Below are 55804 nucleotides of genomic sequence, written 5' to 3' on the forward strand. Positions count from 1 at the left end.
GTCGGTGGCCGAGGCCTCCAACTGGTCCTTGGCCTGGCTCTGCAACCCGGCCAGCACCAGCAGCATCATGAACGGCGTCCACTGCCAGACCAGCGCCACGATGACCGAGGCCATCGGATACTGGCTGACCCACGCGACGCTGTCCACGCCGAACGGGCTCAGCACGAAGTTCAACAGCCCGAACAGCGGGTGGAAGATGGTGGTCTCCCACAGCAGTGCACCGGCCACCGGCATGATCAGAAACGGCGTGATCAGCAGGGTCCGCACGATGCCCCGGCCCTTGAACGGCCGGTCGAGCAGCATGGCCAGGCCGATGCCGATCACCATCGCGATGATCACGCAGCCTGCCGTGATCAGGATCGTGTTCAGCGCGGCGGTGCGGAAGGTGCTGTCGGTGAACACCGCCACGTAGTTCGCCAGACCGACGAACTCCTGCGAACCCGGGCGAACCAGGTTCCAGGACTGCAGCGAGTAGAAGATGGTCAGTAGGAAGGGCAGCTGCGTGACGATGATCGCGAAGATCAACGCAGGCAGCAGCGGCGCGCGTCGGATCCAGCCGCCCTTGCGCTTGGCGGCGGTCGCGGTGCGGGTGGACGGGGGAGTCGGTGGTCTGGCCTCGCTCGCTGGCGCGGCGTCGAGAGTGGTCATCTCGAAACGGCCCTCACTTCCGGTAGGTCTGGCCGACGGTCTCGGCGTAGCGCTGCGATTGCTCGAGCGCTTCGTCGACGGTCACCGATCCCGCGATGGCGGCCGAGATCTGCTGCCCCACCCGGGTGCCCAGGTCCTGGAACTCGGGGATGCGGAGGAACTGGATGCCCTCGTAGGGCACCGGGGCGACGCTGGGGTCGAGTTCGTTCGCACTGGCCAGCGCATCGAGCGTGGGTTCGGCGTAGGCCTGCGCCTCGGCCGCGTACTCGGGAATCTCGTAGGTCGACTCGCGGGCGCCCGGGGGGACCCTCGGCCAACCGAACTCCTCGCCGACCATCCGCTGGTAGTCCTTGTCGGTCATCCAGGACACGAACTCCCAGGCCAGGTCCTTGTTCTCCGAGGTCTCCGGAATGGCCAACGCCCAGGTGAACAGCCAACCCGAGGTGTCGGTGTCCACGACCGGCGCCGGGGCGTAACCGCTCTCACCGACGACGACGCTGTCATCGGGGTTCTCCACCGAGGCCACCATCGCCGAGGCGTCGTACCACATCGCCGCCTGGCCCTGGCTGTACCTGGTGATGCAGTCGGAGTAACCGCTGGTCGCCGCGCCCGGTTGGCCGTGCTCCCGGACCAGGTCCACATAGAACTGGACCGCTTCGCGCACCTCGGGGGAGGTCAGCTGCGCGTTCCAGTTCTCGTCGAACCAGCGGCCGCCGAAGGTGTTGATCACCGAGTTGAGCGGGGCGAGGTTCTCGCCCCAACCGGCCAGCCCGCGTAAGCAGATGCCCACGCGGCCCTCTTCCGGGTCCTTGAGCTGCTCGGCGAACTCCGCGATCTCCGGCCAGGTCGGATTGGCGGGCATCTCCAGCCCGGCCTCCTCGAACAGGTCCTCCCGGTAGGCTAGGAAGGAGGACTCGCCGTAGAACGGCACCGAGTACATGTCGTCCTGATAGGACAGCGACTCGCGGACCGTGGGGATGAAGTCCTCGTGGTCGTAGTCCGGGGAGGCGTCGATCGAGGGTTGGAGATTGGCCAGCCAGCCGTTCTCCGCCCACATCTTGGTCTCGTAGTTGCTGACCATCACGACGTCGTACTCGCCGCCGCCGGTGGCCACCGATGCGGTGATCTTGGCCCGAGCCTCGTTCTCGGCCAGGCTGACGAACTCCAGGTCGACATCCGGGAACTCCTCCTCGAATCGAGGAGACAGCGCGATGGCGTCCTGCATCTGAGGGTTGGACACGATCGCCACGGTGAGTCTGGTGCGGCCGTCGCCGCCGCCCAGGTCACCCGCGCCCGTGCAACCGGCCAACAAAGCCGTCGTGGTGACCAGAGCCAGGGGGATGGTGGTGGCTCTGTGTCGGCGACGGTGGGGATATCGCGGTGAACCGGCGGTGGACACCGATGTCCTCCTTCGAAGGTGGTCTCTCGCGGATGCCTGCCTGTACGTCCACGCAAGTGGTGCGAGCCCAGCCCTCCCGGTGATCAGGGAGCGATCTGGACCTTTACTCCCGTGCCCGCGCGCACCATCGCCACGGCTTCGGGAAACTCCTCGAGCGGCAGGGTGTGGCTAATCAACCCCGTGGTGTCGACCTGCCCGGTCTCCAACAAGCGCAGCGCGGGCTCGAAGCTGTCCAGGACGGCCATCGAACCGACGATGCGGATCTCGTCGTTGTAGATACGGAAGGGCGAGAGACTGATGCGAGCGGTGTCCGCCGCGACGCCGAAGATCTGCAGCCTGCCCCCACGCCGCAGACTGTCGAAGGCGTCCTCGATGGCCTTGGGCGCGCCGGTCACGTCCACTGCGGCATCGAACGGGGCGGCGTCCAACTCGGCGACACTGGTCGCGACGTGTTCGGCGCCGAACTGCGTCGCCAACGGCAGTCGCGCCGCGTTGCGGTCCACCACCGAGACCCGTGCGCCGCTGCCGACCAACAGCTGGGTGAGCAGCAGACCCATGGTCCCCGCGCCGACGACCAGGATGCGCTCGCCGATCGAGGCGCCGAAGACGTCGAGGCCGTGCACGGCGCAGGACAGCGGCTCGACCAGCGCGCCCTGACCCATGCTCAGCGAATCGGGCAGCCGGTAGGCGGTGACGGCGGGCACGGCGACGTACTCGGCGAAGGCACCGTCGACGGTGTCCCCGGTGGCGCCCCAGTTCGCGCACAGGTTCCCGCGTCCGGTGCGGCAGGGCGTGCAGTAACCACAGAACAGCGAGGGATCCACCGCCACCCGGTCGCCGACGCTGATCCCGGTGCGGACGTCGGAGCCGACCTCCACCACCTCGCCTGCGAACTCGTGGCCGGGGACCAGCGGGAACGGGGCGGGCGGGAACTCGCCGTCGGCGATGTGCAGATCGGTGCCGCAGATCCCGCAGGCGCCCACCTTGACCACCACGTCCGTCGCGCCGGGGGTCGGGTCGGCGACCTCACCCACCCGGATTGCGCCCGGCTCGTCGATGATCGCTGCTCGCATGTCCACATCCTTGTATCGCTCATCTGAGCATTGCCCTGCTCGTTTGTTGGAAGAGTGAATACCCTGACGTATGTGCATGTCAACAGCGCGAGGAGGACAGTCGATGAACCGAGTCTCAATCGTGGTCCGCGTAGGATGGCCGCGATGACCGAGCGCCCCGTGACCGTGGAGCCGGGCGACATCGGTCCGGTGGAACTCCTGCTGACGACCGCTGTCGCGCGGCGTTTCTACCTGGACTCGCACTCGAAGGTGCAGATCGCGCAGGAGTTCGGCATCAGTCGTTTCAAGGTGGCCCGGCTACTCGATTCGGCCAAGGCCGCCGGGCTGGTCCGCATCGAGATCGGCAGGCCTCCGGGAGTGGACGTCGAGCTCTCGGACCGACTTCGCGCCGTCTTCGGATTGCGCGCGGCGGTGGTCGCCGACGTCTCCGGCGAACCCGATCACGATCTGCGGGACCACGTCGGCGGGCTCGCGGCACGGCTGCTCGGTGAGATCGTCGGCGAGGGCGACGTCCTAGGCGTGGCCTGGGGACGTTCGCTGCAACGGATGAGCGCGCGGCTCACCGTGCTGCCCCGCTGCACCGTCGTGCAGCTCTGCGGTGCCGTGCCACAACCCGACGTCGAGGACCATTCCCTGGAGCTGACCCGGCGAGCCGCCCAGGCGGGTGGCGGCACGGCAGTCACCTTCTATGCGCCGCTGGTCATGCCGGACGCCTCCAGCGCCGCCGCCCTGCGCGGCCACTCCGACGTGGCCAAGGCCATGCAACGCTGCGGGGAGCTGACCGCCGCGGTCGTCTCCATCGGCGGCTGGTCGACGGGCACCTCCACCGTGCACGGTGTTCTGGAACCCAGGGAGCGGGCCGCGTTCGCCGCCAAGGGCGCGGTGGCCGAACTCTGCGGAATCCTGCTGGACGCCCAGGGACGTCCCTTGGCCGACGGCCTGCAATCCCGGGCCATCGGCATCACCTTCGAGCAGTTGCACGCAACCAACGAGGTCGTCGCACTGGCCTACGGCTCCGGCAAGGCCACCGCTGTTCGAGCCGCCCTGCGCGGTGGGCTGATCACGACCTTGGTGACCGACGCCGCCTTGGCGAAGGAACTATTGGCGCAGGAGTAGGGCGCCGGGGGCCGGCCGCGTGCTGTGAACAACGTGTTGCCGTCTGTCGTCGGAAGTTTTCCATGGTTTTGCTATGGCCGGATTAACCGTGTCCAGGCTTACCGCCTGACGATCACTCGTCCTTCGTGTCGCCTGAGCAGGACTGGCCGAACCGAATTTCGATCGCGGGAGCGGAAGGAGCTGTGCCAGGGTGCGGGCATGACGAGCCGGATCGCGAACACCGCCATCGACGCGCACGATGCCTTCGCGCAGGCCTGCTGGTGGGCGGAGGTGCTGGGCATGACCGGCGACCCCGACGAACCGGGTGCGCCGGGCGACGAGGAGTGCCTGATCATGTCGCCCGATCGATCGGTGCGGGTCCTCTTCATCGAGGTGCCCGAACGAAAGTCGATCAAGAACCGGATTCACTTCGACCTTCGCCCGACCGATCGGACTCAGGCCGAGGAGATCGAGCGGGTGCTGGCCCTGGGGGCTCGCGAGGTCGAGGACCTGCGCACGCCGGAGGGCGGCGGATGGATGGTGCTCGCCGACCCGGAGGGCAACGAGTTCTGCATCCTGCTCAGCGAGGCCGAGCGGGAGGCATTCCTGGCCCGCTGCGACTCCTGAACACCGAGCACGGCGGTCGGGGGTCGCCGTACGACGATCCGACCTCGGCTACTTCTGCTCCTTCGCCGCCTTCTTCGCTGCCTGCTTGGTGGCGCGGACCGCCGCGCCGACGGCGGTTGTGCTTCGCTTGTAGCCCAACCTATGGTGGATTGACCCTGCTCATTCATTCGCGCGTCTGAAGCTCTCATTTCGAACTGCAGCGTAGATGTCGAGCATTAGAACTTCGCAAAGCTCGAAGACGTCGTTTTCGAGATGGCTTAGATCGTCGTGCTCGGCAACGCGCATTTGCTCTCCGTGGGCGATAGCGTTTCTTTTTTTGAGTAGTCCGTCAAGCTTGTCTACGAACCGGCGAAATCTGTGGTCATCGAGTGCTAGTAGTTGAAGATTTCTGCGAAGTATGCTTGGGGTAAGATTTGAGTCGGTAGAGCAGATTTTCTGCACGTCCAGCGAAACTAATTGATCGCGTACGTCCAGGACTGACTCCACAAGTTCTGCATCGCGCATGACTTGGCGTGCCTTTGAGGCGGACATGTCATTTCGATCGACGTTCTCGGGAGTTCGATACCGTTTGAAGGCATCGCTTAGGCAGGCCGCAGTTAGTTGCTTCTTCGCTTCCCCTAGTGTTATCTGAGATTTGTTTATAGTCGTGGCGTACTCTTCAAGTGCAGACCGGACGAATCCTTCTAGGTGTGCGTAAAGCATTACTATTATCGCACGTTTATGGCTATTCTTGACGCGTGCCGATGAACTGTCGGAGAGCATGTTCCGCAGATCCTTGATTTCGACTCGCCTCCATGTGAGCTCCCCTTCAAGGGCGGCTCTGAGTGACACTAGTGGAGAGGCGGACACAGTGTTAGATGTCCTTTTCTATTTCGTTGGCAAAAAACTGCACCCGCGCACGGTATGCGGGAGCCGTGTTCTTTCCTCCGCCGGTAAACTCGCGAAGTGTCCTATCTCCCTTAATTCTTTCGATGGCACTGCCAAGTTTTTTCATTTGTTCTGTATTGCTTGGATCGAGGCGCTCTAGGATTCCTTGCAAGCCGAAAGCGAAACCCTCGAAATGATATACTGCAAATTGTCCGCGGATTTTTCCTGATGCGTTGACGGAGCCGAAGACTTTCGGTCCTACTGCTTCATTGGATTCTGCTGCTAGGCGTAGAATCTTGAAGGTCTTTTCAAAAGTTGCTGGATCGGCTACCGGATCCCATGTCTTAATGCTCGGACCATCGGGGTCGGACGCATCCTCCATGTACTCTGTTAGGAATTCGCCAAGCTCGTGCCGGTACTCGTCACCGCGTTTGAGGAAGGCGAGAAACCTCAGCACCAATTCTTCATCGTATCTTTTTTCTTTTTGAGCTTCAGCGACTGTGCTGATGCAGTATTTAAAATCATCGTTACGGGAAAGTTTGATAACGGTATCGTTAAAATCGGGATTAAGAAGCCTGATTGTGCAGTTGCGAATTTCCTGCTGCTCGAGTGGTTCTCCGCCCGAATTTAGGCGCTTAAACATGTAGTAACGAAGGCGAGCGTCGCTCTCTTTTCGCAGGATCTCTGCGCGTATGAAATTGCGCTTCAGGCGACGCACAAGGGCAGGTGGCAAGGATTCATAAGTGTGTCCGTTTAGTTCTTCAACTATATCGCAGTCTTCAAGTTTCAGCGGTTGCTGCGCATCGCCTTCTCCAACTTTGAGGAGGCCTCGGAAATTCAGATATGACGAGACGCGCTGCAGGCCGTCGATGAGTTCATAAACGTTCTCTTCTGTCTCCATCAAAAATATTGGAGGAACCGGGAGCTCCAGGATTAGTGTTTCAATGAAGCGTGATTGCGCGCCTTCAGTCCAGCGAAATAGCCTTTGATACTCGGGCTGTACAACAAGTTCGCCCGTCGTGTACATATCGGCAAGCTCGTTGAAAGATAGATCCAACTGACGTGTCCGTACAGAGGAAACTGCATCGTCTACCGAATCGATCAGTTGTACCGTCTCGTCGGCGTTCGCTGCTGTCATTGGCGACTCTCTCTTTGAAATTTCAAACCCCGGTCTTGCGTACTCTGTCTATCGTAGACCATGATCTTACGCGGTGATGTTGGGACTTCCCGATGGGGAGCCGCAAGTTTCGCTAGCTGCCCATAGGAATGACCTGGTCTTAGTGGTTGCCCTGCTAGTCAGGATTGATCAGTCTGTAGTGTGCAATTTTTACTGATGACCAGCTGCGGCATCGACGTAAGTCGAGTAAGGCTACTTCTGTTCCTTCGCCGCCTTCTTCGCGGCCTGCTTGGTGGCGCGGACCGCCGCGAGGGTCTGCGAGTCGACGACGTCGGCGACGCTACGTCGGGCGCCTTCCCCGCCGTAGGCCCCCGCCGCCTCGCGCCAACCTGCGGGTTGGATGCCGCGTTGCTTGCCCAGCAGCGCCAGGAAGATTCGGGCCTTCTGCTCGCCGAAACCGGGCAGTGCCTGCAACCGAGTCCGCACCTGCTCACCGGTCGGCTCGTCGCGTGTCCAGATCGCCTCGGGCTCGCCGTCGTAGTGCTCGATCAGATACTGCGCCAGGGCTTGCAGCCTTTTGGCCATCGAGCCGGGGAAGCGGTGGATCGCGGGTGTCCTGGCGGCGATCTCGGCGAACTCGGTCGGTTCGGCCTCGGCGATCCGCCGAAGATCGAAGCCGTCCATGCGCGCCGCGAGATCTCTCGGCCCCTTGAATGCCTTCTCCATCGGAATCTGTTGATCGAGCAACATTCCGCAGAGCAAGGCGAACGGGTCGCGGGCCAGCAGGGCGTCGGCTTCGGAGTCCTGCGCCAGGCAGAGCGGGCGGGTCATGTCGGACAGCGTCGCATGTCCGTCGGGCTACGCCGGACCACACCGGTTCCGTGTCGCTTTGCTCAGTCTGATGGCATCAGCATTCGGATGCCTGCGACCACGTCCTGAGCGTCGGGCATCGAGTCTGGGTCGATCATTGCCTGCACGATGTAGCCGGTGACCATGGCGTAGATCGCCGAGCCGAGGCCTCGGACGGCGGCATCGTCAACGGAATCGGGCGTCTGACCGAGCAACATCGACGCGAACGCGGTTCGTGCCTCCCCGTATCCGGCTGCCAACTTCTCGCGCATCGCCGGGTCGAACTGGGCTTGGGCGAACGCCTGGATGCTGGCGATGAGCAACGGTCGGTCCTCGGGGATTGCGGCTAGCAACGCTGTGATGAGGGTTTCGAAGCGTTGGTCCGCGGTTTCATCGTCGGTGGCGGAGCGGACCGCCGCCTCTACGGTGTCGCCCCATTCGCTGGCCGCATCCATCACGGCGGTGTTCATCAACGCGTCCTTGGATCCGAAGTGGTATCCGATCGATCCGAGGTGGGCGCCGCCAGAGGCCGCCACGATGTCGCGGGCGGTCGTCGCGCTGTAGCCCTTCTCGATCAGGCACTTCCGTGCCCCGGCGAGTAGGTCGTCCCGTTGGCTCATAGCACCCAGCGTAGAGCATTTGAACGGACGTACGTATTGACACGAATTTGTACGTACGTACGATCGAACCATGACGACTTCGACCCAGCGCGCCACCGCGAGGACGTGGTGGGCGCTGCCCTTCTTATTGCTGCCCGCCCTGCTGACCTCGATGGACATCTCGGTGCTCTTCGTGGCCTCGCCAGCGATCTCCGAGGCGCTCGCCCCGACGGCGACGCAGTGGCTGTGGATGATGGACGTCTACGGCTTCGTGATGGCGGGCCTGATGATCACCATGGGCAGCCTCGGTGACCGCATCGGTCGCAGGCGATTGCTGCTCATCGGCGCGGTGCTGTTCGGGACCGCCTCCACGGTGATCGCCTTCGCCACGACTCCGGAGATGCTCATCGCCGCTCGCGCCCTGCTCGGGGTCGGCGCGGCGACCCTGGCGCCCTCGACGTTGTCCCTGATCAGGGGGATGTTCCTTGATGCGGGCCAGCGGCGGGCGGCGGTGGGCGCCTGGACGGTCGCCTTCACCGGCGGCGCCGTGGCGGGTCCGATCGTGGGCGGGGTACTGCTGGAGCACTTCTGGTGGGGATCGGTCTTCCTCATCAACATCCCGGTGATGGTCCTGCTGTTGGCTACGGTCCCCTTCCTGATCGAGGAATCGCGCGACCCGAATCCGGGTTCCTTCGACCTGATCAGCGCGGTGCTCAGCCTGATCGCGATCCTGGCCCTGGTCTTCGCCGTCAAACACTTCGTCGAGTACGGCGTGGATGCGATGTCGATCAGTGCGCTGGTGATCGGAGCGTTGTTCCTCGCTCTTTTCGCGCGACGGCAGAACCGACTCGAGCACCCGCTGATCGATCTGGCGCTGTTGCGTAACACCGCGTTCAGCGCCGCGGCCGGGTCGAACGCCGCCGTCTCCTTCGCTGCGGCCGGGCTGGGGCTGCTGACCTTCACCTTCCTGCAGACGGTGCACGGACTCGGCCCGCTGGCGGCTGCACTCTGGGCCCTGCCGACCTTCGTCGGCACGCTTCTCGGCGCTACCGCAGGTGCCCTGCTGGCGGCACGGATTCGTCCGTCCGTGCTGTTGGCGATCGGTCTGTTCGTGGGAGCGGCGGGCTTCCTAGTCGTCGCGATGACCCAGCCCAGCTCGCCGCTCCTGATGTTCGTCGGCGGCTACACCGTGTTGACCTTCGGCATCGGTGTCGTCGGAACACTGGCGAACTCACTCATCCTGGCCACCGCGCCCCCCGGACGCGCCGGGGCGGCGGCGGGTATCTCCGAGACGGGCAGCGAACTGGGCGCCGCACTCGGCATCGCCACCCTCGGCACGGTGGCCACCGCGGTCTATCGGTCCGGGATGGACTCGACCGCCGCCGCCGGTACGCCTGCCGCGGAGACGGTCACGAGTGCCGTCGCCCTCGCACAGGAGGGCAGCGACTTCCGTGAGCTCGCCTTCATCGCATATACCGACAGCATCGGTGCCGCGAGCACGGTCGGTGCGGCGATCCTCATCGGCTTGGGGATCTTCGCGGCGATCGCGCTTCGCTCGGTCACCACCGATCAGCTCGACGGAGTGGAGCACGAGGACTGATCGGCTTCACCGAGGCGGGGGAGTGAGCATGGGGCGTGGCCGGCCTCATGCTCACTCGGTCTGCCCGGTCGGCCGCTGACCCCGCAGCAGCAGCGACACCAGCACCGCCAGTACACCCAGCACCACCCCGCCCGCCAAGGTCGCGGCGGCGAGCCCTTCGACGAAGGCCTCCCGAACCAGTTCCATCAGCGGCGCGGCCATCTCCGTGGGCATCGTGTTCAGGACGCCCAGGGCGGCGCCGAGACTGGAACCGAGGATCTGTTCGAGCTCACCGCCAAGGCCGGCCGGAAGCTCGGCCACCACCTCCGCCCGATAGACCAACGATCCCAACGAACCCAGCACGGCGATGCCGAACGCGGCCCCGAGTTCGTTGGCCGTCTCCGCCAACGCCGAGGCCGACCCCGACTGGCTGGGTGGGGCCGTGGCGACGACGACGTCGGTGGCCAGCGTGGTGATGGGACTGATGCCGGTCGCGGCGAGCACGGCACCGACGATGATCTGCGCCAATCCGCCGTCGGCGGGCGTCAGGCTTACCACGATCATCCCGGTGGCGGCCAATCCGGCCGCGACACCGAAGATCGGGCCCGGTCCGACGCGGGCGGCCAACGCCGACGTGGTGATGGCGGCAGCGGCTATCCCGGCGGTGATGGGCAGCATCCACAGCGCGGCCGTCAGCGGCGAGAAATCCAGGACGAGCTGCAGATGTTGGCTGAGATACAGCGTCAGGCCGACCAGCGAGAACATCGCCAGCGCCCCGGCGAGCACCGAACCGGTGAAGCGACGGTTGGCGAAGAGCGAGACATCGACCAACGGGGTGGTGAGCCTGCCTTGCCGCCGCAGGAAGACGATGCCCGCCAGAATGCCGACCGCGATCGCGATCAGCATCCCAGCGGTGACGGCCAGCTCCTCGGCGCCGGTCTTGACCGCCCAGACGATCGGCAGGATGGCGAGGAAGGACAACGCGACGCTGAGCGGGTCGAGCGGGCTCGGGGTGGCGTGTCGGTACTCGGGGATCAGCAGCGGCGCCGCGGCCAACAGCAGCAGGATCACCGGCACGTTGATCAGGAACACCGAGCCCCAGGGGAAGTACTGAAGCAGTACCCCGCCGATGATCGGGCCCAGCGCCACCCCGCCCGCCAGCGCGGCCGTCCACACCGCGATCGCCCGGCTGCGTTCGGTCGGATCGTCGAACATGGTTCTGATCAGCGACAGGGTCGACGGCATCAGGGTCGCCCCGCCGATGCCCATCAAGGCGCGGGCGGCGATCAGCCATTCCGGGCTGTCGGCGAAGGCGGCCAGTACCGAGGCGGCGCCGAACACCACGGCGCCGATCAGCAGCAGACGTCGACGTCCCACTCGGTCGCCGAGGCCGCCCATCAGGATCAGCAGACCGGCCAATAAGAAGCCGTAGACGTCCAGGATCCACAGCATCTGGCCGGTGCTCGGCGCCAGATCCTCGGTGATGGCGGGGATCGCCAGGTGCAGGATCGAGATGTCCATCGAGGTCAACAGGACGGGCAGGGTCAGTACGGCCAGCCCGAGCCAGCGCTTCGGCACCGCTTTCGTCGAGTTCGATTTCATCGTTCCCCTCATTATGCGTACGGCGTACTCGTCGGAATGGGTACACCGTACGCCGGCGTTACGATGGACGGCAACCAGGAGGGTGGTGCCCGGTCGATGAGCAAGGGATCACGAGACGGCCGAGGGCTCAGCAGAGCGCGAATCGTGGCGGTGGCCATCGAGATCGCCGATGCCGATGGGCTCGACGCGGTGTCGATGCGGCGCATCGCCGAGCAACTGGGCTCGGGCACCATGTCGCTCTACCGGCACGTCTCCGGCAAGGACGACCTGACCGTGGCGATGGTCGACACCGTCACCGAGGCCTACGCCTATCCGGATGCCGACGGCCTCGACTGGCGAGCCCGGATGCATCTGCTGGCCAAGCACGACTGGGACATGTACGAAGCCCATCCCTGGCTGCTCTTCGCCGACCTGACCGCGACGCCGCCGTTCGGCACCGAGGGCCTCAAATCGATGGACTGGGCCCTCGCGGCGCTGGAACCGCTGGGCATGCCACTGGCCGAATCCGCCCGCGCGATCATGACCATCAACAAGTACCTGCAGGGCAGCGCCCGCTCGGAGCTCGGCGAGCGGCGCGGGCAGCGATCGGACCACGGCCCGGAGACCCGTTGGCGCGACCGACTCGCGGAGGTCGACCTGAGCGAGTACCCACGGCTCCAACTGCTCGTCACGCTCGGCGAACCCGGAACCGGGCGCCCATGGTTCGACTCGGGACTCGATCTCATCCTCGACGGCATCGCCGCGCGCAGCGCCGCTTTCGCCACCGACTAACGGGCCACCGCCACCCGAATGTCGGGCACTCGGCCAGCGCAACACCGGCCACCATGCCGGTCACCGCGTTCGTCTCATCGGATTGCTGTCGTGCGCAAACAGGTCAATGACCTTGTCTTTCCTCGGATTCGGTGCGTTGACTTGATCTAGCGCAGCACCACCGAGAGGAGTGCCGATGTCTGATCGAGTCGCCTCGCTGATCCGAACCGTGATCCCGGTGTGGTGGGGGTCGCTACTGGCCTGGCTGGTGAGCCTCGGCCTGCCAACCGGAGTAATCACCGTCGCCGAGGAGATCGGCCCATTACTGGTCGGCCTCGCCATCGCGATCTGGTACGCCATCGCGCGCTGGCTGGAGTCGCGACTGCCTCCGTGGCTGGTCCGGGTGCTCTTCGGCACGACCGTGGTCCCCGAGTACCACTCGGTGGCCCGACCGCCCAAGGACCTTCCCGCGCCTGAGCAGGGCGCCGCAGGTCAGGGCACCGCAGCATGACCGACCTCGAGGAAAGACCCGGCTCCGCCGCGACCGGCATCCTGTCCACCGGGCTGTGGGAGTGGCGGCGGCGTCGCATGTTGGCCGAGACCGAGCCGGTCCGGATCGTGTGGGTCGGCTCGTCCACGGTCGGCGGTTCCGGAGCATCGACCCAGGAGGGCACCGCGACGGCCATCGTCGGTCGGGCGCTCGGTGAGACAGGCACCCACTACCCGGTGACGGGCATCGGCGGCTGGACGATGCTGGGCAACCCCGAGGTGGTCTACGCCGACCTGGCCTTGCGGTCGGTGAAACTCATCCGGGGCGACGAGATCCGCCGCACGCTGCCCGACTCCGACCGCGTCACCGTGCACTACATGCAGGGCGTCGGGGCCACCGAGTTCACCGTCTGGATCGACGACACCGCCTATCGGATCGTGCCGAGCACCGAGGGCTCGTCACGCCGCGCCGACGGCGAATGGCTCTCACCGCTGCTGCCGCGCGCCGACCATCTCGTTCGGATCGTCACCGAGGGCGCGATCATCGTCAACGGGGCCTACGCCCATCGCGGCGACCACGGTCGGGGCATCGAGTCCTACAACGCGGGCCGGGGCGGCACCCGGGCGGGCTCGTACGTCGAATCCGCCGAGCTGGGCCAGATGTGCAGGCGCCTCGGTCGACTCGATCCCGCGCTGATCGTGGTGATCGTCGGCAGCAACGACTATTCGGTGGGTATCTCACCCGAGGACTACCGCGCCCAGGTCGGTGACCTCATGGAGCGGTTCCGCACCTCGTGTCCGCGTCGTCCCTCGTTCCTGCTGGTTCAGGCCGCGCGACGTTCCGATGTCCCCATCCCGGAACATCCATGGCCCGCCTACGGCGACCAGCTCCGGCAACTTGCCGAGCTGACCGACGACACCGCCTACCTCGACGCCTCGCCACACTGGCCATCCGGGTTGGACGCCGACTCCCTCGGTCTACTGCTGCCCGATCGCATCCACATCAGTGCCGTCGGCCATCGCTGGCTCGCCGAGCTGATCACCACCGAGGTCACCGCTCCGATCGCCGCACCCTCCGCGCCCGACAGTGGGAACGAGCCGGTGCCGGGCGGCGATCCGGCTCGACTGTCCGGGGTGATCTCCGCGTGGCGAGCGGGCACCGTGACCGGCGGATCGGGCACCCCGATCGCGCGATGGGACCCGCATGCGGGCAGCCAGTCGGTGCCACTGACCCAGGAAGCGCCCGCGTCGCGACCACTGCTGCGCCCGGCGGGGCCCGGCGGTCAGCCCTACGTCGAGTGCAGTCGGGAAGCCGGTCGTTGGTTGCGCACCGCCGATTGGTCGGTGGCCTACAACCTGCCGATCACCGTGTTGAGCGTGGTCCGACAACCACGGGACACGCTCGGCAACGTCTACAGCGGGCGATCCGGTCGGTATGTCTGGCTCGGCCACATCACCGGGCAGGACGCCGACGGATACCAGACCACCGGCGCGGGCGGGACTAGTCCGCCGAACTCGGCGCCGGTCTGGGTGGGTGGCTCGCCGGGCTGGCAGGTGATGGCGCAGGTCCATGCGGGTGCGGCGTCGCGACATCAGCTCTATGGACTGCCGCCGGTGCCGTTCGTCGGCGGCACGGTCGCCGGACTGCCCGGACTGACGTTGGCCAATAGCTCCACCGGTGGGGCGGGCAGCTGCCACGACCTCGACGTCGCGGAGATCATCGTCATCGCGAGGGCCCTCTCGGCGGCCGAGGTGACCCAGGCATTGAACTGGTTGGCGCGCTGGTATCGCCTCGACGGTTCGGGGCGCACCGTCGCCTGATCGGGCGACTGCTCGTCGTCTCTGGCGAACCTCTCCTGCGGCAGAAGCGCCCGGGCCATCGCTGGCACCAGCGAGCGATATCGGCTCGGGCGCTCGGCTGCGGGTAGTGGGCCACCCCCACGCGTTCCCGCTCGGCCGGTGCCATCGGGCGGATACGGGTGCTGCGTGCCTCCCGGCGTCCGGGCTTTGGTGGCCCCGGCGGTCGGTCCACACCGTAGTCACCCCATCGGGATCGCTATTGCACCCATTCCGGGGAATCGCGGTGGTGTCGCGCCTCGGATCGCGGTCCGCGACGCCGGGATCAGCTGCGATGGGCGGAATCGGTGTCCGCCGCGTTCTTGTTGCCGCACCTGGGGTGCTCGATGAGGATTGACGACGCACCGTTGCTCGGAGCTGCGTCAGGCGCGGTTGCTCCGGGAACCGATATCGCGCCGGTCGACACAGGAGTCGCGAGATGGCACAAGCTTCCGCCGGGGAGCCGGGCAACGAGGCATCGCTTGCCGGAGCTTCGGCCGAGGGCCGTAGACGGGTCTGGCGCTGGGGTTTCGTGATCGCGATCGGCGGTTTCCTCTTCGGCTACGACACCGGGGTCGTCTCGGGCGCGCTGTTGTTCCTGCGGCAGGAGTTCGATCTCAGTTCCTTCCAACAGGGCAGCGTGGTGAGCGTGCTGCTCATCGGCGCGATCTTCGGCGCGATCGGTGCGGGGCGGACCGCCGACAAGTTGGGCCGTCGACTCACCCTCGGGTTGGAAGGCGTCATCTTCGTGATCGGCACGTTGATGGCCATGTTCGCGGTCAACTACGAGATGCTGTTGGGCGCCCGGCTGATCCTGGGCCTGGCGGTGGGTGCCGCCTCGGCGACCGTGCCGATCTATCTCTCGGAGGTGTCCCCGGCGGAGGTTCGAGGCCGGATCCTGAGCCTCAACCAGCTGATGATCACGACCGGCATCCTCAGTTCGTACCTGGTCGACCTGGCCTTCTCCAGCACGGAGAACTGGCGCGCCATGTTCGGGACCGGCCTGGTGCCCGCGATCGCGATGGTGTTGGGCGCGATGTGGTTGCCGGAGTCGCCGCAGTGGTTGATCCGGCGCGGCCGTGTCGACAAGGCGCGCAAAGTGCTCGCCAAGGTGGCCGACAGGGAGAGCGCGGATCAACTGATCGAGCGGGTCGAGCACCAGGACAAGACCGAGGACGACCAGCAGCGGGGCAAGCCCGCCCGCCACGGCTGGCGGTTGCTGTTGGCGGCCTCGGCCCGGCCAGCTCTGATCGTGGGGCTCACCATCGCCGCGGTCCAGCAGCTCGGCGGCATCAACACGATCATCTACTACGCACCGACCATCATCGAGGAGACCGGCCTCACCGCCTCGAACTCGATCCTCTACTCGGTGTTCATCGGCATCATCAACCTGGTGATGACGGTGGTCGCGTTGCGGCTGATGGACCGTACCGGCCGTCGAGTCCTGTTGTTGGTCTCGCTGTCGGTGATGATGGTCTCGCTGGTACTGCTGGGCCTCACCTTCGTGCTGGAGATGCCGCCGCTGCTGTCCCTGGTCTTCATGGTGGTCTACATCGCCGCCTTCGCCTGCGGACTCGGCCCGGTGTTCTGGGTGCTGATCGGCGAGGTGTTCCCGCCCTCGGTGCGCGCGGTCGGGTCGAGCGCGTCGACCATGGTGAACTGGCTGGCGAACTTCATCGTGGGCCTGGCCTTCCTGCCGGTGGTGGACCTGATCGGCCAGGGCGAGACGTTCTGGATCTTCGCCGCGATCTGCGCTTTCGGTATCTGGTTCGTCGCCCGCCACGTCCCGGAAACCTCGGGTCGGGAGTTCGACGAGGTCGACGCGGCGCTGCACGAACGATTCGGCCGTGGGGCGCGCGACCACTGAGGCAGGTGCGCATCCGTGGGCGGCGGGGAGGCGTCGAGGCGCCGACACCTCCCCGATCCCGGCTCAGCTGTACTTGAACAGGTCTTGGTCGAAACCGGCCGCTTCGAACAGGAAATCGCGCGATGTCTCGAGTTCCTGGCGCAGCGTCGTCAGGTTCGCGTCGAGCATGCGGCCCTGCCATTTGCGGATCTCGCCCGCGACGATCACCGTCTCGACGTTGCTGCGGTCCATCAGCGTGACGACCGCTCCGGGCACACTGTTCAGTGGCGCCACGTTGAGCGCGGTGGCGTCGAGCAGGACGATGTCGGCGTCCTTACCCGGCGTGAGCGTGCCGGTCCTGCCATCGAGGCCGAGGTGCTGGGCGCCGTTGACGGTCGCGTAACGCAGTACGTCCCGGACGGTGAGGAGTTCCGGCGTGCCCTCGGCGGGGGTCGGGTAGTTGGTGGGCGGTACGTAATCGCCCTGATCCAGCACCATCTGGTTGACGGCCATGCGCTGCATGCTCATCGCCGAGCGCATGAGCGTGAACGGGTCCGCCGTCATCGTCGTCTCGACATCGGAGCTGAGAGAGGGCTCCATCCCGAGTTCCTGCATCTTGAGGATCGGCGGCGTGCCGTGCCGCATGACCATCTCGATCGGGAACGAGATCGAGACCTGCGCTCCGGCGTCGCGGAATCGACGCCAGGTGTCATCGGACATGCCGGTCATGTGGATGAACAGATTGTCCGGTCCGACCCGGACCTTGCCGCTTCCCTGGGCGATCTCATCGTAGAGCGGCCGCATTCCCCAGGAGCCGACGGCGTGTGCGGCGATCTTGACGCCCAGCTCCCGGGCGATCTCCCAGGAACGGACGTACGACTCCTCGCCGATGTAGAGCTCGCCGCCCATCACCAGGCTGACCAGCTGATCGTCGGAGGAGAACCACTGGTTCTTGAGGCGGTAGGCGTCCTCGGGATACCGGACCGACGCCCGGTCGTCGCCCTCGAAGAACCCGAACGCCGACCGGCCGCCCGCGTCCACCAGGGCCTGGATCGCCGCATCGGTGTGTTCGGGGGAGTGATGGATCTGTGAGACGTCCAGGACTGTCGTGACACCCGCATCGAGCTGGGCGATCCGGCCGAACAGTGCGTTGATGTAGACGTCCTGCGGTCGGTAGGCCTTGGCGAAGCCGCCCAGGATGTGCTGCGCATAGGCCGGGAAGGAACTGGGCGAGCCGGAGCCATCGTCCAGGAGTAAGCCGTTGGCCAGCAGTGCGCGCTCCGCCGTCTCGAAAAGATGATGGTGGGTGTCGACGAAGCCCGGCATCACGATGCGGCCGCGGGCATCGATCACCTCGGCGTCGGATGCGTCGATGCCGGGGCCCACTGCCACGATCCGCTTGCCCTCGATGAGGACATCGGCATTCTCGAAGTTGCCGACGGTCGGATCCATCGACATGACGGCGCCGCCCTTGATGACGTACCGGCTCCCCGGCCGTCCGGCTGCCTGCGGTATAGACGTCGAGCCTGCCTGCCGGTGCGCGGTAGGAGCGGACTGTCCATCGTGGTCTTCGGTCACATCAACCTCGTCTCGGCCGGCATGGTCGTTACTCCCCAAGGGTGTCGGACGCCTACCGGGTCCACGACTATCGGGTACCGGCGGACCGAGGTACTGCGTCGTCCTCGAACGCCGCTGTTGCCGAACCTCGAACGTGCACAGCGGCGGCACGGGCGGGCGTCATTCGAACGCGCCGACCAGTCTCGGCGGCCGAATCAACCCAGCGAGAGGTTGGATCGTTCTGGATGGCGGCGGTCGTAGTGGCGCGCGGCTCGGGCCCTATTGCTGCAGGCGGGTTTGCAGAACTCCTGACGACCGTGACCTTGCAGGAAATACCGGACGCATCGCGGGGCGGTGCAGGCGCGCAGTCGATCGCGATCTGGACCGGTGAGGAAGTCGAACGCGGCTCTGGCCAACGTGGCGAGCAGCCGAGTCAGCGGATCGTTGCTCGCCGAGTGCAGCTCGACGGCCGGAGCCGAACCCGAAGACCAGTTCAGGGCGGGTGCCACCGGATCGGCAGCCGAGGCCGCATTGAGGATGGCCACCGCATCGGCGATGGGCGGGAGGCGATGCTCGTCGGCGCGACTGGGTCGGCCCGGGACCGTGCGGGCGAACAGCGCGCGGGTCGCGGAGCGCACGGCGACGACAGCAGACCTGGTCTGCTCATCGGCTGGGATTCGTCCCGGGCCTGCGACTTCCGGCAGGAGTTCGGCGTGGTCGGCGAGCCACGCGGTCAGCCCGGCCGGATCGGCCAGGTCGTCTGCGACTCCCCCCGCGCCATCGTGCCGGATGGTGCCCGCGAGTTGCATCGCCAACTGTCGGCCTGTCATCGATCGCCGTCCCCTCTGGTGTGGCGGGTTTGCGGGCTTCGCATCGGGTCGGCGTTGTCGGCCGCGACCAGTGATTCTCGCGGATACCACTCGACCAGCATCACTAACGCAATACTCGTAGTTTACCGTTAGCCTCTGGGTTCGGTGTGGTGCCCTTCTCGACAACCCGGCCCGGGTCTGTCGCAGGTCGACTGGAACAGAGAGGACGGCACACATGGTGCTGTTGGCCCAGATCAGCGATTTACATCTCGATGGGACGGCTCGTGCGATCGAGCGGGCGGATCGGGTGATGGACCATCTGCGCGCCCTGCCCCGGGCCGTCGACGCGGTACTGGTCACCGGCGACATCGCCGACCGAGGTGATCCCGCCGAATACCGACAGGCCGCAGAGATCCTGACCTGCGAGAGCCCGGTCCTGGTATGTCCGGGCAACCACGATGAGCGACGGGCGTTCCGCAGCGGCCTGCTCGGGAAGCTCGGCGCTCCACTCGGCGCCGCAGCCGAATCCGCAGCGCGCGACACCGAATCCGCGCCGATCAACCAACTCCACCGGATCGGCGACGCGGCGATCGTGCTGCTGGACTCGACCATCCCCGGTAGTCCCGACGGCCTGCTGACTCCCGACACGCTCGACTGGTTGACCTCCACCCTGGACGACCTCGGCGGCACGGTTCCCGTGCTGCTGGCGCTGCATCATCCGCCCGTCGATCTACACCATCCGCTGCCGGACAGGTACCCGCTGCGCAGGCGAGAGGATCTCGCCGAGGTCCTGGCTGGCCGACCCGAGGTGGTGGCCATCCTCGGCGGTCACGCACACACCGCAGCCACCTCGATGTTCGCAGCTAGGCCGGTGATCCTGGCTCCTGCGGTGACCTGGACGCTGCGGATGCCGTGGGAAGGGGATTCGCCGGTGGACCTGGCTGCACCGCCCGCCCTCGCCTTCCACGTGCTCGAGGACTGGCGCCTCACCACCCACTTCCGAATCCTCGCCTCGCCCGCCTCCGAGCGCGGCCGGGTCGGTAGCGCCGGCCGACGAGACCAGGCGCCGTGATCTCGCCCGCCGCCATCATGGGTTTCGCGCTGGCCGTCCTGCCGCTGATCGTGACGCCGGGCGCGAGCCTGACCCTGCTGGCTCAACGCGTCGCAACCGGCGGACTGCGCAAAGGCCTGCCGGTGATCCTGGGAACCGCGACCGGGCTGTACCTGCATGCGTCCTTGGCGATACTCGGCCTCTCCGCGCTGATCATCGGCTCCAGTCGCTTATTCCTCGTGGTGCGATTCCTCGGCGCGATCTACCTGATCGGGCTGGGCGTCTGGACCTGGCGACAGGCAACCCGACCACCCAATGTCTCGACGTCGATGCCTGCGACACCGTCCGACAGGGCGCCAAGCACCTACGTTCCGGCCGTGTTGGCCAATGTGCTGAACCCCAAAGCGGCCTCGATCCCGCTGAGCATCACGCCGCAGTTCCTCGACCCCGACGCCTCGGTCGGCGGGCAGATCCTGCTGTTCACCACCATGCACGCCCTGTTGTCGGCCTGCTGGTTGTTGTTGTGGACTCTCATCCTCGGCCGGGGCGCGGGCCTGCTCCATTCGGCTCGTGCGAAGGCGATGTTCAATCGGGCAGCGGGCGCGATGTTGCTGGCGTTGGGACTACGTGCAGCGGTTGGTGAGTAGCGGACCCTGAGGACGTTTCCTCGACGCGTCCACTGCTCGCCGTGGCAGTCGGTGCGTCGAGCACGCGACCGCCACGGCACCACGGCATCGACGTAGGCTGCGTCCGCCATTCGGCGCAGTCGACTACGTCGAGCGGGCTATGCCGCGAATGCATCACGACCGACCGAATCTGGCACTGTTGTCGGTATCGGATCGCCGGGCATGATGAGTCGTAACGGGCAACGAAGCCCGGTGGGCATCGATCGTGCGGCAGGGGCGGATCACGATCGGGCCTACACATTTCGACGGATCGGGCTGCCATAACCGATGGTGGCCGTGCGCGAGGACGCGGCGGCCTCCCGATCCGACTGGGGTGCGGTCTTCGAGGTACGCGAGTAATCCGCGTCATCGAGGACTGCTGATCGACGGACCGACTACGTCCGAGCTATGCCGCGAATCCACCGCTGGATCGTCGGTGCGCCCTGCGGTTCACCGGTTCTCGTGTTCAGCCGTGCGCGAGACGGCTTATCACCGGTTCACGTCCACATTGTGAACCGGCGATGTGACGTGCCAAGGAGTAGAAGACAATGGCGGAATCCACACCGGAGATGACCCGAGATTCCCATCTCGTCGCCGAGGGAATGTCGGATAGACGAGCAGCCTGCGTTGTCGGCGACAGATTCATCGCACTCACCGAGATCGAGGAAGTCCAGACGGTCAGCCAGTTCGTCGCTGCCCTGCGGCGCGGCGAACCCGTGCCGGAGCGCGTCCTAGCCGTCCAGGGCGTCTCGCAGTTCGAGCTGGACTACCTGCGCGAAGAGTTGAACAAACGGCAGGCGGCGGGCACCGAGATCGTGCCGCCGGTCTCGCCTCGCCTGGGCCGGGGCATCGTGCACAAGCAGCGCGAACCCAACGTCCTGCTCGCCGATCTGACCGCGACCGGGCCCGCCTCCTACACCGCGGGCCTGTGGTTGCACGTGGACAACGAGTTGTTCGGCGATCACCAGACCGGACAACACGTTCAAGGCATCGTCATCATCGAGGCATTACGACAGATGTTCATCGCCGTCTTCGAGATGGAATACGGACGACGGCATCAGGACCGCGATTTCTACGTGGTCTGGGATTCGATCGACATCACCTTCCTGTCATTTCTGTTCCCACTCCCCGCCACGATTCACTGCGACATCGTCGAAGCCGACCTCTCCGACGAATCCAGGGCCGGCTATCGGATGCGGATGCGGGTGCTGCAGAGCGAGGTATGCGCGGCCGAGGCCACCGTGCGGTTCGGCGGCTACGACCACGACCGGATCGAGGCGGCCGAAGCCAAGCGGGCTCGCCGTGCCGTGCACGACTTCCTGCGCAGTCGGATCGCCCCGGCCCAACCGGTCGCCCCCGCGCAGCCGGTCGCCCCCGCGCAGCCGGTGGGGGTGACCTCATGAGCGGATCCGCCCGAGTGGCCGCGGTGTTCGACGTCGATGAGACCGTGCTGTCGGTCAAGAGCATGGTGGACTTCCTGCGGTTCTACCTCGACGAGACCGAGATCCCCGCGGGTTCGAAGCAGGCGGGTCTGCTCGCGGAGTTCCAGGCGGCGCTGACGGACGACCGCGAGCCACGGGAGCAGCTGAACCGGCGCTACTACCGGGTGTACACCGGCGAACGAGCCGATCGACTGCGCGAGCTCGGCGCCAGATGGTTCGCGCAACGCCGGGCCGCACCCGGCTTCGTCAACGCCCGGATCGTGGCCACCCTGCTGCGCCATCGACTCGCCGGACACCTGGTGGTGGCCGTATCGGGATCGTTCGGGGCCTGCCTCGAACCGCTTCGGGCCGCCCTGGGCATCGACCACGTGCTCTGCACCGAACCGATCGTCGACGTCGACGGCCGCCACACCGGGGAGATCGTCAGAAGCCTCATCGGCGACGGTAAACCCGCCGCACTGCGCAGGCTGGCGGCGGCGGAGAACATCGCGCTGCCGTTGAGCTTCGGCTATGCCGATCACATCAGCGACGTGCCGTTGCTCGAACTCGTCGGACATCCCGTCGCGGTCCACCCGGACGCCCGCCTCGCCGCACATGCTCAGCGGCTCGGCTGGGCCCGGATCTCACCAGCACCGCGGTGATGGCGGCCGGGTACTGCACCTGCGGTTGTGCCGTCGCCGCGTGGTCGCTGGGCGCGCCATCGGTGCCCACTGCGCGCGAGGTCGGCCTCACCGTCGCCGACCTGAGCGGGCGGCCGCCTTCGCCTCGCATCCACAACCCCGGGCTCGATCCAAGCGCCTTCGATGAACTCGATGAGCTGGAGGACCACCGATGACCATGACGTTGCCGACCAACACCCTGCCGGACCGGCTCACCACCGAGGTCGGCACGCTGGGCTGGGGCTGCTATCTGCCCGACCGACTCGTGACCAACGACGAGGTCGCCCGCCCCGCAGGCGTGGACGCGAGCTGGATCGAGCGCAAGACCGGCATTCGGCTACGCAGACGGGCCGCCTCGCACGAGGCCGCGTCCGACCTGGCCACCGACGCGGCCCGGCACGCACTGGCGCAAGCGGGCGTGCGGGCGGAGGACCTCACGGCGATCGTCCTGGCCACCTCCACCCCGGACCATCCACAGCCGCCCACCGCCTGCCTGGTTCAGGAGAGACTCGGCGCCACCTCGGCGGCCGCCTTCGACCTCAACGCCGTGTGCAGCGGATTCGTCTTCGCCCTCGGGGTGGCGCGGGACATGCTCGCGGCCACCGGCGGTCTGGCGTTGGTCATCGGTGTCGACGTCTACTCGCGCATCCTGGACCCCGCCGACCGCAAGACCGCGATCCTCTTCGGCGACGGGGCCGGTGCCGCGATCCTCGGACCGGTTCCCGGTGGTCGAGGCGTGCAGGCGATCCGCCTGCTCAGCACCGGCAGCGAGAACCAACTGATCCGGGTGCCCGCGGGCGGCAGTCGGATTCCGGCGACCGAGGAATCCGTTCGCGCCGGTCAACACTGGTTCACCATGGACGGTCGAGGCGTGCGCGACTTCGTCGAGGAACGGGTGCCCGCCGCGTTGACCTCCTTCCTGACCGACTCGGGAGTGGCACCCGGCGAGGTGCGACACCTGGTGACCCACCAGGCCAACGGTCGGATGATCGACGAGCTCGTTCCCCGCCTCGGCCTGCCCGCAGCCGAGGTCCACCAGAGTGTGCAGCGCTACGGCAATACCGGAGCCGCCTCCATTCCGATCACCCTCGCCGAGGCCGCCGATTCCATCGAACCGGGCGACGTGGTGCTGCTCGCCGGGTTCGGCGGCGGGATGGCGATGGGATTCGCGCTGTTGCGCTGGTGATCGAGCCGGTGCGGCCGAGACTCGCACGTCGTCGAACCGGGCGCCTGCGCGTTCGAACAGCGTGGTTCGAACGCCCCGGCGCCTTCGAGTGCCGCCGGTTTCCCGTTCCGGCGGACGAATGAGGACACCCCGATCGGGTCGACCGATGTCGGGCATCGAACAAGCTCCACTGGCGAGGGAGAGAAAGCCATGGACGTCAACGCACACCCCGAGGTGTTGGTGATCGGAGCGGGCCCCAGCGGCCTGCTCGCCGCCTGTGAGCTGCTGCGCCGGGGCATCGGTGTGCGGCTCGTCGACGCGGCCACCGCCCCGGTGAGCTATTCCAAGGCATTGTTGTTGTGGCCACGCACCGTCGACGTCCTCGAGAACCTCGGTGCGGGCCCGGCCGTGGAGAAACACAGCGTCCGGATCAACTCGTTCCGCTACTACTCCGCGAAACGACAACTCGCCGACGTGCGGTTTCCCCCGGAACTGGCCGCGCGAGCGCTGCCGCAGCGCTACACCGAGGACATCCTGCGCGAGAGGCTGACCGCGCTCGGCGGCACCATCGAATACGGCGTCCGATTACTGGCCCTGGACCGGATGGACTTCTCCGGCGATCCCGCCGCCACCGACGGCGTCACCGCCGTGTTGGAACACGCCGACGGCCGGGTCGAACGCTGCACGGCCGACTGGCTGATCGGCGCGGACGGAGCGGGCAGTGCGGTGCGAGCCCAGCTCGGTCTGGCCTTCACCGGTTCCACCTATGCCAGCCGGTTCGTCCTCGGCGACGCTCACATCGAGGGCGGCCTTGCCGACGACGAGGCGCACTACTTCCAGTCGCCCGCAGGCGTGTTGGTGGTGGTGGCCCTGCCCGACGGGCTGTTCCGTTTCTTCGCCAGTGCACCGCCGGAGCAGCAGAACGGCCGGGTGGACCTGCCCCTGATCCAACGCATCGTCGACGAACGCGGGCCCGGCGGCATCCGACTCGTCGACCCGCAGTGGCTCAGCGGCTTTCGGGTGCACCGCAGGCAGGCCGACCGGTTCCAGCTGGGCCGGGTCTTCCTGGTGGGCGATGCCGCCCACGTGCACAGTCCGGCGGGCGGCCAGGGACTCAACACCGGTCTGCAGGACGGCCACAACCTCGCGTGGAAACTCGCCTCGGTGATCCACGACGAGGCCCCGATGTCGCTGTTGACCAGCTACGGCCCCGAACGGCACACGGTTGCGGCGCAGGTGGTGCGGGATACCGACATCCAGACCCAGGCGTGGATGGCCCGAAACCCAGCGATCGTGGCGGGCCGGGACCTGCTGTTCCGGGCCGCGGACCGAGTGGGCCTCATCGAACGCGGCTATCTACCGATCATGGCGGGCAGGCGGTGGCGCTACCGGCCTGCGGATTCGGTCGCATTGCTGGCGCCGCAGCCCAACGAGGACCGGGGCGCACTACGGGTAGGAACCGCAGCCGGTCCGATCCTGCTGTCGCCCAAGGACGGACAACGGGACCTGCGGTGGACCCTGCTGACCGAGGGCGTGTCCTGCCCGCCGCCTGCCCCCTCGGTCCGGGTGCTGCCCGCTCAAGGTAGGTGGGCGAACCTGTCGGGCTGCGCGCGGACCGCCTTCGTGCTGGTGCGCCCGGACGGCGTGATCGCCGCACGAGGCCGGTCCGCCGAACTGACGAGGGCGTGTCGGTGGGTGGCGGATTTGTTGGAGGTCCCACAGACGCCGATGTAGGCCAGCGAGATTCGGATGGGAGAGCTCATTCTCGGTAATGGTGTGAGAACTCCCAGGGCAGAAAGTCCTCGTCGGAGAAGAGCGCGTGGTAGACGCGGACATTCTCGGGGTCGGTGTAGTCGAGGGACATGGCCAGCGGTTGTTCAAGGGTCTCGCGATGCGGCAACGAGAATCCGTGGCTGGTGAGGAGAGCGATGACCTGCTGCTCCGTCGTATCGAGGTCGGTGGTCGACGGATGCAGCAGTCGTTCCCAGACGTCGCTGGTCCTGGCGAAGATCGCAAAAGGTGCGATCAACGACAGCTCCAGCGCCCATTCCTGGCCGCCGTGGGCGAGGAGATAGCCGAGACACACCATGTGATTGGAGTCGGTGTAGTCGGTCAACAGAACGCCATCGAGGTGCGACACCTCGTCGATCAGGTCGGCATAGGGATTCGCACGCAGGCGCCTGCGTGGACGCGCGAGATCGGGACGGGTGAGGTCCCCGCCGTAGGCTCTGCTGATCAACTCGGTCAGGGTGGCATCGGTCATACTTCTGGCTCGCTGTCTCGGGAGATCTCGGGGCCGCTGGGATGTCCGTGTAGGCGACCCTTGCGGTCGAGATGGACACGGACACGTGTTTGGTACCTGCCCGAACTGCTGACTCCGACCGGCACACCGAAATCACGGTCTCGGACGTAGGGGCGCTTGGAAGGTGTTCCCGAGAACCACGTCTGCATGGTCAGTCGATGTGCCGACTCGGCGTCAAAGAACGCCGACCCGCCATCCTCGCTCCGTATCCGCTCGGCGTACTCGCGTGTCCCGAGAACATGGCGCGCCTGCTTCTGCTTACTGACTCCCCTCGGTTGCTGCCGCTCCTCGAGGGAGGAAAGCGCCTCGGGATCGGAGTAGCCCGATGTAGGCACAGCCGTGGTCATCGAACCTTCGACTCCGAGTGAGGCGATTAGGTACTCGGTTACTCCTGCATCGACTGCGCCCCAGTGGCCTGCGGCTCGGCGAAGAGCATCGCGGGCGCTCACGAAGTGGATGACAGCTTCTTTCAGAGCGGAGTTGGTTGATTCAACTGCCAGATTCTGGGCGCGACGTACTGCCTCGTCGACCGTGTGCGCTAGATCCAACGCGGGCGCAACAGGCAGTTCTTGTCGAACCCTGATGAGGGTTTGGGCGACATCCTCGGTCGATGCCCCCATCACAGCATCTCCACGTAGGCAAGCAAGGCGCGTTGACCATTCTGAAGTGCCTCGGTACACACCAGGATCTCCTGGTCTGCCAACGTTGCCCGAGTCTGCGCTGCAAGCGCCGTTTCGGACGCAGTACCCGTGAACGTCTGCCCGAGGACGCCGGGAACATGCGCACTGTGATTGCGTAAATCAAGCGCTGTCATGGGGTCGGCCAGCTCCAAGATTCCCGCCAGCTCTGTTTGTAGTGCGGCGACCGACACGGCACCCCCTGTGATCATCTGGATACTACGAGTGGAGATTCTAGTCGGGAAGTTCTCCGACCGAGCTGGGCTTTCTCGCAGGCGCTGAGGAATGCAGGCCGCTCAGGTCTCGGGTGGAGCTGAGCGGCCAGCTCGGGCGCACTCCGCGATTCGCACACTTCTGCCAGTAGGTCAGCCGGATTCTTGGCTGCTCTCATCGTCGTCGTTCAGGGCCGTGGCCATCGTTGGGTCGTGCCAGATGATGCGGGCGCTGATGTGGTCGGCGTGGTTGCGGAAGCCGCGTAGGGCGTTCTCTGGTTTGTCGAGCACCATGCGGCAGGTCCGGTCGGTGGAGACGAGTTCGGTGTGGTCTGGGAAGGCGAATCCCCAGGCTGCGATACGTGCGTCGACGCGTTCGCCGTACTCCTGGACGACGGCGAAGAGTCGGGGTGCTTCGTCGGCGACGGTCTCGGCGAGGATCCGGACGAAGGTGGGCTCGTCGCACATGGGTTGGCGTGATGCGGCGTTTGCTGTGATCGATTCGGATTTGGTGGAAATTTCATTCTTCGACGGCTGCGCGGTCATTCGCACTCCTTGTCATGCGACTCGATCGTGTCAACGATCTCCCCGTTACGGTCCCGGTAGCGGTAGCTTGAATTGGGAAACCCAATCATCTCAACGGGAAACCCACTTTTTCACTCCGACGGATGTAAACCTTGATCAAATTGGGGAGCGTGGTCGCGTTGACCTCGGGTGTCAGTCCAACCTTGCGGCTCTGGCAGGTCGCCGAGTCGTGCAAGAACTACCGCGACGCGGCGGGCCTGACGATCGAGGAGGCCGCCGAACGACTGCGGTCACGCTCGGCGCGTTGGTCGCGATCCAAGATCCAACGGCTGGAGACCCGGCTCTACGCGCCGCAACCTACCGAGATCGAGCAGCTGACCGCTGGTTATGGCGTGCCGGCGGACGAAGCAGCGGCGCTGGTACAGATGGCGCGTGAGGCTCGCCAGAAGGGTTGGTGGCAGACAAGCGCCATTCCGAAACATTTCCAGACCTTTGTAGGGCTGGAGGCGGCAGCGACCGAGATTCGGCAGTTCGACCTAGCCTTGATCCCCGGATTGCTCCAGACATCCGACTACGCGCGAGCGCTCATGGCAGCGATTGAACCAGCGACACCACCCGATGTTCTGGAACACCTGGTGGCGGGACGAATGTCCAGGCAACAAGTCCTGACGCGTGCTGATCCTCCGCACCTGTCGGTGATCATGAGCGAAGCAGTCCTGCATTGCCAGGTAGGTTCCCGGCGGGTATGGCGCGGCCAGCTGGAACGCCTGCTCGAAGCGATCGATTCGCAGAACATCGTCATACAGATTCTTCCGTTCACCGCAGGTCCGCATCCCGGTCTGGAGGGCTCCTTCGAGGTCCTGTCCTTGCCGGATCTCGCCTGTGATGTCGGCTTCGCCGAAGGCACGATCGGAAGCCTGTACATGGAGAGTCCAGAAGACGTCCGCCGCTGTGTGATGCGGTTCGCGACGTTGAGCACAGTCGCATTGCTGCCGGACGCCTCTGCGGCCCTTGTGTCCTCCGTGCTCAAGGAATATCAATAGGACTGTAGGCGGAAGGCCGATCGAACAGGTGGAATCCATGTATTACTGGCGGAAGTCCAGCAGAAGTGGCGCAGGCAACGGCGGTGGACAGTGTGTCGAGATCGGGTGCACCTCAGATGGTCGGTTTGCCATCCGTGACAGCAAAGCACCAGCAACCGGGCTGCTGTCACTCACCAGCGTGCAGTCTTCCGAATTCTTGGCCAGCGCGAAAGCGGGAAGGTTCGATCTCCCTCGCTGAGTTGCTGGGAAAGACCAGCTGTCCTGGTATCTGAGATCGCCCACCCACCACCGCACGCCGGCCGCCCGAGGCTGGGGGATGGGACGGGCGACCGGCGCGGTGGGGGAGATGCGGGTCAACGCCCCGCGCTCACCCCGCTGGTGTGCCACGCCTCGGCGGCGGCGCGCACGGTCTGACCGGCGGTGAGTCCGCCTGCGGCCGCGGCCCGGTTGACCGCCGACACCACGCCGTGGCGCCAGGTGTCGTCGGCGTCGCCGATGCGGCCGGTGTTGTGGTCGACGACGGCACAGGCGATCGCGCCTGCGTCGAGTAGGTCGAGGGCCGCCGCCCCCGCCCGGTCCTTACCCATGCCCGCGTCGTTGAAGAAGATCAGTCCGGGGAGGAATCGGGTTCCCCATTCCGCCGAGCTGCTGCCGCCGTGCGAACCGGTGACGGCCACCGCGCCTCGGTCGTCGACGTCGAGCGAGCTGACGGAGTCCACCAGTACCACGGGCGCGCCCGTCGCGTCCTGCACTGTCGTCCGAAGCATATCTGTCCTTCCGATCGAATTCGGTCGCGGGCGATGGGTGTCAGAACCGGGTGCCCACCGGGGCGGGCAGCCCGTCGAGTTCGGCGAGATCACCGGGGGAGAGCTCGATGCGCAACGCGCCGAGGTTCTCGGTGAGGTGATCGACCCGGGTACAGCCGGGGATCGCGACCAGGTTCGGGTCCTGGGCGAGCACCCAGGCCAGCGCCACCTGCGACGGCGCCGCGTCGTGCCTGCGGGCCACCGCTTCCACCCCTTCGAGGATGCGCATGTTCTGTTGCAGCGCACCGTCCTGGAATCGGGGCATGGCGGCGCGGAAGTCCGTGTCGGACAGTGCCGAGGTCTCGCGGACCGCGCCCGCGAGGAAACCCCGGCCCAACGGGGAGAAGGCGATGAAGCCGACCCCGTGCGACACACACCACGGCAGCACCTCGGTCAGCGTGTCGCGGGACCATAGCGAGAGTTCCGATTGCAGGCTGGCGATCGGCGCGACGGCCGCCGCGCGCTCCAGGTCGCTCACGCCGGCCTCGGAGAGCCCGATGTGGAGTGCCTTGCCCGCCGCCTGGAGCTCGGCCATCGCGCCCCAGCTCTCCTCGATCGGCACCTGCGGGTCGACGCGATGCAGCTGGTACAGGTCGACGTGGTCCACGCCGAGCCTGCTGAGACTGCCGTCGATCGAGGCGCGGATGTGCTCGGGGGTGCCGTTGGGGGTGACCTTCACCTTCTTGGGATACAGCGTCATATCGGGCACCAGCCCACACTTGGTGGCCAGCGTGATCTCGTCCCGGCGGCCGCGCAGGGCCTTGCCGACCAGTACCTCGTTGGTGAACGGTCCATACAGATCGGCGGTGTCGATGAGGGTGACCCCGTTGTCGACGGCGGCCTGGATGACGCGCACGGACTCCGCGTCGTCGCGGGAACTCTCGTCGTAGACCCAGCTCATCCCCATGCAGCCGAGGCCGAGCGGGGTGACCTCCAGTCCACTGCGGCCCAGGGTGCGGCGGCGGGCGGTGCGGGTGCTGTCCACGTTCACTGTTGTCCTCTCGCTGCGGTGTCGGTTTGGGCGGCCGCGAGGGCCGCCGCAGGCTTGCGTTGTCGCGTGCTCGCACCCGCGAAGATGCGGCGGGGGTTGTCGACGAGCATCGTGTGCACGTCCTGATCGGTGACGCCCAGCCGTTGCAGCGCCGGGATCACGTCGTCGTGGATGTGGGTGTACTCCCAGCGGGGGAACAGCTCGGGCCGTCGATCCGGCGCGAGATAGTCGATGAAGCAGCAGGTGTCGTGCGAGAGCACCATCCGGTCGGCATGACCTCGGCGGACCATCTCGGCGACGATGGCGATGCGTTGCTCCAGTGACGCGATCGGGTCCATGCCGAAGCGGTCCATGCCCAGATAGCAGCCCTTGTCGACCAGTCCGAGCAGATAGTCGACGTTGTCGGTGTCGCCGGAGTGACCGATGATCACCTTCTCCGGGTCGACCCCCTCGGCGACGAGCAGATCCAGGACCTGGCCGCCATTGCCGATCACCGAATTGGTGTGGGTGGTGATCGGGGCACCCGTCTCGGCGTGGGCCTGGGCGCTGGCCCGCAGGATCTCCTCGGTCGCCGGGGAGAGTTCGGCGTCCTCGTGCGCGGCCTTGATGACGGCGGCGCGAACACCGGTGTCGCCGATGCCCTCGGTGATGTCGCGGACGAACAGCTCCGTCATCGGATCCGGGCCGCCGAACAGGGTGCCGGGACCCTGGTAGAAGAAGTACGGCGGCATCTCCCGATAGGCGTAGACGCCCGTCGCGACCAGGATGTTCACCGGGCTCTGCGCGGCGATCCTGGCGATGCGGGGGATGTAACGGCCCTGACCGAGGGCGGTCACGTCGACCACCGTGCGCACGCCGCGCTGGTAGGCGGCCTGCAGCCGCGCGACGGCGTCGGCGACTCGCTCCTCCTCATCCCAGTCGAGGTGGTAGTTCTGCTGCAGTTCGGAACTGAGCACGAAGATGTGTTCGTGCATCAGGGTCACACCCAGTTCCGCTGCGGGCACGGACCCGCGCGCGGTGGGGACAGTCGACACGTCGCCTCCAATTCGGGGGATGGTTGAAGATCAGTGCGATCCGACGGCGTCTGAATCGGGCAGCCGGGGTGCGGCCCCGGCCGTGGCAGGCGCGGACCGGCGAGCTGCGGCTTCGGTCCGGCGACGGCGCAGCAGATCGGTGAGCCACAGGACGACGGCGACGGCGATCATCGCGGCGGCCACCGCGCACGCTCCGGCCCAACCGCCGTACTGGTAGGCCAGCGCACCCGACGCGGTGCCTGCGGACCCGCCGACGAAGTAGCTGGTCATGTAGACCGTGGTCAGCCGGGCGGGGGCCTGGTCGGCGAGCCGGTAGACCTCGCTCTGGTTGAGCAGGTGGACGCCCTGGATTCCGAAGTCCATCAGCACGATGCCCAACAGCAGCGGGACGACGTGGACACCGCCCGCATAGACCAGCCCGAACGAGGCCAGGGTGAGCACGAGCAGCGTGATCGTCGCGGGTGCCTGCAGGCCTCGGTCGGCGAGTCGGCCCACGCGGGCGGCGGCCAGCACACCGCCGAGTCCGGCCAACCCGAGCAACCCGATGCCGGTCTCGCTCCAGTTGTACGGCTCGCCCGCGGTCAGGAACGCCGCCGAGGTCCAGATCGCGTTGAACGCCCCGTAGCAGAGCGCGCCATAGAGCGACCTGCGGCGAAGCACCGGCTGGGTGGCGATCAGGGTGCGCAGCGAGCCGAGCAGGCGCAGATAGGGCACGGTCGAATCCGGCGGCCGGTTCGGCAGGGCGCGGTGCAGTGCGACCCCGCTGAGCAGCATCAGGATGGCGGCGACCGCGAAGACCGAACGCCAGCCCGCCAGGTCCGCCAGCATCCCGGAGACGGTTCGCGACAGCAGGACACCGGTGAGCATCCCGGTCATCAGCGTGCCGACCACCCGGCCGCGTCGGTCGCCGCTGAGTACTGCCAGATAGGCCACCAACACCTGCACCAGCACCGTGGTGACGCCGACGGCGATCGCGGATCCGGTCAACACGGCGAGGTTCGGCGCCAGGGTCATGATCACCAGGCCTGCGGAGGTGAGCACCGTCAGGACGACCACCAGCCTGCGGCGACGCAGCACGTCGGCGAGCGGGAGCAACAACAGCAGGCCGAGGGCGTAGCCGACGTGCATCGCCGACAGCGACGAACCCGCCTCGCCGACTCCGGCGTCGAACTCGCGACCGATGGTGTCGAGCAGGGGTTGCAGGTAGTAGAGGTTCCCGACCGTGACGCCGCAGATGATCGTCAGCAGCCACAGCATCGGGATCGGGGCGGAACCGCCTGCGCGGTCGTCGGGCGGGACTGCTCGACGGTCGTCTGACATCGCAGCATCCTGACTACTATAAGAACCTTGATTCGAATCAGAACCTAAGGCAGTTCGGGATGTTGGTCAACCCCGCACGAGGTTGCTGGAACGTGTCCGGTGGGTGTCCATAACAATGTTCCGATTCCCGATGTGCCTGCTGATCGGCGGTGGCGCCAGCTCATCGAATACGGCCAGAATGTGGCCGACCAGCGCCGACACCGAGTAGTTTTCTACCTACTCCTCAGATAGCCGGGCTACTGGTGCGTGGGGCGGATCGATGACGCCGAATCGTGGGCGGATCGGCCGGGTGCATGTCGCGTGCGATTAGCACCGACGAGTTTCGATCGTCAAACGGTCGAACGGTGACTTGCGTCGTGTGTGATGTGCACAAACTCGGTGGGAAAGTCGGCCGTTCCGCGTATCGTGAGGTTACCGTGACAACTACCGGCGGAAGGACTTCTGGTGGACTTGGAGACCCGTCATCTGAAACTGCTCCAGATAATCGCCGAGGAAGGCAGTTTTAGACGAGCAGCGCAGCGGTTGGGTGCGTCGCAGCCCGCTTTGTCGCGGCAGATCTCGAGACTGGAGAAGTCGCTGGGCGCCACCCTGCTCGACCGTGCGGCCAACGGTGTGCGCCTGACCCCGGCGGGGCAACTGGTTGTCGAGGCATCCAGAAAAGTGCACTCCGAGATGGGAAGTCTGCTTACCAGTATTAGTGCTCTGATCGGACGCGGTGGCAGCCCGCTGCGGCTGGTGGCATCGCTCAACCCGGCGGTCACAGTCGGCAGGCTGATGGCCGATGGTCATCCGCTGGAGATCATGCGTCATCCCGATGCCGAGGCGCTCGAAATGGTCGAACGCGGTCGGGCCGATGTGGCATTGGTGGTGGAGGATCCGTTATCTCGTTTCCAGCTCAAGGAGAGTCTGGGAATGGCCACCATCATGCGAACCCCATTATGGCTGTGCGCGCTACCCGGCCGGCCAGAATTGGCGGTGGATAAGGTGGCGCTGGCTGGCTTGAATAATGCGCCGTGGATACTTCCGGAATCGGGCTCCTCTCGCTCCATCGTCGAGCGGCTTTGTCTGGCGGCCGGCTATCTGCCGGATCCGATTCTTATCGGTGATGATGACGTGGTGATCTCCGGATTAGCGGCCGGGGTTGGAATCGCCTTGCGTGGGCCGTTGTTCGGATTGGCGACGAATCGAGACCTGGCGACCAGGCCGCTGGAGGAGGAGGCGTTGGAGCATAAAATCTGCGTGTGGCGCCGAGACCGCGTGGCGGAAAGCCTGGTGAGAACGGTGGTGGAGGCTCTGCAACAGCAACATGTGGCGCTCGCCAAGCGCCATCCGGAGTATTGGCGTTGGATCCAGGAGCACCCGGAGGCGATCCCCGAGTACTCCGTATCGCCCATCCAACCGGCGGGTACGCGGTGAAGGAGGCCGCATTGACCCGCCCGAACTGGTCCGTAGCGAAGGCCTGCGTTCTTCCCGCAGTCCCATCCGGACTCCTCGCCTCGGCTGAGCCGCCGCGACTCCGGACCGCTCACCGATCCTCACCCGACGGCACCCGATGCGTATCCGTGCGCGCGCCGCGCATCACACGCAGTAGATCTACGCGCACTACCGACCATGAAGGGCAGAACCAGGTGATTGCGCACAAGCTCCGATTCCGCCGGGACGGCGCTTATTGTCGGTTCCGTGCCTGAAGCGCATTAGGACTCTGTTATTCCACCGAGCCCGAATGGCTATCACGGCTCTGTGCATCGGCCCCCTAGACTGGGCATATGACGCTGTCGATCAGTGATCGGATCGGACATCACCTCAAGCGGGTCGATCAGGAGCTGATCGCCGCCAAGAGCGCGGTATTGAACCCGCACGGCCTGACCGTCCCGCAGTACACGGTGCTGCTGGCCCTCTTCCAGGAACCCGGTCTGTCCGGCGCGGCGCTCGCGCGACGGTGCCTGGTCACGCCGCAGACCATGTCGACGGTCATCGCGACCCTGGAGGGCAAGGGACTGGTCGACCGGCAGAGCCATCCGGTGCACACCCACGTGCAGGAGGTACGGCTGAGCCGGAAGGGGCGCACCGTGCTGGCCAAGGCCGACGAGGCTGCGGTCGAGGTCGAGCGGACCATCGCGGGGCGATTCACCGCCGAGGAGAGCGCTCTGCTGCTGGAGTTCCTCGGACGCTGCTCCGGCGCCCTCGGCGAGGTACGCAAACCGCCGCGCGGCTCCGCAGCACGGTAGGTGCTCCGGCGCCCGGCGACTCAGTGCCGACGGCCGCCGGTCAGAAGTAGCACCGCGCCACCGAGAGCACCGTGTCGTCGTCGGAGGCGATGACCGCGGCCAGCCATCGATCGTGTGCGGTGCACGGGTGCGAGATTCCGAGCCGCACGAGGTCGGAGGGGCCGACCTCGGCGGTCGGCGGCACGGTGACGAAGGCGTGCTGGTCGTTGAGCGCCGTCACAGTCCACCCCGTCGCCTGCCGAGCGCGGCCCCCGGTGTGGTCCCGCGCCTCGACCGGGATGGGGAGGCCCTGATCGAAATTCAGGTCGCGTCGACCGGCACCGAGAATGACTAGCTGCGGCTCCGGCCTGCTCAACACCGGTGCCCACACCTCGATCGACGGAGTGAGTCGCCGGTCGCCGTCGTGGTCGGGGTTGGCGCCGTCCAAGGGGGACCGCTCGTGGTAGATGCCGTGATCGTGGGTCAGGTACGCACCCGGCCGGGCGATCAACCGCACCGGCTTCGGCCCGCCGATCCCGCCGAGTTCGGCGGCCACCACGTCGAAGTAGAAGCTGCCACCGGCCGAGACGACGTGTTCGGCGAGTCGGTCGTCGGCGTCGGGCAGCACGAGTTCCATGGCGGCCCGCACCGAGCGGAGGAAATCGGCCACCTCGGACAGACCCTCGGTGCCCCTGCTGTGGCTCACCGAGCCCTCATAGCCGGAGACCCCGGCCAACGCGAGCCGATCGGTGCCCAGAACGGCGTCCCGCACCGCCGCCACCGAGGTCAGATCGCGGCAGCCTGCCCTGCCGTCGGCGTGTCCCACCTCGATCAACACGGGCAGCGGCCGCGCGGACGGGCTGTCCGCGAGCGCGTCGGCCAGCACGGCGACGCCCGCAGGCGAATCGACGTAGCAGTAGAAATCCCTGGCCTGATCCTCGGCGAGCCAGCCTGCGACCTGCCGGGCGAAGTCGCGGTCGACCAGTTCGTTGGCCAGCAGAATGCGTTGGTGGCCTGCGGCCATGAACACCCTGGCCTGATAGGGATTCGCGACGGTGACACCCCAGGCGCCCGCCCGCATCGCGTAGTCGGCCAGCTCCGGGGACATGGTGGTCTTGAGATGCGGTGCCAGCGACATCCCATGCTGGGCGGTGTAGTCGGCCATCAGCTCGGCGTTGTGCCGGAGGGCCGAATCCCGCAGGACCAATTGTGGCCAGCTGAATCCCGCCTCGAACAGATTCCGACCGCGCACGTCGAGTTCGGCGAACCGCTGCCCGGCCGCCTCGGCGGGCATGCCCTTGAACCGCCAGCCGATCGGTCCGTCGTCGAGTAGGGCGGGGTTCGGGATGTCGGCTCTCGCGGTCACTCGTGTCTCCCTGTCCGGCGGTGGCTGTCTCAGGCGGCGCAGGAGTCCACGCGGTGCGGGGGCTACTGCTGTCGACGGGCTCCTGATGGCGGCTGGCCGGCCGCGCACGGCCGACGCAGGGATGGGAATCCAAGCCGTTGCACCTGGTGCAACGACCGTTGCGTATTCTGCTCGACCAGTTGTAGCGTCGGCGAACATCGCGGTCAAGGGCATCGGCACCGCGCGTGGATCGCCATCGGCGGTGCCGGTTGGCGGCGATGACCACATCGGGGCGAACTCGGGAGACGGTCGATGGCAGCAGCCCAGCCGAGCGCGTTGTGCGTCGGTGAGTCGATGATCGTGCTGGTGCCGGAGGGCGGCGGCCCGCTGGAGGAGAACGCCCTGTTCCGCCGGTCCGCAGGCGGCGCGGAGTCCAATGTGGCGGGCATGCTCGCGTGCCTGGGCGTCCGGACGTCGTGGCTGTCCCGGCTCGGCGCGGACGGATTCGGCAGACATGTCCTGGCCGAGGTCGCGGCCAGAGGGGTCGACGTCTCGGGGGTCGAACTCGATCCGGTGCGCCCGACCGGCCTCTACGTCAAGGAACTCGATGGCAGCGCGGGTGTGGCCGCCCCGCCCGGGCAGGACGCCGTCGCCCGACGGCGGATGCACTACTACCGCTCCGGTTCGGCCGCCTCCGCGATGGCACCCGAGCTGGTGTCCAGCGGTCCGCCGCGTGCCCTGCTCGCCGCCGCCGACCTGGTGCACGTCAGCGGCATCACCGCCGCCTTATCGGACTCGGCCGCCGAACTGGTCGGAGCGCTGTTACGCCGACCTCGTGACGGCCGTCCCGGTGACGGATTGGTGAGCTTCGATCTCAACTGGCGGCCCGCCCTGTGGCGGGATCGCGACCCCTCGGTGTTGGCCGAACTGTGCGATCTCGCCGATGTGGTGCTGGTGGGCTCCGACGAGGCCGAGACGGTGTTGGGCACCGCCGATCCGGTGCGCCTGCGGGAGATCCTGCCCAACCCGACATCGTTGGTGATCAAGAACGACGCGCACGAGGCCGCCGTGGTGGACCGCGAGGGCAGGGTGACCGCAGTGCCCGCGCTGCGCGTCGAGGTCGTCGACTCGATCGGCGCCGGGGACGCCTTCGCGGCCGGTTACCTCGCGGCGATGCTGCGGGGCGAGTCGGCACCGCGCAGTCTGCGGCTTGGTCATCTGTGTGCGGCCCTGGTGTTGACCGTCGCGGAGGATCACGGCCCGCCCCCGGCGGCCGCGGTCATCGAGACCATGCTGAACTGCACCGACGAGGAATGGGCGGCCGCCGAGGTATCGGCGGGAGCGGTTCGCCTGCGGCGATAGCCATCGGCGGGCGCTGCGTCGTCGGCCGTCGCCGGGCGTGGGACTTGCAGGAGCGGTGAAGTTGAGTCAGAGCGTGTCCAAGGCGTTGCGCATCCTGGTCGAGCTCGGTGCGGGGCAGCGTTCGCTCGCCGAATTGGCCGACCGGCTCGACGTGCACAAGAGCACCGTGTTGCGGTTGTTACGCACCATGCAGGACGAGCGTTTCGTGTTTCGCGACGACGCGCATCGCTACCACCTGGGCTCACGATTGTTCGCCCTGTCCAGCCTTGCCCTGGAGCAACGCGAGGTTCGCCGCATCGCCGCCGCGCATCTCGCCGAGCTGAACCGGCGGACCGGGCAGACCGTGCACCTCGCGGCGTTGGAGGGCGACGAGGTGGTCTACGTCGACAAGTACGACTCGCGCCAGCCGGTGCGGATGTACTCCCGGATCGGGCTGACCGCGCCGCTGAACTGCGCGGCGGTGTCGAAGGTGATCCTGGCCGGGCTGCCTGCCGAGCAACGCGCGCAGCTGGTGTCGGCCATCGATTTCGTGCGGTTCACCGAGCGGACGATCACCGAGGTCGACGCCTTCCACACCGAGCTCGACGAGGTGGCCAGGCGCGGTTACGCGGTCGACCGGGCGGAACACGAGTCGTTCATCAACTGCATCGGCGCGCCGGTCCGTGACGCGGGTGGTCGGGTCGTGGCCGCCGCGTCGATCTCGGTGCCCGATGTCGTCCTCGGGTACGACCGACTGCTGGAGCTGTTGCCCGAGCTGTTGGCCACGGCGGCGGCGGTCTCGGCGGAGTGCGGGTTCCTGGAGATTGAGCAGACCTCGCCGCCGGGCACGTCTCTCGCCCGATGACGCGATAGTCGCCACTGTCTCCAATTCTGTCTGACGTCTACCCATGTGGACAACTCGTGGTTAGACTGCGCCGAAAGGCCGCCGGCCGACCGCCGCCGACGAGATTTCGTCGCTCGATTCTCGACAGGAGTCCAGGGTGTCCGAGAGCGTGATCACCGAGCCGCACCGCATCAGCGAGGTCCGGGTGACCCCGGTCGCCTTCCGCGATCTACCGCTGCTCAACGTGGTCGGTGTCCACGAACCCTTCGCGCTGCGGGCGATCATCGAGGTGGTCACCGATTCCGGACTCATCGGTCTCGGCGAGACCTACGGCGACGCCGGACACCTGAAGCGACTCCAACTGGCCGCCGCGCAACTCGTCGGCGTCGACGTGTGGAACATCAACGAGATCGCCACCCGCATCCGCACCGCCCTGGCCGCCGACTCCTCCAAGGCGGGCCACGGCATGAGCGGCATGGTGACCGGCAGCAGCACCGCCGACCGGGTGCTGTCGCCCTTCGAGGTCGCCTGCCTGGACATCCAGGGCAAGGCCATCGGCAGGCCGGTCAGCGACCTACTCGGGGGCGCCGTTCGAGACCGCGTCGAGTACAGCGCCTACCTCTTCTACAAGTGGGCGGGCCACCCCGGCCAGGACGACGACCACTGGGGCGAGGCACTGAACCCCGACCAGATCGTCGACCAGGCCCGGCGCATGATCGCCGAGTACGGCTTCAACGCCATCAAGCTCAAGGGCGGTGTCTTCGCCCCCGAGGAGGAGGCCGAGGCCATCCTGGCGCTGCGCGCCGCCTTCCCCGACCACCCGCTGCGCATCGACCCCAACGGGGCCTGGAGCGTCGAGTCCTCCATCGGAGTCGGCCGGAAACTGGCCGGTGTCCTGGAATACCTGGAGGACCCGACCCCTGGCATCGAGGGCATGGCCGAGGTCGCCCGCGAGGTACCCATGCCGTTGGCGACCAACATGTGTGTCGTCGCCTTCGACCACGTCAAGCCCGCCGTGGCCCAGCAGGCCGTCGGCGTGATCCTCTCCGACCACCACTTCTGGGGCGGGCTCGGTCGATCCAGAGTCCTCGCGGGCATCTGCGACACCTTCGACATGGGCCTGTCCATGCACTCGAACTCCCACCTGGGCATCAGCCTCGCCGCGATGACACACCTCGCGGCGGCCACCCCGAACCTCAATTACGCGTGCGATACCCACTGGCCGTGGAAGTCGGCGGACGACGACGTGATCGTGCCCGGCGCGCTGAACTTCGAGCAGGGCGCGGTGGCCGTGCCGACCGGCCCGGGCCTCGGCGTCGAGCTGGACCGCGATGCCCTGGCCCGACTGCACGAGCAGTACCTCGCCAGCGGAATCCGGGAGCGCGACGACACCGGATACATGCGCCGCTTCCAGCCAGACTTCGACCCCAGCGCGCCCCGCTGGTGAGTCGCTGACCAGCGATACCGCTCGTCGGCGGCCGGCCCTAGGCAGGCCGGTCGCTGTGGCAACCCAGGAAGGACCCCCGGCGATGAAGATCGTCCTGACCGACCCCGTGCTGACCCGGTTCTTCACCCCCGAGCTCACCTCGGCGGGCGCCGACGGGCATGACTGGCGGCTGCTCGCGGGACGGCCCGACGACGAGGTCGCCGAGGAACTCGCCGACGCCGATGTGCTGGTGGCCTCCCGGATGACACCGGAGATGGCGCGGCGGGCAGGCAGGCTGCGGCTCGTGCACGTCACCGGGGCCGGGTACGACCGCATCCCGCTGGACGCCCTGGCACCCGGTGTGACGGTCTGCAACACCTTCCACCACGGCCGATCCATCGCCGAACACGTCGTGATGGTGACGATGATGCTGTCGCGTCGGGTGCTTCCCGCCGATCGGCGATTCCGCGCGGGCGAGTGGCGTTCCGTGGTGTTGGACGACTCCGTGCCGTTGGGGGTCGGCCTCGCCGGCCGCACGGTGGGCGTCGTCGGACTCGGTGAGATCGGCCAACAGGTCGTGCGCGCCACCACGGCGCTGGGCATGCGGGCGCGCGCGGTCCGCCGCAATCCGCAGGCCCCGTTGCCCGATGATCTGCGGCTGGATCACGTGGGCGGCGACGACGAACTCGACGCGCTCCTCGGTGCCTCCGACGTCGTGGTCATCACCGTGCCCCTGTCGACGGCGACCACCGGCCTCATCGATGCGGACCGGATCGCCGCCATGCGACCCACCGCGCTGCTGGTCAACGTCGCGCGCGGACCGATCGTCGACGAGGACGCGCTGTATGCGGCGCTGGAGCAGCGTCGGATCGGCGGTGCAGCCCTGGACGTGTGGTGGTCGCATCCCAAGGACGGCGTCGGAACCCGAGGCCACACCCGGCCATTCGACGGCTTGGACAACGTGGTGCTCACGCCACACCACTCCGGACACACCGCCGAGACCTTCGGCGGTCGAGCCGCCGAGATCGCCGCCAACATCGCCCGCCTCGCCGAGGGCGCGCCACTGACGAATGTGGTCCGCGCAGGCGAATGAGGCTCAGTCCATGATGGACTGATTCGCCAGCACCGCGCGGACCCGACGCAACCGATCCCGCCACCAGACCACCCGGTCGGGGTCGGTCACCGCGTAGGCGGCGAGCAACGCGGGGTCGGGTACTCGCGGCGTGTGCGGCACGGGTAGGAAACCGTCCACCGGACGCAGTGACTCCGGCTCGTCGACGAGGTCCCCGGTCAACAGGGACAGGGTGCCGAGGCCGCAGGCGAGGTCCAGGGTGGGCAGTGCTCCCGCGAGGGCCAGCTGGGCGCCGAGGCCGACGCTGGTCTCCAACGCCGAGGAGATCACGCACGGCAACCCGGCCGCCTCGGCCACCCGCAACGCGCGCCGAACCCCGCCCAGCGGGGTGCACTTGAGCACCGCGACATCGGCCGCGCCCGCCACCGCGACCCGCAGCGGATCCGCCGCGCGTCGGATGGATTCGTCGGCGGCGATGCGCACCGAGACCCGCCGCCGCACCTGGGCGAGTTCCTCGATGATTCGGCACGGCTGCTCGACGTACTCCAGGCCGTCCGCCGCCTTGTCGAGCGAGGCGATGGCGGTGACCGCCTGATCGACATCCCAGACCGCGTTGGCGTCCACCCGGATCGCTCCACCGGGCCCGAGCGCATCCCGTACCGCCGCCACCCGCGCCAGGTCCTCGGCCAGCGAGTCGGGATGGTCGGCCACCTTGATCTTCGCGGTCCGACAGCCCGAGCCCGAGGCGATCTGGTGGGCGCGCTCCGGACCCACCGCCGGAATCGTGCAGTTGATCGGGATGCGGTCGCGCACCGGAGTCGGCCACTCTGTCGTGCACTGTTCGACGGCGGTGGCCAGCCAGCCTGCGGCCTCCTCGTCGTCGTACTCGGGGAACGGACAGAACTCGCCCCAGCCCGCCGGACCCTCGAACACCATCCCCTCGCGCACGGTGATGCCCCGGAACCGGGTGCGCATCGGGATGGCGTAGACGTGGGCGTTGGCGAAGTCGATCTCGGCGGTGTTGGTCACCAGGCGGCTTCCTCGGTTCGGCGGCGGGCCTGCCTCGGTGTCGATGGCGACGAACCTGCGTGGGTGCTGGGCGAGGCTGTGCACGCCGGAGACTCGGGCATCGAGGCGTGCCCAGTGTGCCGTTTCGAACAAATCGACACGCCAGGTGGTCGGTGGCCGCCGCCTGTCTCGGCTCTGGGCGTCCACCGCCCGGAGTGGCTGCTGCGGCGCCGACCGACGACCGCCGATCGGGTCGACGACCGCAGCAGTATCGATTCTCGGACCTTTCCAGCGATGCCCGGACATGAATGACCGGCTCGGCGGTAGCACTATTGATCGCGGCCGTCTCGGGTAGTGCATGGTCAGCGAAAGTGGAATCCGCTTTCCGTACCGACGAGTATCCCGGGGAATGCCTGTCCGGTGGGGGTTCCTCGGCAGTGAATTCGATGCGAGCGCCCCGACGTGCATTGCCGATCTCGCCGCGAGTTCGGTCGGTCGAGAAGGGAGGGATTGTCCGATTTGGGATCATTGGGTGCGATTATGCTGTCTAGCCGAAGAGGTTCGCCACCGCCAGCCACCCCGCCGTGAAGAGGGCTGGGACAGCGGCAACGGCGAGCGCGACGACCGCGCAACCGCTCTGGGTGGAACCTCTCGACGCGCTCGGCCCATCGATGGTCTTCTTCAGGTGTTTCACGGCCGGATCGTTGTCGTCGTCGTAGTCGCCCTCCATATAGTTGACCATCTTCGCGATACACAGTGAGCAGAGTTTTCCCGAGCCGGCGGAAATGCTGTCACCGCAACTGGTGCAGGATGTCATCATGCCTCCTCATGATTCCGCGACAGCCCGAAATATAGATCGTCGATGGAATCGGTGCGGATGTTTTCGCGGGAAAATCGACTTCCGTCCCTGGGGTTACGCCGTATGGGCGCGACCTCGAATCCGAGTCGACGAGCGTGTCATGGTCGACACTGTGCATACCGTCGTTCAACCCGCATCGCGGGAGCGGGTCGTTGTGAAACCGTGGGACACCACCGGAGATCCTCCGGACACCCACCTACTACAGAACGAGAAGCATGTCTGCCGACCACGACAACGCCGCAGCCCCACCCGACCTCGCCGCCGTAGTCCTCACGGTGATCCGAGGCGCCGACCTGCGGACCACCGCGGCCGACATCGGACTGCACCTCGCAGAACTCGACGAAGCCGTGCAGGCCTACCAGGCGGCGGGGCGTGCGGCGTTGGAACGACGAGCCGAAGGCGAGTGGTACGGGGTCCGGATCTCGTTTCTCGACGCCACCTTCAGTCAGAAGATCGTCGTGCGCTGGGTGGCGCCCGCATTGGACCGACTCCAGGCCGATGGAGCTATCCGGGGGTGGTGGTTCTCGTCGGATCGCCTGGCCTGGACGCTGTGGCTGCACCGTGCCGACATCACGGTCGTCGATGGGGTGCTGGACGACCTCGCCGACGATCTGCGCATCGTCGACTGGGTGCCGACGGTGTACGAACCGGAGCTCGCCGCCTTCGGCGGCTTCACTGGGCTGAACGTGGTGCACGATCTTTACTGCGCCGACAGCCGTGGCGTTCTCGACCACGCCCGCCGTAAGGACGTCAGTGTCGATCGGCGTCAGCTCTCGATCATGTTGCTCGATGGGTTGTTCAGCGCGGCTCGACTCGACGAGTTCGAACGCGCCGACGTCTTCGAGCGGGTCCGTCGGCTGATTCCGGACGCCACCACCTTCCGCAAGGAGCAGCCCGAATCCCTGCGCGACCTGATGTTCTTTCCCGGCGCGCGAGCGGCGGAGATGTTCGCACCCGACGGTTCGCTCGCGTACGCGGCGCCCTGGCTCGCGGCGTTCCAGGCCGCCGGTTCCCGACTCGCCGATGACGAGGAACAGGGCTGGATGAACCGGGGCCGCCGCGCCATCCTCGCCCGGATCGTGCTGTCGCACTGGAACCGGCTCGCCTTCTCGGCTTCCGGGCAGCGGGCGCTAGCCGATGCGGCGGCGCTGTCCCGGCCGTCTCGGCGCTGAAACATGGTGCCCGGCCCAGGTCGGCCAAGGCCGGCTCGGGTCGGGCACCACGCTCGGTTCGGAGGCGTTACTCGGCGCGCAACGTCGCGGCGAGTCGATCCATCGAGTCCCGGACCCCGTGCTCCATGCCGCTGGCGATGGTGGCGTCGCGGTCCTCGACGGAGCCGAACACGGATCGAGTGCGCAGCCGGGTGCGCCCGCCGAGATCGGTCAGCTCGGTGGTCTCCAGGCTGACGTGCCCCGGCGCGCCGTCGAACTCGAAGGTCTTGATGATCAGCCCGGCATCGACGGTGTGGAAGACACCACGGAAGCCGTATTCGCCGTCCGCATCCCGGTGGATGTAGCGGTAGGTGCCTGCGGGGCGCGCGTCGTACTCGACGACATCGATGTCCATCTCGTTCGGCCCGAGCCAGCGGGCGACGAGATCGGGCTCGGTGGAGGCCCGGAAGACCTGGGCGGGCGTCGCGTCGAATTCCCGCTCGATGTCGATGAACGCGGTGTCGGGCTCGGCGGTGATGGTGGTGCCGTGATTCTCGGTCATTGCTGCTCCTTCATGGTGTGCAGAACGGAATCGAGCTGACGGTGGCGCCGCTCGGTGGCGAGGCGGTAGGTGTCGAGCCAGCCGGTCAGGCGCTCCAGGGCGGCCGGATCGAGATGGCAGGGCCGTCGCTGGCCGTCGCGGGTTCGGGTGATCAGACCCGCGGTCTCCAACACCTGGATGTGTCGGGAGACGGCCTGTTTGGTGATCGAGAACGGCTCGGCGAGCTCGTTCACCGTGGCATCGCTGCGGGACAGTCGAGCGATCAACGCGCGGCGGATCGGATCGCCGAGCGCGGCGAACGCCCGGTCCAGCCACTCCTCTTCATCAACATCCACCTTTGTCAACCAATCTGTTGTTCAACAACTTGGTTGACAATAGGGCGCGGTGCGGCCGTCGTCAAGACGAGAGCCGGGTGACCGCCGGGCGCTACGAATCGAGCGGCGTCGGCCGGTCTGCAGCGTTGCTCAGCCGAATGCCACTGAACCCGAGGGTGCTCGCGGCGACGTCCTCCCAGAAACCCCACAGGTTGTCGAGGATCCGAAGTTGAATTCCCGCCGCCTGATGCAGCGCGAGCAGATCGCCAACCAGCTCCGGCGGGCCCAACGGTTCCACGGGCTCGACCGAGACCACCGCACTCGGCGTCGGTTCACCGAAGGGCACGAAGTGGTCGGCGGGAAACCGATAGGCGAACAGCTCGACGCTGAGGAACTCGGCTACCCAGCGGTACTCGATCGCATGGACCCGTTCACCGCCGCCGGGACCCAGGATCCGCTCCCGATCGGCAGGAGTGCTGGTAGGCAGCGTCCACGCCAGGGCCCGTGGGCAATTGCGGGGAAACCAGTAATCCGGGGCGCGGAGATAGTCGACCGCCCAGACATAGGCCTCCGGCTGCCGTGCCGTCGGGGCGACGTGGGGCACGAAGCGGGTGATAGTGGGGTCCTCGGAGAAGTGCAGCACCTGACCAGGCTCGGGTCGCATGGTTCCTGTCTAACGCACCCGATGATCGCGCTGTTCTCACCGACGGCGGTGTGCCCACCCGAATCCGCCTGCTGGGGGACGGCGCCCCCGGCTACGCGACCCGAAGCCGCTTCAGACGAACTGCTGCACGATCAACACCAGCGCACCCACCACCGACACCACCGTCACGATCGCCTTGGTGCGCTTGACGTCGAGCTTGCGGGCGAAGAAGCGCGAGAGCAGCACGCCGATCGCGGTGACGGGCAGCAACAACGCGGTATGCGAGACGATCTCGCTGGTGACCTGGCCAGCCGCCGCCAACGCGGCGAGGCTCATGATCGAGCCGACCAGGAAGAACGCGCCCATCGTGCCGCGTAAGGCCGCCCCGGCCTTGCTCTGCCACACCATCGCCATCGGCGGCCCACCGATGGAGGTCGCGGTGCCCATCAGACCCGAGGCGGCACCGGCCGTCACGACCGCCAGCCGGGTCGGTTCCGGCGCGAAGCCCCGGATCGAGACGAACACGCCCAATAAGACCACCCCGGCCAACACCAGGTTCAGTATTCGCGTGGGTAACACCGCGACCAGCGCCGCACCGGCGATCACCCCGGGCACCCGCCCGAGTAACGCCCAGCCGGTGCCACGCAGGTCCAGCTCGCTCCGGTCCAACAGCACGATGGACAGGGTGACCCCGGTGGCCAGCAGCATCACGCCAGCAGGCACCAGGCTCGGTTCGATCAACGCCATCACCGGGCCTGCCAACATGCCCAGTCCGAAACCGATCGATGCTTGCAGGAACGACCCCAACAGGACGATCACCGCGAGCATGACCAGCTCGACGGTGCTCACGAGTGGGTGGGCGCGCCCGAAGCGTCCAGGGGGAAATGGCACAGACCGAGGTGCTCGGCGGCGGAATCAGTGGAAGTCGACACTGTCGGCACCGTACTCCCCGCCACGTCACCAGCGGTTTCCGACCCGGCTAGTCGCAGCGGCACCCGAACCGGCCCCGGCTCGACCTCGGCACACCGTGCCGCCGCATGTGCACAGCGGGTACGGAACCGACATCCCGACGGCGGATCCAGCGGCGAGGGCACCTCGCCCTCCAACAGGATGCGCTTGCGGCCCGTTCCCTCCTCGGGGCGGTCCAGCGTCGGCGCCGCCGACATCAAGGCCGCCGTGTACGGGTGGATCGGCCGGTCGAAGACCTCCTCGGTCGGGCCCTGCTCGATGACCTTCCCCAGGTACATCACCGACACCCGGTCGGCGACGTGCCGCACCACCGACAGGTCGTGCGAGATGAAGACGTAGGAGACGCCCAGCTGCTCCTGCAGATCGGTGAGCAGATTGAGCACCTGCGCCTGCACCGACAGGTCCAGCGCGGACACCGGTTCATCGCAGACGATGATCTCCGGATCCAACGCCAATGCCCTGGCGATCCCGATCCGCTGCCGCTGCCCGCCGGAGAACTCCTGCGGATACCGCTCGGCATCGCCCTGCCGCAGGCCCACCAGGTCGAGCAGCTCGCGGACGCGGGCGGCGCGGGCCGAGGCCGTCGGCATCACATCGCGGTGGGTCCGCCACGGCTCACCGATGATGTCGGCGGCGGTCATCCGCGCGTTCAACGAGGCGTAGGGGTCCTGGAACACCATCTGCACCCGGCGCCGCCAGGCCAGCAGCTCCTTGCCCTTCAACGCGAAGGGGTCGACACCGCCGAACGTCAGGGTGCCGGAATCGGGGCGCTCCAACAGCAGCAGTACCCGGGCCAGCGTCGACTTGCCGCAGCCGGACTCGCCGACCAAGCCGAGCGTCTCGCCGCGACCCAACCGCAGGTCGACGCCGTCCAACGCCTTCAGCCTGTTGTTGCCCGCCTTGTTCTTGGCCACCCGGAAGGTCTTGGTGATCCCGGTGGCCGACAGCAGTGGGGCCGCTGCCCCGTCGCCCCGTGATGGGAGGGTCGCGGTCTCAGACACGGGCTAGCTCCTCCGAGAAGTGGCACGCGGCGGCGCGATCGGGTCCGGCCGATTCGAGGACCGGACGTTCCGCCCTGCATCGCTGCTGAACCATCGGGCATCGGGCCTGGAACACGCATCCGCTGGGGATGGCGGCGAGCTGCGGCGGACTGCCCGGCACCGAGGGAAGCCGTTCGCCCTTGACGGCCCGCTCCGGAACGGAGTCCAGCAGCCCTCGGGTGTAGGGATGGCGGGGGCTCGCGAACACCTCGGCGACCGGTCCGGTCTCCACGACGTTGCCCGCGTACATCACCGCCACGTCGTCGGCGTGTTCCGCGACGACGGCGAGGTCGTGGGTGATCAACACGACCGCCATGTCCTGCTTGACCTGCAGATCCTTGAGCAGTGCCATGATCTGCGCCTGCACGGTGACATCCAGCGCGGTCGTCGGCTCGTCGGCGATCAGCACCCTCGGATTCAACGCCACGGCCATGGCGATCAGCAGCCGTTGCCGCATCCCACCGGAGAACTGGTGCGGGTAGGACCGAGCCCGAACATGCGGTTCGGGGATACCGACCAGATCCATCAGCTCGATGGCCTTCGCACGGGCTTCCTTGCGGGACGCGCCCTGGTGAATACGGAAGGGCTCGCCGAGCTGGGCGCCGACGGTCTGCACCGGGTTCATCGCCGTCAGCGCGTCCTGGAAGACGATGGACAACACCGGACCGGCCAGTTTGCGGCGCTCCTTGCGGTCCAGATCGACGACGTCGGTACCCACGACCCGGATCGCACCGCCGGTCACCTCGGCGACCGGGTCGAGCAGCCCGACCACCGCCTGCGCGGTGATCGACTTCCCGCAGCCGGACTCGCCGAGCAACGCCAGGGTGCGGCCGGAATGCGCGGTGAAACTCACCTGGTCGACGGCGCGAACCTCGCCGTCGGTGGTGCGCAGACCGACGCTGAGCTTGTCTACCTCCAACGCCGCCCGACCGGTGGTCGTGGTGGGAGCGGCGGAACGGGTGGCACTCATGCGGTGACCTCTCCGGCGGCGGGTCCGCGGCCGCGCTTGGCCCGCGGGAGGGTGAGCCGCCATCGCTGGCCGGGATCGGTGGCGATCCGAACCCAGGCGGCGAGGATGGTGGCCGAGACGGTGGTGATGACGATGGCGATACCGGGCAGCACCGCGATCCACCAGGCGGTCTGGAGATACTGCCTGCCCTGGGCGACCATCAGTCCCCAGCTCACCTCGGGCGGCTGGATGCCGATCCCGAGGAAGCTCAGCGAGGACTCGGTGAGCATCACGAAGCAGAAGTCCAGGGTGGCGACCGTCAGCAGGGTGGGCAGCGCGATCGGCGCAACGTGTCGGAAGATGGTCGGCCCGGTCTTGGTGCCGAAGGTGCGAGCCGCGTCGACGAACAACCGGCTCTTCAGCTCGGCGGCCTCGGCGCGGGCGGTCCGCAGGTAGATGGGGATGCGGGCCACCGCCAGGATCGCCACGATGTTGGCCACGCTCGGTTCGAACACGTAGAGCACGACCACGGCCAGCAGCAGCGATGGGAAGCTCAGGATGATGTCGGCGATCCGCATCGACACGTTCTCCCGCCAGCCACCCCGGTAGCCGGCCCACATGCCCCACGACGAGCCGATCAGCAGCGACAACACCACGGCGGGAATCGCGACCGACAGCGTGGTGCCGCCCGCCTCGATCAGCCGGGCCAACACACTGCGGCCGAGGACGTCGGTGCCCAGCAGACCGAAGAATCCGTGGTCGAAGGACGGCGGACGCAGCGAAGCGGAGAGGTCCTGGCGGACGGCGCGGTCGCCGAGGAACAGCGGCGCCGCCGCCGAGACCAACAGCACCCCGCCGAGCACCACGGCCGCCACGGCGGCGAAGGAGTCCCGGCCGAGCATGGTCCACCAACTGGTGCGGCGGGCGGCGGGCGGAGCGGGCTCGGCCCGCGCCGGATCGTCGCGAGTCTGGTCTTCGGTTCTCTCAGACATCGAGTGGCTCCTTCCTCACGCGGGCACGGATTGGCGGACACGGTTGTCGAGCAGGGCGTAGCAGACGTCGATGAGGATGTTCAGCACGAAGATCGTCACGGCGGTCAACAACACGGCCGCCTGAAGCACGGCGAAGTCGCGTTGCAGGATCGAGTCGATCATCAGCTTGCCGATTCCCGGCCAACCGAAGATGGTCTCGACGACCACCGCGCCGTTGACCAGGCCGATGGTGAGATCGCCCGCCACGGTCAACGCCGGAACCGAGGCATTGCGCAAGGCGTGCCCGAACACCACCCGGGACTCGCTGGCCCCCTTACTGCGGGCCACCTTGACGTAGGGCGCGGACAGCGCGGCCACCATCGCACCGCGTACCACCTGCACCAACACGCCGAACGGGCGAATCAGCAGGGTTGCGATGGGCAGGATCCACACCTCGATGCCGCCGTCGACCCCGGAGGTCGGCAGCCATTCCAAGCCGACGCCCAGGATCAGCACGCCCATGATGGCGAACCAGAAGTCCGGGATGCTGGCCGCGGTCATGGACAGGAAGCTCGCGGACCGGTCGGCGGGCGAGTTCGGCCGGTAGGCGGCCAGACTGCCTAGCAGCACCGCGCCGACGATGGCGATCACCATCGTCACGGCGGCCAGCTGCAGAGTGGCGGGGAACGCCGCGAGCACCATCTCGCCCGCGGGCTGGCCGGTGCGCAGCGAGACGCCGAAGTCGAGGCGGACGACCTGGCCGAGGTAGTCCAACAGCTGGATGTAGATCGGCTGGTCGAATCCGTTGGCCGCCGAGAACGCGGCGCGTTGCTCGGCCGTGGCGCTCACCGGCAGATACAGGTTCACGGGATTGCCGGTGAGCCGAGCCAGGCAGAACACGCCGAGGACGACGACGACCAGGGGGATCGCGCTGGAGACGATGCGTTTGCGCAGGAAGGTCAACATGGTCGGTCCTCTCAGCGCTGCGACCGGATGTCGGCGAGACGCATCTCGTCCCCGGTGGCGGAGTTCGGCTCGTAGGACACCCGAGGGGAGATGCCCAGCAACCCCTGCATGTGGGCGAGGTGGGCGTACTGGGCGACGGACTCGTTCTGCTCGGCGAACACCTCCGCGAACGCGTCCTGTCGCTCGTCGTCGAGGGCCTCGTCGGCCTCGGCGACCTGTTCGTCCAGCGCATCGGTGCCGAAGGTGGACTGCGGGCCGTCGGAGATCAGGTATTGGCTGGTGGTGAAGCCCGCGTCACCGGCCTGATTGCCGTGCATGATCAGCAGCGCGACCGGCCCGACGTCCTCGGGGAACGGGCGGAGCTGATATTCCAGGTGGGCGGCGGTGTCGGCCATCTGGATCTTCACCTGTAGGCCGATCTCCGCCAGCTGGTATTGCAGGGCCTCGGCGGTCTCGGCCACCCTCGGGAACATGTCGTTGCGAGCGATCAGCGTGATCTCGCGGTCGACCGGGACGCCGTCGTCGGCGGCCTCCTCGACCAATGCCCGGGCGGCCTCCGGATCGGCCGGTGCGGCCGTCAACTCGGGGTTGTAGCCGACGACGCCCTCCGGTACGAGTTGCGCGGCCGGTTGCGCCAGACCATCGAATAGGGCATCGACGATGCCGTGTCGGTCGACGGCCAATCCGATGGCCTTGCGCACCCGCAGGTCGTCCAACGGCGCCTGGGTGCCGTCCAATCGCAGGGCGGTGGTCTCGTTGTTGGGGTACGGCAGCGAGTTCTCCTCGGTGGCGTCCTCCGGGTTGAGCGCCGTGGCAATGTCGGCCTCGTCGGTGGCGATCATCGCCGCGCGCACACTGGACTCGGACCGCCAGACGTAGCGGACCCGCCCGAAGTCCGGGGCCTCGCCCCAGTAGTCGTCGTGACGCTGCAGGTTGATGGAGACGCCGGTCTCCCAGGAGGCCACCGCGTACGGGCCGGTGCCGATGGGTTCGCGGACCTTGGCCTCGGTGCTGGTGGTGCGCGGCACGACCTCGATGAAGCTCAACCGCAACGGAAGGATCGGGTCGGGACGCGCGGTGGTGATGGTCAGCGTCGTGTCGTCGACGACCTCGATACCTAAGTCGTCGTCACCGAAGACGTAGCCCTCGACGTTGCAGGCCAACGTGGAGTTGACGGCGCGGTCGATGGAGAAGGCGGCATCCTCGGCGGTGAACTCGGCACCATCGTGGAAGGTGACGTCGTCGCGGACCTGCAGGGTCCACTCGGTGTCGGAGTCCTGCTCCCATTCGGTGGCCAACAGTGGTTCCAGCTCACCGGTGGTCGGATCGCGCTCGATCAGCGGTTCGCTGATGTTGGAGCGGGTGACGACGCCCGTGGACGTCAGTGATGCCTCGCAGGGTTCCAGGGTCGGCGGTTCCTGAGCGAGCACGATGCGCAGGGAGTCCCCGGCGTCGCCCGCGTCACCCGCGCTGTCGCTGTTGGCCACGGAGCACGCGGTCGTGGCCGTGCAAGCGAGAACCAGCATCGCGGCGAGTCCGCTCTTGGCTCGGGACCGTCCGATGTGGACGGGGCGGTGCACGGAAGACAGCATCGTCTCTCCGGGAGTCGTGGTGGGTGCTGATCGGGCCGGTCTGGCGCCAGAGTGTCTACAAACGCGCACTTGGTCTGTATGGGTAGACAGACCGTAGGCTTGAGGCCAAAGGCCGTCAAGAGTTCGACCGGATCAGAGCGCAGTCAGTCGGAGCAGCGCAGCCAGCGCCGGATCGTCGTGGTCGCTACGCCATGCACACTGCGCCTCGACGAGGTCGGGCGCAAGACCCGCAATCTCGGTGAAGGCCAGATTGGGCAGTCGCAGGCGCGAGGACGACCTCGGCACGAGTGCCACCCCCAGGCCCGCGTCCACCAGTGCCAGCAGGCTCTGCACCTGGCCGATCCGCTGCACGTAGCGTGGCTCCACGCCGGCGTTGCGGAACACCGTGATGACGAGTTCGTGCAGGTAACGGGCCTCGACGGGGCTGTAGGTGATGACGGCGTGCTCGGCGACGTCGGCCAGGGTCGGCGGCCTGCCCAGCGTGGTCAGGGGATGCCCGCCGGGGCAGGCCAGCACCAGGCTCTCGGCGTGGACGCGTCGGACGCTGAGCACATCGGTGGCGGCCACGCCTCGGACCAGTCCGACGCTCAACTCGCCCGCCAGCAGGGCCTCCACCTGGTCCCTGGTCACCATCTCGGTGAGCGTGAGTCGGACGGCGGGCAACCGGGTGTTGGCGACCTTGATCCAGCTGCCCAACACGGTCAACGCCGTGACCGCGGTGAAACCGATGTGCAACGAACCCGTGGCCCCGTCGGCGGCGTGCTGAGCTGCCGATGGCGCGGCATCGGCCAGATTCAGGATGCGCCGGGCCTCGGTCAGGAAGGCCTCGCCCGCCGGGGTGGGCAACACGGCGCGGGTGGTCCGGACGAGCAGGTCGACGCCCAGCGAACGCTCCAACTTCTGGACCTGGCGACTCAACGGCGGCTGCGTCATCTGCAAGCGCGCCGCGGCCCGCCCGAAGTGGGCTTCCTCGGCCACGGCGACGAAGCCTCGGAGCTGCTCCAACGTGAACGGTGCGGCCATCGAAACCTCCTCGATGCAGAGAAGGTATCAGTCAATGCGTTAATCGTGTTAGACAGGTATCGGGGAACTCCCTAGCCTCGGCGGGAGTCCCCCGACACTGGAGCCTGAGCCATGACGCTGTACACCCCAGAGGAACTGCGGACCACCCTCGGCACGGGCCTGCTGTCCTTCCCGGTCACGCACGCGACAGCGGAGTTGGCCTTCGACGAGGACGGCTACCGCGACCACATCGCTTGGCTCGGCTCGTACGCCGCTTCGGGCCTGTTCGCCGCAGGTGGCACCGGTGAATTCTTCTCCCTCGTCCCCGACGAGGTCGGCCGCATCGTGCGCGCCGCCGTCGCCGCGATGCCCGGGGACAAGCCGGTCATCGCACCCGCCGGCTACGGCACCGCCCAGGCCGTCGCGATGGCCCGCGACGCCGAGGCCGCAGGCGCGCACGGCGTGTTCCTGCTGCCGCCCTACCTCACCGAACTGTCCCAGGACGGCCTGGTCGAGCACGTCAAGGCGGTCTGCGCGGCCACCTCGCTCGGTGTGGTCGTGTACCACCGGGCCAACGCCGCCTTCGGCTTCGACGCCGTGCAACGACTCGCCGACGAATGCCCGAACTTCATCGGGTTCAAGGACGGCATCGGCGACGTCGACCTCATGACCCGCATCTACGCGCGGCTGGGCGACCGCCTGCTGTCCATCGGCGGACTGCCCACCGCCGAGACCTACGCGCTGCCCTACCTCGAGATGGGTGTCACCACCTACTCGTCGGCGATCTTCAACTTCCTGCCGGAGTGGGCCGTGGAGTTCTACGCCGCCGTGCGCGCCAGGGACGCCGAGACGGTGTACCGCAAGCTCGACGAGTTCGTGCTGCCCTACCTCGACATCCGCAATCGTCGGGCAGGCTATGCGGTGTCCATCGTCAAGGCAGGCTTGACCGTCATCGGTCGCAGCGCCGGGCCGGTCCGGCCGCCGCTGACCGACCTGACCTCGGCCGAACTCGACGACCTCACCGCACTCGTGACGAAGGTGACCAAGGCATGACCTCTTCGACCGACGCTTCCGCCACCGCGACCCTCACCGGCTCGATGCTCATCGGCTCCCAGGACGTCCACGGCGAGCAGGGCACCGTGTTCGGCGTGAACCCGCGCACCGGCCAATCCCTGGAACCGGCCTACGGGCTGGGCGGCGCCGCCGAGGTGGCCCGCGCCACCCGGCTCGCCAAGGAGGCCTTCGGCGTCTACCGGGCGACCTCCCTGGAGAAGCGCGCCGCCTTCCTCGACACCGCCGCGGGCAACATCGACGCCCTCGGCGACGTCCTCGTCGAGCGGGTCGTCGCCGAGAGCGGCATCCCCGAGGCCCGAGTACGCGGTGAACTGGCGCGCACCGTCAACCAGCTGCGCCTCTTCGCCACCACCGTGCGGGCAGGCGACTGGCTCGGCGTCCGACTCGACACCCCCAACGCCGACCGGGTCCCGCTGCCCAAGCCGGACCTGCGCCAGCGCAAGGTGCCGCTCGGCCCGGTGGCCGTGTTCGCCGCCAGCAACTTCCCGCTCGCGTTCTCGGTGGCAGGCGGCGACACCGCCTCCGCCCTGGCCGCCGGTGCGCCCGTGGTGGTCAAGGCACACAGCAGCCACCCCGGCACCTCGGAATTAGTCGGCCGCGCCATCCGGGCCGCCGTCGCCGAGCACGGACTCCCCGAGGGCACCTTCTCGCTGCTCTTCGGCGCGGGCCGCGAACTGGGCACGGCCCTGGTTCAGGACCCCGCGATCGCGGCAGTCGGGTTCACCGGCTCCCGCTCCGGCGGGCTGGCCCTGGTCGCCGCCGCAGCGCAACGAGCGGTGCCGATCCCGGTCTACGCCGAGATGTCCAGCGTCAACCCGGTCGTGCTGCTCCCCGGCGCGCTGGCCGAACGCGGTGCCGACCTGGGCCGCGAGTTCATCGTCTCGGTCACCACCGGCGCAGGACAGCTGTGCACCAGCCCCGGCCTGGTCTTCGCGGTGGCGGGCGAGGGCGAGGACACCGGCTTCGACGAGTTCGTCGCCGCCGCCAGGGCCGCGGTCGGACTGGCGCCGGCCGCGCCGATGCTGACCACCGGAATCCAGCAGGCCTACCAGCAGGGCGTGGAGCAGCTCGCCGCGCGGCCCGGCGTCACCGAGGTGGCGAGCGGACCGACCGACGAGGAGATCGCGGCCTGCGGACAGGTGGGTCTCTACACCACCGACGGCGCGACCTTCCTCGCCGACGAATCGCTGCGGGACGAGATCTTCGGTGCGACCTCGCTGATCGTGCGGGTGCGCGACCTCGACCAGCTCCACGAGATCCTCACCTCCCTCGAAGGTCAGCTCACCGCCACCGTGCACGCCCAGGAGAGCGACCACCCGGTCGTCGCCGACCTGCTGCCGGTGTTGGAGGTGCTGGCCGGTCGGGTGCTCTTCGGCGGCTGGCCCACCGGCGTGGAGGTCGGCAACGCCGTCGTGCACGGCGGGCCGTTCCCCGCGACCTCGGCGCCTGCCACCACCTCGGTCGGCACCCTGGCGATCGAGCGATTCCTGCGCCCGGTGAGCTACCAGAACGTCCCGGACGCCCTGTTGCCCGTCGAGCTTCGACGGGAGAACACCCTCGGCCTCTGGCGTCGGATCGACGGCGAACTCGGCCGCGACTGACGACGGCATCGGCCGAAGCGAACTCGCAGGCGGCGATGGTAGTCATCTACTGTCGCCGCCTGCGCCCCAATTCCAGGTGTGGCCCCGCCGCCCTCGCCCGACCGGACTGCGGACAGCGACCGGCGGGAGCGCCGACGACTCCCTGCGGCCCACGCCGATGAAGAACGCAAGGAGATCGACGTGACGGCCACTCCGACATCCGAGGGCATCGTTCTACAGACCATCCCGCTGCTG

The 55804-nt window shown here is 67.3% G+C and carries 56 protein-coding genes (2 of these 56 running past the window's edge); 26 read left to right on the top strand and 30 right to left on the bottom strand.

Annotated elements, in window-relative coordinates; all coding sequences use genetic code 11:
• The 3 genes from BKA25_RS07280 to BKA25_RS07290 form a co-directional block, all read right to left on the bottom strand.
• On the bottom strand, positions 1–648 hold the 5' portion of the coding sequence (locus tag BKA25_RS07280) for a carbohydrate ABC transporter permease (protein ID WP_069851072.1). The gene continues 306 nt to the left of window position 1, outside the view; only the first 648 of its 954 coding nucleotides appear in the window; its start codon is at positions 646–648; its stop codon lies beyond the left edge, outside the window.
• A gap of 13 nt (positions 649–661) precedes the next feature.
• Positions 662–1990 carry an ABC transporter substrate-binding protein gene (locus tag BKA25_RS07285; protein WP_069853930.1) on the bottom strand — a complete coding sequence of 443 codons (1329 nt, stop codon included), beginning with the start codon at positions 1988–1990 and terminating at the stop codon, positions 662–664.
• 140 nt (positions 1991–2130) lie between these two features.
• Positions 2131–3120: a zinc-dependent alcohol dehydrogenase family protein gene (locus tag BKA25_RS07290; protein ID WP_069853929.1), complete on the bottom strand. Its 990-nt coding sequence runs from the start codon at positions 3118–3120 to the stop codon at positions 2131–2133.
• Between the two features lie 144 nt (positions 3121–3264).
• Between BKA25_RS07290 and BKA25_RS07295 the strand changes: the two genes are divergently transcribed.
• The gene (locus BKA25_RS07295; RefSeq protein WP_157421193.1) at positions 3265–4236 is read left to right on the top strand and encodes a sugar-binding transcriptional regulator; all 972 of its coding nucleotides are present in this window, start codon (positions 3265–3267) and stop codon (positions 4234–4236) included.
• A 198-nt stretch (positions 4237–4434) separates the two neighbouring features.
• The gene (locus BKA25_RS07300) at positions 4435–4842 is read left to right on the top strand and encodes a VOC family protein (protein WP_069851068.1); all 408 of its coding nucleotides are present in this window, start codon (positions 4435–4437) and stop codon (positions 4840–4842) included.
• 159 nt (positions 4843–5001) lie between these two features.
• Here the strand turns inward: BKA25_RS07300 and BKA25_RS07305 are convergent, their stop codons facing one another.
• The 4 genes from BKA25_RS07305 to BKA25_RS07320 all read right to left on the bottom strand — a co-directional run bounded on the left by BKA25_RS07305 (position 5002) and on the right by BKA25_RS07320 (position 8295).
• On the bottom strand, positions 5002–5691 hold the full coding sequence (locus BKA25_RS07305) for an MAE_28990/MAE_18760 family HEPN-like nuclease (protein WP_157421192.1): 690 nt from the start codon (positions 5689–5691) through the stop codon (positions 5002–5004).
• A gap of 4 nt (positions 5692–5695) precedes the next feature.
• Positions 5696–6847, bottom strand: coding sequence for a DUF262 domain-containing protein (locus BKA25_RS07310; protein ID WP_084643274.1), 1152 nt, complete (start codon positions 6845–6847; stop codon positions 5696–5698).
• A gap of 231 nt (positions 6848–7078) precedes the next feature.
• Positions 7079–7657, bottom strand: coding sequence for an HhH-GPD-type base excision DNA repair protein (locus BKA25_RS07315; RefSeq protein ID WP_069851066.1), 579 nt, complete (start codon positions 7655–7657; stop codon positions 7079–7081).
• Positions 7658–7719: 62 nt separating this feature from the next.
• Positions 7720–8295 carry a TetR/AcrR family transcriptional regulator gene (locus BKA25_RS07320; RefSeq protein WP_069851064.1) on the bottom strand — a complete coding sequence of 192 codons (576 nt, stop codon included), beginning with the start codon at positions 8293–8295 and terminating at the stop codon, positions 7720–7722.
• A gap of 70 nt (positions 8296–8365) precedes the next feature.
• Here BKA25_RS07320 and BKA25_RS07325 point away from each other — a divergent pair, with 70 nt between their 5' ends.
• Positions 8366–9874, top strand: a complete 1509-nt coding sequence (locus BKA25_RS07325) for an MFS transporter (RefSeq protein WP_069851062.1) — start codon at positions 8366–8368, stop codon at positions 9872–9874.
• 51 nt (positions 9875–9925) lie between these two features.
• On the opposite strand, the gene BKA25_RS07330 is transcribed toward BKA25_RS07325, so the two are convergent.
• A complete protein-coding gene (locus BKA25_RS07330) occupies positions 9926–11455 on the bottom strand; it encodes an MFS transporter (protein ID WP_157421191.1) in 1530 nt (509 codons plus the stop codon).
• A gap of 96 nt (positions 11456–11551) precedes the next feature.
• Here BKA25_RS07330 and BKA25_RS07335 point away from each other — a divergent pair, with 96 nt between their 5' ends.
• From BKA25_RS07335 to BKA25_RS07350, 4 genes are all read left to right on the top strand, one after another.
• Positions 11552–12226 carry a TetR/AcrR family transcriptional regulator gene (locus BKA25_RS07335; protein WP_069853928.1) on the top strand — a complete coding sequence of 225 codons (675 nt, stop codon included), beginning with the start codon at positions 11552–11554 and terminating at the stop codon, positions 12224–12226.
• Positions 12227–12401: 175 nt separating this feature from the next.
• Positions 12402–12716, top strand: a complete 315-nt coding sequence (locus BKA25_RS07340; RefSeq protein ID WP_069851058.1) for a hypothetical protein — start codon at positions 12402–12404, stop codon at positions 12714–12716.
• Positions 12713–14515, top strand: coding sequence for an SGNH/GDSL hydrolase family protein (locus tag BKA25_RS07345; protein ID WP_069851056.1), 1803 nt, complete (start codon positions 12713–12715; stop codon positions 14513–14515). Before BKA25_RS07340 ends, BKA25_RS07345 begins: the two co-directional genes overlap by 4 nt.
• A 454-nt stretch (positions 14516–14969) precedes the next feature.
• Complete coding sequence (locus tag BKA25_RS07350) at positions 14970–16397, top strand: sugar porter family MFS transporter (protein ID WP_069851053.1); 1428 nt, start codon at positions 14970–14972, stop codon at positions 16395–16397.
• Between the two features lie 63 nt (positions 16398–16460).
• On the opposite strand, the gene BKA25_RS07355 is transcribed toward BKA25_RS07350, so the two are convergent.
• Positions 16461–17954 (bottom strand): amidohydrolase family protein, encoded by a 1494-nt coding sequence (locus BKA25_RS07355; protein ID WP_236750340.1) that lies wholly within the window; start codon positions 17952–17954, stop codon positions 16461–16463.
• Between the two features lie 194 nt (positions 17955–18148).
• Positions 18149–18763: a CGNR zinc finger domain-containing protein gene (locus tag BKA25_RS07360; RefSeq protein ID WP_069851049.1), complete on the bottom strand. Its 615-nt coding sequence runs from the start codon at positions 18761–18763 to the stop codon at positions 18149–18151.
• Positions 18764–18977: 214 nt separating this feature from the next.
• On the opposite strand from BKA25_RS07360, the gene BKA25_RS07365 reads away from it, so the two are divergent.
• The 7 genes from BKA25_RS07365 (at position 18978) to BKA25_RS07395 (ending at position 25458) form a co-directional block, all read left to right on the top strand.
• Complete coding sequence (locus BKA25_RS07365) at positions 18978–19814, top strand: metallophosphoesterase (protein ID WP_069851047.1); 837 nt, start codon at positions 18978–18980, stop codon at positions 19812–19814.
• A complete protein-coding gene (locus BKA25_RS07370; RefSeq protein ID WP_069851046.1) occupies positions 19811–20440 on the top strand; it encodes a LysE family translocator in 630 nt (209 codons plus the stop codon). Before BKA25_RS07365 ends, BKA25_RS07370 begins: the two co-directional genes overlap by 4 nt.
• 566 nt (positions 20441–21006) lie before the next feature.
• Positions 21007–21861 (top strand): AfsA-related hotdog domain-containing protein, encoded by an 855-nt coding sequence (locus tag BKA25_RS07375; protein WP_069851044.1) that lies wholly within the window; start codon positions 21007–21009, stop codon positions 21859–21861.
• Positions 21858–22541, top strand: a complete 684-nt coding sequence (locus tag BKA25_RS07380; RefSeq protein WP_069851042.1) for an HAD family hydrolase — start codon at positions 21858–21860, stop codon at positions 22539–22541. The genes BKA25_RS07375 and BKA25_RS07380 overlap by 4 nt, the downstream gene beginning before the upstream one ends.
• A complete protein-coding gene (locus BKA25_RS07385; RefSeq protein ID WP_069851040.1) occupies positions 22541–22735 on the top strand; it encodes a hypothetical protein in 195 nt (64 codons plus the stop codon). Before BKA25_RS07380 ends, BKA25_RS07385 begins: the two co-directional genes overlap by 1 nt.
• Positions 22732–23745: a 3-oxoacyl-ACP synthase III family protein gene (locus BKA25_RS07390; protein ID WP_236750339.1), complete on the top strand. Its 1014-nt coding sequence runs from the start codon at positions 22732–22734 to the stop codon at positions 23743–23745. Before BKA25_RS07385 ends, BKA25_RS07390 begins: the two co-directional genes overlap by 4 nt.
• Before the next feature lie 189 nt (positions 23746–23934).
• Positions 23935–25458, top strand: coding sequence for an FAD-dependent monooxygenase (locus BKA25_RS07395; RefSeq protein ID WP_084643272.1), 1524 nt, complete (start codon positions 23935–23937; stop codon positions 25456–25458).
• Positions 25459–25483: 25 nt separating this feature from the next.
• Here the strand turns inward: BKA25_RS07395 and BKA25_RS07400 are convergent, their stop codons facing one another.
• The 3 genes from BKA25_RS07400 to BKA25_RS07410 form a co-directional block, all read right to left on the bottom strand.
• On the bottom strand, positions 25484–25987 hold the full coding sequence (locus tag BKA25_RS07400) for a hypothetical protein (RefSeq protein ID WP_069851036.1): 504 nt from the start codon (positions 25985–25987) through the stop codon (positions 25484–25486).
• Positions 25988–26645: 658 nt separating this feature from the next.
• Positions 26646–26897: a hypothetical protein gene (locus BKA25_RS07405; RefSeq protein ID WP_157421190.1), complete on the bottom strand. Its 252-nt coding sequence runs from the start codon at positions 26895–26897 to the stop codon at positions 26646–26648.
• Between the two features lie 171 nt (positions 26898–27068).
• Complete coding sequence (locus BKA25_RS07410) at positions 27069–27383, bottom strand: hypothetical protein (RefSeq protein ID WP_069851032.1); 315 nt, start codon at positions 27381–27383, stop codon at positions 27069–27071.
• 227 nt (positions 27384–27610) lie between these two features.
• Between BKA25_RS07410 and BKA25_RS07415 the strand changes: the two genes are divergently transcribed.
• Together BKA25_RS07415 and BKA25_RS07420 are read left to right on the top strand one after the other, a co-directional pair.
• The gene (locus BKA25_RS07415) at positions 27611–28483 is read left to right on the top strand and encodes a helix-turn-helix domain-containing protein (protein WP_172803839.1); all 873 of its coding nucleotides are present in this window, start codon (positions 27611–27613) and stop codon (positions 28481–28483) included.
• A 37-nt stretch (positions 28484–28520) separates the two neighbouring features.
• Positions 28521–28721 (top strand): DUF397 domain-containing protein, encoded by a 201-nt coding sequence (locus tag BKA25_RS07420; protein ID WP_084643270.1) that lies wholly within the window; start codon positions 28521–28523, stop codon positions 28719–28721.
• 115 nt (positions 28722–28836) lie between these two features.
• On the opposite strand, the gene BKA25_RS07425 is transcribed toward BKA25_RS07420, so the two are convergent.
• From BKA25_RS07425 to BKA25_RS07440, 4 genes are read right to left on the bottom strand one after another with little or no spacing between them, the layout of a single operon-like run.
• Positions 28837–29250, bottom strand: coding sequence for a hypothetical protein (locus BKA25_RS07425; protein WP_069851031.1), 414 nt, complete (start codon positions 29248–29250; stop codon positions 28837–28839).
• A 40-nt stretch (positions 29251–29290) separates the two neighbouring features.
• Entirely contained in the window at positions 29291–30274 is a 984-nt protein-coding gene (locus BKA25_RS07430) for an aldo/keto reductase (RefSeq protein WP_236750337.1), read from the bottom strand.
• Between the two features lie 2 nt (positions 30275–30276).
• The gene (locus tag BKA25_RS07435; RefSeq protein WP_084643269.1) at positions 30277–31314 is read right to left on the bottom strand and encodes a phosphotriesterase family protein; all 1038 of its coding nucleotides are present in this window, start codon (positions 31312–31314) and stop codon (positions 30277–30279) included.
• A 30-nt stretch (positions 31315–31344) separates the two neighbouring features.
• The gene (locus BKA25_RS07440; RefSeq protein WP_084643268.1) at positions 31345–32634 is read right to left on the bottom strand and encodes an MFS transporter; all 1290 of its coding nucleotides are present in this window, start codon (positions 32632–32634) and stop codon (positions 31345–31347) included.
• Between the two features lie 444 nt (positions 32635–33078).
• On the opposite strand from BKA25_RS07440, the gene BKA25_RS07445 reads away from it, so the two are divergent.
• Together BKA25_RS07445 and BKA25_RS07450 are read left to right on the top strand one after the other, a co-directional pair.
• Entirely contained in the window at positions 33079–34050 is a 972-nt protein-coding gene (locus tag BKA25_RS07445; protein WP_084643267.1) for a LysR family transcriptional regulator, read from the top strand.
• A gap of 350 nt (positions 34051–34400) precedes the next feature.
• Positions 34401–34862, top strand: a complete 462-nt coding sequence (locus tag BKA25_RS07450) for a MarR family winged helix-turn-helix transcriptional regulator (protein WP_069851023.1) — start codon at positions 34401–34403, stop codon at positions 34860–34862.
• A 40-nt stretch (positions 34863–34902) separates the two neighbouring features.
• Here the strand turns inward: BKA25_RS07450 and BKA25_RS28315 are convergent, their stop codons facing one another.
• A complete protein-coding gene (locus BKA25_RS28315; protein WP_172803838.1) occupies positions 34903–36207 on the bottom strand; it encodes an alanine racemase in 1305 nt (434 codons plus the stop codon).
• Positions 36208–36498: 291 nt separating this feature from the next.
• Between BKA25_RS28315 and BKA25_RS07460 the strand changes: the two genes are divergently transcribed.
• From BKA25_RS07460 to BKA25_RS07475, 4 genes are all read left to right on the top strand, one after another.
• Positions 36499–37548 (top strand): sugar kinase, encoded by a 1050-nt coding sequence (locus BKA25_RS07460; protein ID WP_069851022.1) that lies wholly within the window; start codon positions 36499–36501, stop codon positions 37546–37548.
• Between the two features lie 61 nt (positions 37549–37609).
• A complete protein-coding gene (locus BKA25_RS07465; protein ID WP_069853923.1) occupies positions 37610–38392 on the top strand; it encodes an IclR family transcriptional regulator in 783 nt (260 codons plus the stop codon).
• 151 nt (positions 38393–38543) lie between these two features.
• The gene (locus BKA25_RS07470; RefSeq protein WP_069853922.1) at positions 38544–39818 is read left to right on the top strand and encodes a glucarate dehydratase family protein; all 1275 of its coding nucleotides are present in this window, start codon (positions 38544–38546) and stop codon (positions 39816–39818) included.
• A gap of 82 nt (positions 39819–39900) precedes the next feature.
• On the top strand, positions 39901–40890 hold the full coding sequence (locus BKA25_RS07475; RefSeq protein WP_069851020.1) for a 2-hydroxyacid dehydrogenase: 990 nt from the start codon (positions 39901–39903) through the stop codon (positions 40888–40890).
• A 3-nt stretch (positions 40891–40893) separates the two neighbouring features.
• On the opposite strand, the gene BKA25_RS07480 is transcribed toward BKA25_RS07475, so the two are convergent.
• Both BKA25_RS07480 and BKA25_RS07485 read right to left on the bottom strand, forming a co-directional pair.
• Positions 40894–41898, bottom strand: a complete 1005-nt coding sequence (locus tag BKA25_RS07480; RefSeq protein ID WP_375791878.1) for an o-succinylbenzoate synthase — start codon at positions 41896–41898, stop codon at positions 40894–40896.
• 526 nt (positions 41899–42424) lie between these two features.
• A complete protein-coding gene (locus BKA25_RS07485) occupies positions 42425–42694 on the bottom strand; it encodes a hypothetical protein (protein ID WP_157421189.1) in 270 nt (89 codons plus the stop codon).
• 257 nt (positions 42695–42951) lie between these two features.
• On the opposite strand from BKA25_RS07485, the gene BKA25_RS07490 reads away from it, so the two are divergent.
• Entirely contained in the window at positions 42952–43908 is a 957-nt protein-coding gene (locus BKA25_RS07490; protein ID WP_069851017.1) for a thiopeptide-type bacteriocin biosynthesis protein, read from the top strand.
• Positions 43909–43975: 67 nt separating this feature from the next.
• Here BKA25_RS07490 and BKA25_RS07495 read toward each other — a convergent pair whose 3' ends face one another.
• From BKA25_RS07495 to BKA25_RS07540, 10 genes are all read right to left on the bottom strand, one after another.
• Positions 43976–44449, bottom strand: coding sequence for an SRPBCC family protein (locus BKA25_RS07495; RefSeq protein WP_069851016.1), 474 nt, complete (start codon positions 44447–44449; stop codon positions 43976–43978).
• Positions 44446–44784 carry an ArsR/SmtB family transcription factor gene (locus tag BKA25_RS07500; protein ID WP_069851014.1) on the bottom strand — a complete coding sequence of 113 codons (339 nt, stop codon included), beginning with the start codon at positions 44782–44784 and terminating at the stop codon, positions 44446–44448. Before BKA25_RS07500 ends, BKA25_RS07495 begins: the two co-directional genes overlap by 4 nt.
• 91 nt (positions 44785–44875) lie before the next feature.
• Positions 44876–45427 (bottom strand): DUF6886 family protein, encoded by a 552-nt coding sequence (locus BKA25_RS07505; protein ID WP_069851013.1) that lies wholly within the window; start codon positions 45425–45427, stop codon positions 44876–44878.
• Positions 45428–45538: 111 nt separating this feature from the next.
• Positions 45539–46255, bottom strand: coding sequence for a sulfite exporter TauE/SafE family protein (locus BKA25_RS07510; RefSeq protein WP_069851011.1), 717 nt, complete (start codon positions 46253–46255; stop codon positions 45539–45541).
• Complete coding sequence (locus tag BKA25_RS07515; RefSeq protein WP_375791846.1) at positions 46252–47376, bottom strand: ABC transporter ATP-binding protein; 1125 nt, start codon at positions 47374–47376, stop codon at positions 46252–46254. Before BKA25_RS07515 ends, BKA25_RS07510 begins: the two co-directional genes overlap by 4 nt.
• A complete protein-coding gene (locus BKA25_RS07520; RefSeq protein WP_069851010.1) occupies positions 47369–48385 on the bottom strand; it encodes an ABC transporter ATP-binding protein in 1017 nt (338 codons plus the stop codon). Before BKA25_RS07520 ends, BKA25_RS07515 begins: the two co-directional genes overlap by 8 nt.
• On the bottom strand, positions 48382–49356 hold the full coding sequence (locus BKA25_RS07525) for an ABC transporter permease (protein ID WP_069851008.1): 975 nt from the start codon (positions 49354–49356) through the stop codon (positions 48382–48384). Before BKA25_RS07525 ends, BKA25_RS07520 begins: the two co-directional genes overlap by 4 nt.
• A gap of 15 nt (positions 49357–49371) precedes the next feature.
• Positions 49372–50301 (bottom strand): ABC transporter permease, encoded by a 930-nt coding sequence (locus BKA25_RS07530; protein ID WP_069851006.1) that lies wholly within the window; start codon positions 50299–50301, stop codon positions 49372–49374.
• Between the two features lie 11 nt (positions 50302–50312).
• Positions 50313–51893, bottom strand: a complete 1581-nt coding sequence (locus BKA25_RS07535; RefSeq protein WP_069851005.1) for an ABC transporter substrate-binding protein — start codon at positions 51891–51893, stop codon at positions 50313–50315.
• Between the two features lie 132 nt (positions 51894–52025).
• Positions 52026–52916 (bottom strand): LysR family transcriptional regulator, encoded by an 891-nt coding sequence (locus BKA25_RS07540; RefSeq protein WP_069851003.1) that lies wholly within the window; start codon positions 52914–52916, stop codon positions 52026–52028.
• A gap of 111 nt (positions 52917–53027) precedes the next feature.
• On the opposite strand from BKA25_RS07540, the gene kdgD reads away from it, so the two are divergent.
• The 3 genes from kdgD to BKA25_RS07555 all read left to right on the top strand — a co-directional run.
• Entirely contained in the window at positions 53028–53948 is a 921-nt protein-coding gene (gene kdgD, locus BKA25_RS07545; protein ID WP_069851002.1) for a 5-dehydro-4-deoxyglucarate dehydratase, read from the top strand.
• Positions 53945–55570 (top strand): aldehyde dehydrogenase (NADP(+)), encoded by a 1626-nt coding sequence (locus tag BKA25_RS07550; RefSeq protein WP_069851000.1) that lies wholly within the window; start codon positions 53945–53947, stop codon positions 55568–55570. The genes kdgD and BKA25_RS07550 overlap by 4 nt, the downstream gene beginning before the upstream one ends.
• A 180-nt stretch (positions 55571–55750) precedes the next feature.
• Positions 55751–55804 carry the start of a 2-hydroxyacid dehydrogenase gene (locus BKA25_RS07555; protein ID WP_069853920.1) on the top strand. The gene runs 909 nt beyond the window's last position, so only the first 54 of its 963 coding nucleotides appear in the window; it begins with the start codon at positions 55751–55753; its stop codon lies beyond the right edge, outside the window.

The organism is Actinoalloteichus hymeniacidonis (genome assembly GCF_014203365.1).
Taxonomy (GTDB): Bacteria; Actinomycetota; Actinomycetes; order Mycobacteriales; family Pseudonocardiaceae; genus Actinoalloteichus_A; species Actinoalloteichus_A hymeniacidonis.

What these genes read in the sequence shown, in the direction of transcription:
- BKA25_RS07290 (WP_069853929.1), bottom strand. Translation starts at nt 3,120, where the DNA reads ATGCGAGCAGCGATCATCGACGAGCCGGGCGCAATCCGGGTGGGTGAG.
- BKA25_RS07295 (WP_157421193.1), top strand. Translation starts at nt 3,265, where the DNA reads ATGACCGAGCGCCCCGTGACCGTGGAGCCGGGCGACATCGGTCCGGTG.
- BKA25_RS07300 (WP_069851068.1), top strand. Translation starts at nt 4,435, where the DNA reads ATGACGAGCCGGATCGCGAACACCGCCATCGACGCGCACGATGCCTTC.
- BKA25_RS07310 (WP_084643274.1), bottom strand. Translation starts at nt 6,847, where the DNA reads ATGACAGCAGCGAACGCCGACGAGACGGTACAACTGATCGATTCGGTA.
- BKA25_RS07315 (WP_069851066.1), bottom strand. Translation starts at nt 7,657, where the DNA reads ATGACCCGCCCGCTCTGCCTGGCGCAGGACTCCGAAGCCGACGCCCTG.
- BKA25_RS07320 (WP_069851064.1), bottom strand. Translation starts at nt 8,295, where the DNA reads ATGAGCCAACGGGACGACCTACTCGCCGGGGCACGGAAGTGCCTGATC.
- BKA25_RS07325 (WP_069851062.1), top strand. Translation starts at nt 8,366, where the DNA reads ATGACGACTTCGACCCAGCGCGCCACCGCGAGGACGTGGTGGGCGCTG.
- BKA25_RS07330 (WP_157421191.1), bottom strand. Translation starts at nt 11,455, where the DNA reads ATGAAATCGAACTCGACGAAAGCGGTGCCGAAGCGCTGGCTCGGGCTG.
- BKA25_RS07335 (WP_069853928.1), top strand. Translation starts at nt 11,552, where the DNA reads ATGAGCAAGGGATCACGAGACGGCCGAGGGCTCAGCAGAGCGCGAATC.
- BKA25_RS07340 (WP_069851058.1), top strand. Translation starts at nt 12,402, where the DNA reads ATGTCTGATCGAGTCGCCTCGCTGATCCGAACCGTGATCCCGGTGTGG.
- BKA25_RS07345 (WP_069851056.1), top strand. Translation starts at nt 12,713, where the DNA reads ATGACCGACCTCGAGGAAAGACCCGGCTCCGCCGCGACCGGCATCCTG.
- BKA25_RS07350 (WP_069851053.1), top strand. Translation starts at nt 14,970, where the DNA reads ATGGCACAAGCTTCCGCCGGGGAGCCGGGCAACGAGGCATCGCTTGCC.
- BKA25_RS07360 (WP_069851049.1), bottom strand. Translation starts at nt 18,763, where the DNA reads ATGACAGGCCGACAGTTGGCGATGCAACTCGCGGGCACCATCCGGCAC.
- BKA25_RS07365 (WP_069851047.1), top strand. Translation starts at nt 18,978, where the DNA reads ATGGTGCTGTTGGCCCAGATCAGCGATTTACATCTCGATGGGACGGCT.
- BKA25_RS07375 (WP_069851044.1), top strand. Translation starts at nt 21,007, where the DNA reads ATGGCGGAATCCACACCGGAGATGACCCGAGATTCCCATCTCGTCGCC.
- BKA25_RS07380 (WP_069851042.1), top strand. Translation starts at nt 21,858, where the DNA reads ATGAGCGGATCCGCCCGAGTGGCCGCGGTGTTCGACGTCGATGAGACC.
- BKA25_RS07385 (WP_069851040.1), top strand. Translation starts at nt 22,541, where the DNA reads ATGGCGGCCGGGTACTGCACCTGCGGTTGTGCCGTCGCCGCGTGGTCG.
- BKA25_RS07390 (WP_236750339.1), top strand. Translation starts at nt 22,732, where the DNA reads ATGACCATGACGTTGCCGACCAACACCCTGCCGGACCGGCTCACCACC.
- BKA25_RS07395 (WP_084643272.1), top strand. Translation starts at nt 23,935, where the DNA reads ATGGACGTCAACGCACACCCCGAGGTGTTGGTGATCGGAGCGGGCCCC.
- BKA25_RS07400 (WP_069851036.1), bottom strand. Translation starts at nt 25,987, where the DNA reads ATGACCGATGCCACCCTGACCGAGTTGATCAGCAGAGCCTACGGCGGG.
- BKA25_RS07410 (WP_069851032.1), bottom strand. Translation starts at nt 27,383, where the DNA reads ATGTGCGACGAGCCCACCTTCGTCCGGATCCTCGCCGAGACCGTCGCC.
- BKA25_RS07420 (WP_084643270.1), top strand. Translation starts at nt 28,521, where the DNA reads ATGTATTACTGGCGGAAGTCCAGCAGAAGTGGCGCAGGCAACGGCGGT.
- BKA25_RS07425 (WP_069851031.1), bottom strand. Translation starts at nt 29,250, where the DNA reads ATGCTTCGGACGACAGTGCAGGACGCGACGGGCGCGCCCGTGGTACTG.
- BKA25_RS07440 (WP_084643268.1), bottom strand. Translation starts at nt 32,634, where the DNA reads ATGTCAGACGACCGTCGAGCAGTCCCGCCCGACGACCGCGCAGGCGGT.
- BKA25_RS07450 (WP_069851023.1), top strand. Translation starts at nt 34,401, where the DNA reads ATGACGCTGTCGATCAGTGATCGGATCGGACATCACCTCAAGCGGGTC.
- BKA25_RS07460 (WP_069851022.1), top strand. Translation starts at nt 36,499, where the DNA reads ATGGCAGCAGCCCAGCCGAGCGCGTTGTGCGTCGGTGAGTCGATGATC.
- BKA25_RS07475 (WP_069851020.1), top strand. Translation starts at nt 39,901, where the DNA reads ATGAAGATCGTCCTGACCGACCCCGTGCTGACCCGGTTCTTCACCCCC.
- BKA25_RS07485 (WP_157421189.1), bottom strand. Translation starts at nt 42,694, where the DNA reads ATGACATCCTGCACCAGTTGCGGTGACAGCATTTCCGCCGGCTCGGGA.
- BKA25_RS07490 (WP_069851017.1), top strand. Translation starts at nt 42,952, where the DNA reads ATGTCTGCCGACCACGACAACGCCGCAGCCCCACCCGACCTCGCCGCC.
- BKA25_RS07495 (WP_069851016.1), bottom strand. Translation starts at nt 44,449, where the DNA reads ATGACCGAGAATCACGGCACCACCATCACCGCCGAGCCCGACACCGCG.
- BKA25_RS07505 (WP_069851013.1), bottom strand. Translation starts at nt 45,427, where the DNA reads ATGCGACCCGAGCCTGGTCAGGTGCTGCACTTCTCCGAGGACCCCACT.
- BKA25_RS07520 (WP_069851010.1), bottom strand. Translation starts at nt 48,385, where the DNA reads ATGAGTGCCACCCGTTCCGCCGCTCCCACCACGACCACCGGTCGGGCG.
- BKA25_RS07525 (WP_069851008.1), bottom strand. Translation starts at nt 49,356, where the DNA reads ATGTCTGAGAGAACCGAAGACCAGACTCGCGACGATCCGGCGCGGGCC.
- BKA25_RS07530 (WP_069851006.1), bottom strand. Translation starts at nt 50,301, where the DNA reads ATGTTGACCTTCCTGCGCAAACGCATCGTCTCCAGCGCGATCCCCCTG.
- BKA25_RS07535 (WP_069851005.1), bottom strand. Translation starts at nt 51,893, where the DNA reads ATGCTGTCTTCCGTGCACCGCCCCGTCCACATCGGACGGTCCCGAGCC.
- BKA25_RS07540 (WP_069851003.1), bottom strand. Translation starts at nt 52,916, where the DNA reads ATGGCCGCACCGTTCACGTTGGAGCAGCTCCGAGGCTTCGTCGCCGTG.
- kdgD (WP_069851002.1), top strand. Translation starts at nt 53,028, where the DNA reads ATGACGCTGTACACCCCAGAGGAACTGCGGACCACCCTCGGCACGGGC.
- BKA25_RS07550 (WP_069851000.1), top strand. Translation starts at nt 53,945, where the DNA reads ATGACCTCTTCGACCGACGCTTCCGCCACCGCGACCCTCACCGGCTCG.